At 63.8% G+C, this 57,671-nt stretch carries 38 protein-coding genes (2 of these 38 running past the window's edge); 9 read left to right on the forward strand and 29 right to left on the reverse strand.

The genetic code is table 11. The features are described from left to right. The 3 genes from cyoB to PI93_RS24960 all read right to left on the reverse strand — a co-directional run. Positions 1-1,597, reverse strand: partial view of a cytochrome o ubiquinol oxidase subunit I gene (gene cyoB, locus PI93_RS20600; RefSeq protein ID WP_052240625.1) — the 5' portion only. It extends 410 nt beyond the left edge of the window; the window shows 1,597 of its 2,007 coding nt (coding positions 1-1,597); it begins with the start codon at positions 1,595-1,597; the stop codon falls past the left edge of the window. Positions 1,598-1,600: 3 nt separating this feature from the next. Next, complete coding sequence (gene cyoA, locus PI93_RS20605) at positions 1,601-2,572, reverse strand: ubiquinol oxidase subunit II (protein WP_328803335.1); 972 nt, start codon at positions 2,570-2,572, stop codon at positions 1,601-1,603. A 491-nt stretch (positions 2,573-3,063) separates the two neighbouring features. After that, complete coding sequence (locus PI93_RS24960) at positions 3,064-6,417, reverse strand: autotransporter outer membrane beta-barrel domain-containing protein (protein WP_080758959.1); 3,354 nt, start codon at positions 6,415-6,417, stop codon at positions 3,064-3,066. Between the two features lie 823 nt (positions 6,418-7,240). Here PI93_RS24960 and PI93_RS20620 point away from each other — a divergent pair. Together PI93_RS20620 and PI93_RS20625 are read left to right on the forward strand one after the other, a co-directional pair. Next, the gene (locus tag PI93_RS20620; RefSeq protein WP_039365269.1) at positions 7,241-7,843 is read left to right on the forward strand and encodes a response regulator transcription factor; all 603 of its coding nucleotides are present in this window, start codon (positions 7,241-7,243) and stop codon (positions 7,841-7,843) included. Positions 7,844-7,879: 36 nt separating this feature from the next. Next, positions 7,880-9,463 carry a sensor histidine kinase gene (locus tag PI93_RS20625; RefSeq protein ID WP_080758958.1) on the forward strand — a complete coding sequence of 528 codons (1,584 nt, stop codon included), beginning with the start codon at positions 7,880-7,882 and terminating at the stop codon, positions 9,461-9,463. 117 nt (positions 9,464-9,580) lie between these two features. Here the strand turns inward: PI93_RS20625 and PI93_RS20630 are convergent, their stop codons facing one another. The 3 genes from PI93_RS20630 to macA are packed head-to-tail and all read right to left on the reverse strand — an operon-like array spanning position 9,581 to position 14,323. Beyond that, complete coding sequence (locus PI93_RS20630) at positions 9,581-10,993, reverse strand: efflux transporter outer membrane subunit (protein WP_039365324.1); 1,413 nt, start codon at positions 10,991-10,993, stop codon at positions 9,581-9,583. 44 nt (positions 10,994-11,037) lie between these two features. Beyond that, positions 11,038-13,113 (reverse strand): MacB family efflux pump subunit, encoded by a 2,076-nt coding sequence (locus tag PI93_RS20635; protein ID WP_052240312.1) that lies wholly within the window; start codon positions 13,111-13,113, stop codon positions 11,038-11,040. Between the two features lie 19 nt (positions 13,114-13,132). Beyond that, positions 13,133-14,323, reverse strand: coding sequence for a macrolide transporter subunit MacA (gene macA, locus PI93_RS20640; protein WP_039365264.1), 1,191 nt, complete (start codon positions 14,321-14,323; stop codon positions 13,133-13,135). A gap of 548 nt (positions 14,324-14,871) precedes the next feature. Here macA and PI93_RS20645 point away from each other — a divergent pair. Further along, entirely contained in the window at positions 14,872-15,507 is a 636-nt protein-coding gene (locus PI93_RS20645; protein WP_039365262.1) for a trimeric intracellular cation channel family protein, read from the forward strand. Positions 15,508-15,538: 31 nt separating this feature from the next. Here PI93_RS20645 and PI93_RS20650 read toward each other — a convergent pair whose 3' ends face one another. The 6 genes from PI93_RS20650 to PI93_RS20675 form a co-directional block, all read right to left on the reverse strand. After that, complete coding sequence (locus tag PI93_RS20650; RefSeq protein ID WP_144400245.1) at positions 15,539-16,180, reverse strand: RNA polymerase sigma factor; 642 nt, start codon at positions 16,178-16,180, stop codon at positions 15,539-15,541. Positions 16,181-16,353: 173 nt separating this feature from the next. Beyond that, positions 16,354-28,599, reverse strand: coding sequence for a filamentous haemagglutinin family protein (locus tag PI93_RS20655; RefSeq protein ID WP_052240311.1), 12,246 nt, complete (start codon positions 28,597-28,599; stop codon positions 16,354-16,356). Positions 28,600-28,765: 166 nt separating this feature from the next. Next, complete coding sequence (locus tag PI93_RS20660; RefSeq protein ID WP_039365258.1) at positions 28,766-29,791, reverse strand: FecR family protein; 1,026 nt, start codon at positions 29,789-29,791, stop codon at positions 28,766-28,768. Between the two features lie 212 nt (positions 29,792-30,003). Then, complete coding sequence (locus PI93_RS20665) at positions 30,004-30,507, reverse strand: RNA polymerase sigma factor (RefSeq protein WP_039365257.1); 504 nt, start codon at positions 30,505-30,507, stop codon at positions 30,004-30,006. Continuing rightward, positions 30,497-31,138: a secretin and TonB N-terminal domain-containing protein gene (locus PI93_RS20670; protein WP_052240310.1), complete on the reverse strand. Its 642-nt coding sequence runs from the start codon at positions 31,136-31,138 to the stop codon at positions 30,497-30,499. Before PI93_RS20670 ends, PI93_RS20665 begins: the two co-directional genes overlap by 11 nt. 308 nt (positions 31,139-31,446) lie before the next feature. Continuing rightward, positions 31,447-32,763 carry a citrate synthase gene (locus PI93_RS20675; protein ID WP_236105771.1) on the reverse strand — a complete coding sequence of 439 codons (1,317 nt, stop codon included), beginning with the start codon at positions 32,761-32,763 and terminating at the stop codon, positions 31,447-31,449. 195 nt (positions 32,764-32,958) lie between these two features. Here PI93_RS20675 and PI93_RS20680 point away from each other — a divergent pair, with 195 nt between their 5' ends. The 3 genes from PI93_RS20680 to PI93_RS20690 all read left to right on the forward strand — a co-directional run bounded on the left by PI93_RS20680 (position 32,959) and on the right by PI93_RS20690 (position 36,209). Continuing rightward, positions 32,959-34,323, forward strand: a complete 1,365-nt coding sequence (locus tag PI93_RS20680) for an MFS transporter (RefSeq protein ID WP_039365255.1) — start codon at positions 32,959-32,961, stop codon at positions 34,321-34,323. Positions 34,324-34,392: 69 nt separating this feature from the next. Continuing rightward, the gene (locus PI93_RS20685; RefSeq protein ID WP_039365315.1) at positions 34,393-35,382 is read left to right on the forward strand and encodes a substrate-binding domain-containing protein; all 990 of its coding nucleotides are present in this window, start codon (positions 34,393-34,395) and stop codon (positions 35,380-35,382) included. Between the two features lie 62 nt (positions 35,383-35,444). Continuing rightward, positions 35,445-36,209: a class II aldolase/adducin family protein gene (locus PI93_RS20690; RefSeq protein WP_167525556.1), complete on the forward strand. Its 765-nt coding sequence runs from the start codon at positions 35,445-35,447 to the stop codon at positions 36,207-36,209. Positions 36,210-36,326: 117 nt separating this feature from the next. On the opposite strand, the gene PI93_RS20695 is transcribed toward PI93_RS20690, so the two are convergent. The 3 genes from PI93_RS20695 to PI93_RS20705 form a co-directional block, all read right to left on the reverse strand. Then, the gene (locus tag PI93_RS20695; RefSeq protein WP_039365252.1) at positions 36,327-37,775 is read right to left on the reverse strand and encodes a short-chain fatty acid transporter; all 1,449 of its coding nucleotides are present in this window, start codon (positions 37,773-37,775) and stop codon (positions 36,327-36,329) included. 119 nt (positions 37,776-37,894) lie between these two features. Then, on the reverse strand, positions 37,895-38,839 hold the full coding sequence (lhpI, locus tag PI93_RS20700; protein WP_039365250.1) for a bifunctional Delta(1)-pyrroline-2-carboxylate/Delta(1)-piperideine-2-carboxylate reductase: 945 nt from the start codon (positions 38,837-38,839) through the stop codon (positions 37,895-37,897). A gap of 34 nt (positions 38,840-38,873) precedes the next feature. Continuing rightward, entirely contained in the window at positions 38,874-42,335 is a 3,462-nt protein-coding gene (locus tag PI93_RS20705) for a molybdopterin-dependent oxidoreductase (RefSeq protein WP_039365248.1), read from the reverse strand. 98 nt (positions 42,336-42,433) lie between these two features. Here PI93_RS20705 and PI93_RS20710 point away from each other — a divergent pair, with 98 nt between their 5' ends. Together PI93_RS20710 and PI93_RS20715 are read left to right on the forward strand one after the other, a co-directional pair. Next, positions 42,434-43,360 carry a LysR family transcriptional regulator gene (locus PI93_RS20710; protein ID WP_039365246.1) on the forward strand — a complete coding sequence of 309 codons (927 nt, stop codon included), beginning with the start codon at positions 42,434-42,436 and terminating at the stop codon, positions 43,358-43,360. A gap of 182 nt (positions 43,361-43,542) precedes the next feature. Beyond that, positions 43,543-44,268 carry a transporter substrate-binding domain-containing protein gene (locus tag PI93_RS20715; RefSeq protein ID WP_039365244.1) on the forward strand — a complete coding sequence of 242 codons (726 nt, stop codon included), beginning with the start codon at positions 43,543-43,545 and terminating at the stop codon, positions 44,266-44,268. A 20-nt stretch (positions 44,269-44,288) separates the two neighbouring features. Here the strand turns inward: PI93_RS20715 and PI93_RS20720 are convergent, their stop codons facing one another. The 7 genes from PI93_RS20720 to argC form a co-directional block, all read right to left on the reverse strand. Beyond that, positions 44,289-45,191 carry a sulfurtransferase gene (locus PI93_RS20720; RefSeq protein ID WP_052240309.1) on the reverse strand — a complete coding sequence of 301 codons (903 nt, stop codon included), beginning with the start codon at positions 45,189-45,191 and terminating at the stop codon, positions 44,289-44,291. A 27-nt stretch (positions 45,192-45,218) separates the two neighbouring features. Continuing rightward, complete coding sequence (locus PI93_RS20725; protein ID WP_039365242.1) at positions 45,219-46,046, reverse strand: ABC transporter permease; 828 nt, start codon at positions 46,044-46,046, stop codon at positions 45,219-45,221. Then, a complete protein-coding gene (locus tag PI93_RS20730) occupies positions 46,039-46,830 on the reverse strand; it encodes an ABC transporter permease (RefSeq protein ID WP_039365240.1) in 792 nt (263 codons plus the stop codon). The genes PI93_RS20725 and PI93_RS20730 overlap by 8 nt, the downstream gene beginning before the upstream one ends. Further along, positions 46,827-47,636: an ABC transporter ATP-binding protein gene (locus PI93_RS20735; protein ID WP_039365238.1), complete on the reverse strand. Its 810-nt coding sequence runs from the start codon at positions 47,634-47,636 to the stop codon at positions 46,827-46,829. The genes PI93_RS20730 and PI93_RS20735 overlap by 4 nt, the downstream gene beginning before the upstream one ends. 2 nt (positions 47,637-47,638) lie before the next feature. Continuing rightward, positions 47,639-48,679, reverse strand: coding sequence for an ABC transporter substrate-binding protein (locus PI93_RS20740; RefSeq protein ID WP_039365236.1), 1,041 nt, complete (start codon positions 48,677-48,679; stop codon positions 47,639-47,641). Positions 48,680-48,722: 43 nt separating this feature from the next. Then, a complete protein-coding gene (locus PI93_RS20745; protein ID WP_201278406.1) occupies positions 48,723-50,057 on the reverse strand; it encodes an LLM class flavin-dependent oxidoreductase in 1,335 nt (444 codons plus the stop codon). A 246-nt stretch (positions 50,058-50,303) separates the two neighbouring features. After that, complete coding sequence (argC, locus tag PI93_RS20750) at positions 50,304-51,227, reverse strand: N-acetyl-gamma-glutamyl-phosphate reductase (protein WP_039365231.1); 924 nt, start codon at positions 51,225-51,227, stop codon at positions 50,304-50,306. A gap of 126 nt (positions 51,228-51,353) precedes the next feature. Between argC and PI93_RS20755 the strand changes: the two genes are divergently transcribed. Beyond that, positions 51,354-52,247 carry a LysR family transcriptional regulator gene (locus tag PI93_RS20755; RefSeq protein ID WP_039365229.1) on the forward strand — a complete coding sequence of 298 codons (894 nt, stop codon included), beginning with the start codon at positions 51,354-51,356 and terminating at the stop codon, positions 52,245-52,247. Between the two features lie 83 nt (positions 52,248-52,330). On the opposite strand, the gene PI93_RS20760 is transcribed toward PI93_RS20755, so the two are convergent. The 7 genes in view from PI93_RS20760 to PI93_RS20790 are tightly spaced (at most 60 nt apart) and all read right to left on the reverse strand, a layout consistent with a single transcriptional unit that may run on beyond the window. After that, positions 52,331-52,990: a GntR family transcriptional regulator gene (locus PI93_RS20760; protein ID WP_039365227.1), complete on the reverse strand. Its 660-nt coding sequence runs from the start codon at positions 52,988-52,990 to the stop codon at positions 52,331-52,333. Between the two features lie 24 nt (positions 52,991-53,014). Then, a complete protein-coding gene (locus tag PI93_RS20765; RefSeq protein ID WP_052240308.1) occupies positions 53,015-53,824 on the reverse strand; it encodes an alpha/beta hydrolase in 810 nt (269 codons plus the stop codon). Between the two features lie 17 nt (positions 53,825-53,841). Next, on the reverse strand, positions 53,842-54,729 hold the full coding sequence (dapA, locus tag PI93_RS20770; protein WP_039365225.1) for a 4-hydroxy-tetrahydrodipicolinate synthase: 888 nt from the start codon (positions 54,727-54,729) through the stop codon (positions 53,842-53,844). Between the two features lie 33 nt (positions 54,730-54,762). After that, entirely contained in the window at positions 54,763-55,509 is a 747-nt protein-coding gene (locus PI93_RS20775; protein ID WP_039365223.1) for an ABC transporter permease, read from the reverse strand. A gap of 9 nt (positions 55,510-55,518) precedes the next feature. Continuing rightward, positions 55,519-56,073 (reverse strand): VOC family protein, encoded by a 555-nt coding sequence (locus PI93_RS20780; protein ID WP_039365221.1) that lies wholly within the window; start codon positions 56,071-56,073, stop codon positions 55,519-55,521. Positions 56,074-56,133: 60 nt separating this feature from the next. Beyond that, a complete protein-coding gene (locus tag PI93_RS20785) occupies positions 56,134-57,222 on the reverse strand; it encodes a porin (protein WP_039365219.1) in 1,089 nt (362 codons plus the stop codon). A gap of 49 nt (positions 57,223-57,271) precedes the next feature. Next, positions 57,272-57,671, reverse strand: partial view of an ABC transporter ATP-binding protein gene (locus PI93_RS20790; protein ID WP_236105769.1) — the end only. Its footprint extends 476 nt past the window's final position; 400 of the gene's 876 nt are visible here — the last part of the coding sequence; the start codon falls outside the window, past its right edge; its stop codon occupies positions 57,272-57,274.

Genomic DNA, 57,671 nt, shown 5'->3' on the forward strand with positions numbered 1-57,671 from the left:
GATCGCCGGTCAGGTCGCGGTTGGCGTTGCGCTCGCGAATACTCACCCCGAGTTGCACGATGAACGCCAGAATGCCCAGCCCGATGACGGCAGCCCCCACGGCGGCGACGATCAGGTAGGGCTGCCAGTCGGCTTGCACGTAGTGGTTCATGCGACGCGTCATGCCTTTGAAGCCCAGCACGTACAGCGGCATGAAGGCCAGATAGAAGCCCACCAGCCAGCAAGCAAACGAGATTTTTCCCCAGCGTTCGTTGAGGGTAAAACCGAACACTTTCGGGAACCAGAAGGTGATGCCTGCGAGGCACCCGAACACCACGCCGCCAATGATGACGTTGTGGAAGTGCGCTACGAGGAACAGCGAGTTGTGCAGCACGAAGTCGGCGCCCGGCACGGCGAGCAGCACGCCGGTCATGCCGCCGATGGCGAACGTCACCATGAAACCGATGGTCCAGAGCGTGGACGAATGGTACCGAATGCGCCCCTGATACATGGTGAACAGCCAGTTGAACAGCTTCACACCAGTCGGGATCGAGATGATGGTGGTCATGATCCCGAAGAACGCATTGACGTTGGCGCCGGAGCCCATGGTGAAGAAGTGGTGCAGCCACACGAAGAACGACAGAATGCCGATCGACGAGGTGGCGTAGACCATGGACTTGTAGCCGAACAGCGGCTTGCGCGAGAACGTGGCGATGATCTCGGAGAACGCGCCGAACGCCGGCAGAATCAGGATGTACACCTCGGGGTGACCCCAGATCCAGATGAGGTTCACGTACATCATGGCGTTGCCGCCCAGCTCGTTCGTGAAGAAGTGCATGCCCAGGTAGCGATCGGCGGTGAGCAGCGCGAGCGTGGCGGTCAGCACGGGGAACACGGCAACGATGAGGATGTTGGTGATGAGCGCGGTCCACGTGAACACGGGCATCTTCATCAGGTTCATTCCCGGCGCACGCATGCGCAGGATGGTGACGATGAAGTTGATACCGGTGAGTGTGGTGCCCAGCCCCGAGATCTGTAGCGACCAGATGTAGTAGTCCACCCCGACGGTCGGGCTGTACCCCAGTTCGGAGAGCGGCGGATAGGCCACCCAGCCGGTGGCGGCAAAATCGCCCACGAACATGGACATCATGACCAGCACGGCGCCCATGGCGGAGAGCCAGAACGACAGGGAGTTCACAAACGGGAATGCCACGTCGCGCGCACCGATTTGCAGCGGCACGATGACGTTCATCAGGCCCAGCACGAGCGGTGTGGCCACGAAGAAGATCATGATGACGCCGTGCGCCGTGAAGATCTGATCGTAGTGATGCGGCGGGAGGTAGCCGGCCTCTCCCCCAGCGGCAACGGCCTGCTGCGCACGCATCATGATGGCGTCGGCAAAACCGCGCAGCAGCATGACGAGCGCGAGCACGATGTACATGACACCAATGCGCTTGTGGTCGACGGAGGTGATCCACTCTTTCCAGAGGTAACCCCACTTCCGGTAGTAGGTGATGGCGCCCAACAGGGCAGCGCCCCCCATGAGCACCACGGCAAGCGTGCCCATGATGATGGGCTCGTGCAGCGGAATGGCGTCGAGATCTAGTTTTCCGAACATGACTTACTCCGTGAGCGCGCGCTGGGCACCCGGTTGCGTACCGGCGTCGCGCTCGGGACGCTGCGCGAGCAACGCGCGGCGATCCGATGAATCGAGTTGACCGTCCACGCGGCAGTTGGCGGCGGCGATGATGTCGTCGATGGCATTGCCCGTGACACGCATGTCTTGCGAAGCGCCGTCCATCGGCCCCATGTATTTGCCGACAATGGCGTCGAACAATCCCGGCATGACGTTGGCGTAGATCGCCACGGGTGCCCCCGTACCCGGCTGTTCGAGCTTGACATAGGTGGGCGCGTCGAGCGTGTCGGGCACGCCCTGCGCTTGCCTGACCCACTCGTCGAAATCGTCGCGTGAGGTGACGTGCGTTTTGAAATGCATGTCCGAAAATCCCGCCCCACTGTAGGCAGACGACATCCCGGCATAGGTCCCGGTCTCACTGGCAATCAGGTGCAGTTTTGTCTGCATGCCCGACATGGCGTAGACCATGCTTCCAAGCTGCGGGATGAAGAAGGCGTTCATCAACGACTCGGCCGTGAGCTTGAACTCAACGGGCGTATCGACCGGCAATACGAGTTTGTTGACGGTGGCAACGTGGTAGTCGGGGTAGATGAAGAGCCACTTCCAGTTGAGCGCCACGACTTCGACCCGCACAGGCGGCTTGTCGGTTGCCACGGGCTCGATGGGACGGTAGGGATCCAGCTTGTGCGTGGTCTCCCAGATCATCACGGCAAGCGACACGACGATGACGACCGGGATACTCCACACGACAACTTCGATCTTGGTCGAATGTGCCCACTTGGGAGAATAAGTGGCTGCGGTGTTGGTCTCGCGATAGCGCCAGAAGAACACCAGCGTGAGGACGATCACCGGAATCACAACGAGCAACATGACGCCCAGCGCAATCAGGATCAGATGCTTCTCCTGTTCGCCAACGCTGCCTTTCGGGTCCAGCAACTCCAGCGTGCAACCGCTCATGGGCACCATCGCCATCGCCGCTGCGATGCGCGCACACCCCTCACGCCAACGCGTGCCAGATGTTATGTCCGCCCTTCCTCTCCGGGTGGGCGAGACGTTATGCATGGACATCTTAAGCCTCTATGTATGGATACACAATTTGCGTGACGAATGCTACGCATGCGCATATTCCATACATCGCGACATAATGACGCAGGTCGGAACCTCTCGGTTTTTGTCTTTCTTTCTTGGCTTCTTTTGACTTTTTTTCAGTCGATTACACCGACTTTTTCTCCACCCTTCGGGTACTGATTGCCTCGGCTGCGCCGAACCGGAGACTGCCTTCCGATACTCAGACATTGACCCAACTCGTCTCGGAAGGCAGTCCCCGGTCCGGCCGGTTACGCCCCAGTTTCACACCTCCCTTCGCTATCCCCGTCTCCTTCCCCCTCCACCTCCACCTCCACCTCCACCTCCACCTCCACCTCCACCTCCACCTCCACCTCCACTCATCAGAATCGCCACGTCGCAGATACCGATCCCGCCACGTCGGCATCGCCCGCCTTGTAGACATTGCTCGATACCGCCGCGCCTATCACCACGCGCTGCGCCACCCGATACGACAGCCCCGCCTGTATCCCAAGACTGTCTCTTCCCACCACTTCACTCCGTGTCGTGAAGGTCGCCCCCGGATAACCCGCGAAGTACGCGCTCTGATTCACCGCGCCACCCGTCAACTCATGGTTCCACGTGGCCTGCAAATTCGCCGTCAACGCATTGCCGGATATCATCGGCAACTCGAAACGCACTTCTCCCCCAAGCCGACTCCGCACCGAATTGAAGGTCTTGCCGTCGACGTGCAAACGCACACCCTCAGCATTTCCTTCCGTCAGGCTCGGACGATACAAGGCCGTGTAGTCAAGCGCCACCACCGGACCCGCACTGGTCGTGCCGCTCAACTGCCAACGCCATCCACCACCCACCGTGGCCGACGCCGTCGCCCCCGTCCACGTGCCCCGTGGCGTCGCCGTGTACCCGTTCACCGCAATCGTGCGGTCGACCCGGCCATCCTCAACACCCGCACGCACCGACGCAAACGCATGCGGACCGGCACTCAGATCCGGCGCATAACGGGCATGCACGCCAACGTCGAATGCCGTTGTCCTGCCCGAACCCGGTGTCTGACCGTCAAGACGGGTCGACTGGCCACTGACAGCCCCATGCGCACCAAGGGTCCAGTCGCGACCCTCGCCCGCGACCTTCTCCACGCCGAACACCACGCCGTAGGTGTTGCCGCTCGCCCCCGCCATGTCGCCATCGCGACCGCGCCAGTACCCACTGCCGAATGGCATGGCGAACGCCCGCCAGTCACCCTTGAGTGCACCGTCGCCCGCGCCCTTCACTCCATCCGCCCCCACTGCCGCCGCCACCATGTCGGTAATCTGACGCTCACGCAACAATCCCCCCGTGAACATGGCGCCATAGGCCGCAGGCGTGAGTTGCGGCAACGTCTTGGCAATGCCGCTGCCGTCGGCCGCCGAGAAGTCCAGCGCCGTGACAAGCGGCTGCAAGTCCGTACCGGCACTGCCGGCGATCTTGTCTAACGCCGCCCCCACCCGCTGGCTGTTGCCGTCGGTGCCGTACTGGGAGTAAGCATTCGCCGCACGCGTCACCGCCACGCGATAGGTGTTGCCACCCAGCGACGTGGCGCTCGTCAGCAGCGTCGGCGAAGACAGCAGGGTGGTCACGTTGGCAAACGCACCATTGATGCTCGACGCATTGAGCCATTGATCCGACGTGACGCTGAAAGCATTTGCGTACCAACCCCGCTGTGGAGCGATGGCGAGCGTGCCGTCCAGCGTCGCAGTGCCCGAGACGATCAGTTTGCTGAAGGTGCCGTCGCCCGAGAGTTCAGCAAGCAGGCGTCCCGTGTTCGTCTGCGTGTAGTCGCCGGCGATGCTGATAAAACTCCCTGCCAACAAGGGCGCAACGGTGCCTTCGTTCAAGAAGCGTCCGGCAGCGTTAAGCTGGTAGCGGCTGTTGCCGCTGAGCGTCGCGCCGTTGGCGACAGACACGTCGTAGACGGTGTGATCGCCGTTAATTTGCGTGGTCCCGCCAAGCATCGACACCGACAGGTTGTTGCCAATGATGTTGCCGTCGAAGCGCAGGTTGAAGGTCGAATCGGGCTGCTCGGTCGCACGGCCGTTCGCGTCAGGTGCCAGACCGAATTTGAGTTGCGTCAGACGAAGGGCGCCGTTGTCGTCGAGCCGCGAGTAAGACGACAGAATGTCGCCGTAGAGCGCCGCCCCCCGCATGATGTTGATCTGCCCGACGTAACCGCTCTCGGACATATATAGCGAGGCGAATTTGCCCGAGAGTCGGCCTGTGACGTCGACCTGCGACACCAGCGGCCCATTGATTTCGTCGGGCAACGCCAGCGCTTTGTTCAGCTCCTCGCGAAAGTACGAGCCTCGATATTCCATGCTTTCACCATCGCCGAGCGGGTTATAGCCGAAATCGAAGCTCGCCGCGATGCCGTGTTCGCCCATTGCCTGAACGTCGCCACGCTGTACAAACGTGTGGTTTTTGCCATAGGCAAACATCACGCCACGGCCATAGGCGCCGTCGGCATACACGCGCGTTCCGGGCAGCACGGTGATGGTATTCCCAACGCCGTCAACCCGAACACCCGCGCCCCCGGGGCCGATGCTCAGCAGATCGGCCAATTGCGAAACATTGTTGTAGCTGCCGTAGACATGCAACCCCAGCCCTTGCGTGGCGGTGTTGTAGACGTTCGGCAGGTAAGCCGTACCGTCCGCATTGCGCGCGAAGTACGGCTGGTCATTCACGAGGCTCAGCCCATCGTTGTATATCGAACGACCAAAGAAATTACGGCGGTCGATGTTGTAGCCGAGGTCTTGAAGCGCTGCCAGTTCGGCCTCCATGAACCCGGTGTAATTGCGATAGGCCTGATGACTCATCAGGCTGTTTTTCAACTCGATATGGGACATGAACGGCAGGTCCACATACCTGACGTTGTCGATCGTGGCCGTCGTGGCCACGGGAATCCCTTTCATCGCCCCCGCCAGCACTTCGCTTACGTGATCGCCGGTAAAGTACCCCCCCTCGTCGCTGACGTCGAATGGATCGTTTGCGGGGGGTTTGGTGCAAAACGGACAATAGATGACTTGTCCCGGCCGGGCCGGATTACCATTCGCGTCGCGCAAATGAGAGGTCCAGACATCGAGCTGGTCGGGGAAGGACGCAGCGTATGGCGACGGCCCCGCGTAGTTCATTTTGATATTGGTACCGATACCCAGGTTATGCCCCACCTCATGAAAGATCACCGCTGGCAAATCGGCTTGCCGATTGAGCGGGACTTGCGACGGAATGTACGGCGCCGTCGAGAAATTCATGTCGGTGATGGTGATTTCTCCGTGCGCCTTGAAGTAGTCCGGGTCCAGCACCCGGTTTTGAAGCAGCGTTGAGACCACCATCGTGTCAACACCACGTTCGTCAGCACCAAACGGGCTATAGGCATGGGTGCCGCCCGTGTTCGACAAGCCGATGTTAAGGATCGCCGGGGTCTGCCCCTGCCCAAACCTCAGAATCTCGCCCCAGTAGCGCAAGGCGGCCACCGTCTGAGCCCTCTGGGTTGCCGAAATGACGCCGCTCGACGGCACCGGCTGCCCCGTAATTTCCGACGTCCGATAGTCGCCGAAGGATGGCGACACGAAGCGCGCAACGATGAACGGCACTCCGTTTGCGTCGGCGATGGTCTCAATATCGTCGGATGCGCCGGCCCCCGGCGACACCATCATGCAAAGCGCCGCAAACGCGACGCCAGTCATACGAATCGTCCTCATTCAGTACTCCGTATCCATTTTTTGGCTTTTGTAATGCTTTGTAATGCCAAGCGCATGGTACGGAGAGCTCCGGGGAGCGTCACTGCGATTTATACGGGGTTCGGGGGAGACCGCCCGCAAACCCTTGTTAAATCAAGTCTTTTTGAATTTACAGGCTGTCATTCCCGGGGAAAACGGCCCGACTTGTACTAATCACAGTTTCGCCGGGGAGGGTCGATGACGATACTTCACTCACCGACTGACGCAACACAGCGGCAGCCGAAACCCGAAACCACGACACATCGACGCAAGGAGAAACTTCATGCCCGCCATCATCACCTACGGCTTTCCCGCACTCCTCGGCCTGGTCGGCGTCATCGCCCCGATTTTCGGCTGAACCGCGCCTCAACCCGACCCGCCTCCGGAGAACGACACCATGAGCCACCTCTACGACTTCATCGACAGCCTGCTGACCAACGACACCTGCGTCGAAACCGGCATGCAATGCGCCATGACCATCGGCCACTTCTTCGGCTACTGAACCACCCGTAGCCCCCGCACCATCAGAGATCTCGTTCACCAAGGAGAAACACCATGCCCGTCACCCTCTTTCACGCCGCCCTGGAGCTGTTCGATAAAGTCAGCCACCTTCTGCCGCTCCCCTTCTGAATCGCCATGACGACAATGAAGAAAGGACCGCACCAGCGGTCCTTTTTCTTTCGTGATGTGGCAACGCCCGGAAGGAAGGCCTCTATGTCGCCCGTGTGGCATTGGTGGGAATTTCGTCATCCGGTGATTATTTAGTAGGATTCCACCATTCCATTAAAAAAACGGGGCCAGAGGGATGTCATCTCCCACCAAAGTATTCTGCATCGAGGACGACCATGATTCGGCAGACCTGATTCGCGAGGATCTGACGGATCGGGGCTACGTCGTCAAGGTGGCGCACGACTTTACGACGGCGCTGGCAACGCTCGCGTCGTTCATGCCGGATGTCATTCTGTGCGACGTCAATGTGCCGGGCATGACCGGCTTCGAGTTTCTGGAAAGCGCGCGCAGCATCATTCAGGGCGAACGCAAGATCCCTTTCATCTTCCTGACGGGCAACGCCGACAAGGCGTCGATCATGCGCGGGCACAGCACCGGCGCCGACGAGTACATGCTCAAGCCGGTCGACTTCGACGTGCTCGACACCGTCATCCGTAAATACACCGACCACGAGGAAGCGCCCGATGGCACGCCGCTGCCGTTTGGCCTCACGAAGCGGGAAGTGGAAGTGCTGCAATGGTCGGCACGGGGCAAGACGTCCGCCGAGATCTCGATCATTCTCGAGCTGGGCAAGCGAACGGTGGACTTCCATATCGATAACGCCCGCGAGAAGCTCAATGTCGCCACGCGCACGGAAGCCGTGGTACGCGCTGCGCTACTCAATATCATCCAGCTTTGATCGCCTCAGACTCCCTTTCCGCGACGGATCGCCCGCATGGCTAAAGCGTCTTCATCTCCCCACAAGCAACTTCCGATCCGGCGCAGGATGTATCTGCTGCTCGCCCTCTGCCTCATCGCCATGCTCGCGGTGGGGGGGATCGTCCACCGCGAAGTCGATGCGGCTCAGCGCCGTGCCATCGACGCCGAGCGCACGCAGATCGAGCACCTCAGCGTGCTGGAGGAACTCAACGATTACATTTCGGACTTCCGCACGGTGGAATCCGAAGCCCTCGCACCGATGTCGCCCAAGGCACTTGCCGACATCCGCTCGGCCGCGACCGAGTTCGACGACAAGATCAAAGCTGCCACCGATCGCTATCAAAAGGTGCTCGTCCACGACGAGTTCCGACTGGCCTTCGCGAAATTCCAGACCCAATGGGCGCAGTACCGCCGCGCCTCGAATCAGGTGTTCCAGCTCGCCCAGAGCGGCAAACTGAACGACGCCGCCCGGCTCTATCGCGGCGAGTCGAACAATAAGTACACGCAAGCGAACAGCACTTTCGGCTCGCTGGTGTTTCGCAGCACCGAGGCGCTCATCAAGGAAGTCGAGGCCAAGAACAAGGCTGCCCGCAACCGCCTGCTGCAAATCGACGGACTGATCGCCGCGATGATTGTCGTGACGCTGCTCTGCCTGATCTACGTCGACACGGCCATCCTCAAACCGCTGACCCGCCTGATCCGGATGTCGGGCAATGCCGTATCGGGTAAGGAAAAACTGCGCCTGCCGTGGCTCTCGCGCGGCGACGAAATCGGCACGCTCTCGCGCTCGCTCGCCAAGTTTCAGGAAAGCACGTCGTCGCTGGTGCGCAATCAGAAGCTCGCCACCGCCAAGAACACGATCCTGCAACGCGCACTCGCCAATGAGGAACGCCTCAACAACTTCCAGAAGACCTTCCGGTCGATGGCCACACACGAGTTCCGCACGCTGCTCAATGTGATCGACGGACACGCTCAGCGGCTGCTGAGCCCACGTAACGAGGAGACCGATTCGAGCCCGCGCTATACGAAGATTCGCGAGGCCGTCGCCAAGCTCAACCACCTGATTCAGAACTGGCTGGATGCCGCGCAAAGCGCTTCGCTCGACGATCCCAAATTCGGCAAGCGTGCCGAATTGTCGCTCGTTGCCCTGCTCGACGACGTGCGCGGCGTTGGCTCGGACATGTTCCCGAACGCAACGATTACCGTGCAGACCGCGCAAGGGCTCGACAGCCGCATGATCGGTGACAGCAACGTGCTGTTCCATGCCTTCATCAACCTGATCAGCAACGCCACCAAGTACACGATGGTCGCGCCGGCCATCGATATCGGCGTATCCGATGCCGGGCAAGCCCTGCGCGTAGTCTTGCGCGATAACGGCACCGGCATTCCGGAAGACGAGCTAAAGGAGATTTTCCAGATGTCGTTCCGCTCGCGCAGCAATGCAGTGCTGGAAGACGGCTCCGGCGTCGGCCTTGCCGTCGTTCACGCCGCCATCGAATTCCACAAGGGCACCATCGAGGTGACGAGTCAGGTCGGCGTCGGCACCACGTTCACGATCACGCTGCCGAAATCACCCGATGCCGGCGAGGCTGCCGCCTGAAGTCTTCGGCGCGCATACGGCGTCAAAAAAAACAGGCCGGCAATGCCGGCCTGTTTTGTCTTCGTCCCCGGGGCGTCCGACTCACCTTCGTCGCAAGCCCATCCGCTCGCTGCCACGTCAGGCGGGCGGCGCCACGTCCGCAGGGTTGCCCGAACCGCCCAGCGCCTTGTAAAGCGCCATACGATTGTTCAGCCGGTTCAATCGCACGCGCGCGTCTGCGGTCTGGGCGTCGCGCAGGCTCTTTTGCTGCAAGAGCCACGGCTGAATATCGATGGCGCCGGCCAGATAGCGTGAGCGAAAAAGACCTTCCGCGCGCTGCGCCTGCGCCAGCGACAAGGCGCGCTGCTCGCCCTCTTTCGTGAGTTGGTCTCTCGACGAAAGCGCATTCTCGACTTCGCCCAGGGCTGTGAAGAGGCTCTTCCGGAAATTGAGGGCCGCTTCGTCGAATTGCGTTTGCGACACCTTGATCTGCAATTGCATGGTGTTCCATTGGATGAACGGCAACGTCAGCCCAAGTCCCAATGTCCCCAACGGATTGGCCAGCACGCGCTCGAGCGATGTGCTTGTCGTCCCGAGCGTTCCCGTGAGCGTGAACGTCGGATAGAAGCTCGTGCGCGCCACGTCGACATTGGCCAGCATTTCCCGCAGGCGCAGCTCGGCAGCTTGCAAGTCGGGGCGACGGCTCAACAACTCGGCGGGCAACCCCGCCGGCACGACAGGCAATGCCTGCGTAGGCAGCGCCGACGGCTCGTCGGCCGCCTGCTGCGGTGGACGGTCGAACAGGATCGCCAGCGCGTTGCGGTTCTCGGTGCGCTGTTGCATCAGCAATGTGAGCGCCGCGCGCTGATCCGAGAGCGATTGTTCCGCCTGCGCCACGTCCAGCGCCGAGACAGCGCCTGCGGCGAAGCGCGAGCGAACCAACGCGAGAACCTGCTCCGCATAAGCGATATCGCTTTGCGCGTAAGCAATGACCTGATTCAAATACCCGATCTGCCAGTAGTACTGCGCCGTCTGGCTGATCAATACAAGACGCGTCGCTTCGCGGTCGGCCTCGGTCGCCTCGAACTCCCAGCGGGCCGCGTCGCGCTGCGCGGCGAGCTTGCCCCACAGGTCCAATTCGTAGCTCACCGTCGCCGTCAGCCCACTGCCCCGCGTCATCGCATGGTTGTCCAGCCGGCGCGACACACTTCCCTGGCCTTGCACCGCCACGCCCGGCGTGAGGTTGGTGTCCACCAGCCCGGCCTGCAACTGCGCTCGGTACGCCCGGATGCCCGCCGCAGCAAGGTCGCTGTTGACGGCGAGCACGTCGGCGATCAGACGGTCGAGGACCGGGTCGCCGAATGCACGCCAGAAGTCGGGAGCGATCGCGCCCGCCACGGCGCCTGACGCCGCAGCGGGCGCGGACACCCCCGGCGCCCCCGTCCACTGCGCAGGAACGGGCACTGCCGGCAGCGGCGCGTGGCGTGCGCCTGCACACCCTGCCAGCAACATGGCCGCGCTCGCCAATGCGAGCACGGTACGGGTCAACATCGGAATACCGTTCGTCGGAATCATTCGGATCATCAGGCAGTACCTCAATCGCGTGCCAGCGCTTCGACCGGGTCCAGCCGCGCAGCATTGCGCGCAGGCATGAAACCGAACACCACGCCGATGAGCGTCGAACACAGGAAAGCCGTTACCACGGAGCCCATCGAGAACACCATTTTCCATTTCTCGACGAACAGCGAGAAGACGAAGCTCGCCCCGAAGGACAACGCGATACCAATCGCGCCGCCCATCAGACACACCATCACCGCCTCGACCAGGAACTGCTGCATGATGTCGCTCTGCCGCGCCCCCACTGCCATGCGGATACCGATTTCCCGCGTGCGTTCGGTGACCGACACGATCATGATGTTCATCACGCCGATCCCGCCCACGACGAGCGAAATCACCGCAATCAGCGAGAGCAGCAGCGTAAGCGACTGGCTTGTCTTCTCGACTGTCTTCACGATGCTGTCCATGTTGTACGTGAAGAAGTCCTTGCGCCCGTGACGCTGCGTCATCAGCGTCTCCAGACTCTTCTCGGCTGCCTTGCTCGGCTGACCGTCGCGCACGCGCACCGTGATGCTGTCGACATTGCGCTGCCCGAACAGCCGGCCAGCCGCCGTGGTGTACGGCACCCAGATGTTCAGGCTCTTCATGTCGCCGAAGGCGCTTTTCTTCTCCGCCGTCACACCAATCACCACACACGGCAGATTGCCCACGAAGATCACTTCACCCAGCGGATTCGGATTCGCGCCGAACAGCTTGCGGCGCGTGTTCTGATCGATCACCGCGACCTGCGCCTGACGCCGCACTTCATCCGGCCCGAAGGCGATGCCCTGCGCAATCTTCATGCCGCGCACCTGAAAGAAGTGCTCGCCCACGCCGGTCACCATCGCACTGGCGTCGATGTTGCGATACCGCAGCAGCAGGCTTCGCGCCGTCTCCGGCGTGGCGCTGTCGACATAGACCTGTTCGGACAGCGCGTTCACGTCTTCCGGCACCAGCGTCTGAATCGTCGTGGCGCGATTGTCGCCCCAGTCCTTGCCGGGATAAATGTTGATCGTGTTGGTGCCGATGCTGCCGATCTCCGCCAGCATGTAACGCTTCGCCCCCTCGCCAATGGCAACGATGGAGACAACGGACGTAATGCCGATGATGATCCCGAGCATCGTCAGGAACGTGCGCAGGCGGTGCGACACCAGCGCGATCCACGCCATGCGGAAGGCTTCGGCAAACCGGCCGATCCCCCCGGCCCAGCGGCGCGGCGGCAATGCGCCGCCATGGCTGGCGTGCGCAGCAGCGGGATCGGTCGAACGCGCGATGGATACCGCCTTGGCGCCCGGCGTAACGACCTCCCCTTCGGCGGCCCGCTCGTCATCGATCTGCGCATCTTCCACCGGGGTATTGCGCCGGTCATCGACGACCTCACCGTCGCGAATCTCGATGATGCGGCGGGCGTGTGCGGCAACGCTCTCGTCATGAGTCACGATAATGACCGTGTGACCGAGCGCGTTGAGTTCCTTGAGAATGCGGATGACTTCCTTGCCGCTGCGCGTGTCGAGGGCACCGGTCGGCTCGTCGGCCAGAATCACTTCGCCACCGTTCATCAGCGCGCGGGCGATACTCACCCGCTGCTGCTGACCGCCCGACAACTGGCTCGGTCGATGACCGGTACGGTCGGCGAGGCCGAGTCGTTCGAGCAACTGCACCGAACGCGCTCGGCGCGCCGCTTGGGGCATGCCGGTATAGACCGACGGCATTTCGACGTTCGATGCCGCGTCCAGATGCGGCAACAGGTGGTAGCGCTGAAAGATGAACCCGAAGTGCTCGCGACGCAACTGGGCCAGCGCGTCGGCATCGAGGTCGCGCGTCTCGCGGCCCGCCACGCGGTAGCTGCCTTCGCTCGGGTGATCGAGGCACCCGAGAATGTTCATCAGCGTGGACTTGCCCGAGCCCGACGCGCCCATGATGGCGACGATCTCACCCGCCTCGATAGTGAGATTGATGTCGTGCAGCACGACAACATCACGATCCCCCGCCGGGAAGCGCCGGGTAATGCCGGTCAGCTCAAGCATGGGATGCGGACTTGCGGCGATAGGGGATTGGGCGACGGCGCTCGACATCTCTGGCGTCCTCACGTCGTTACTGACCGGCGTTCGCCGAGGTGTCGCCCGCCGAGGTGGATTCCCCCGCCTCACCGATCACGACACGCTCGCCGGCCTTGAGCCCTTCGCGCACTTCGACCTGCACGTTGTTGTTCAGGCCGGTGACGACCTGACGCGTCGCTGCTTTACCGTCGTCGCCCAACACACGAATCTCGTAGCGGTCGGCCCCGACCTTCTTGCCGAGCGCCGCCACGGGAATGGCCAGCGCCTGCTTGGCCGTGCCGAGCAAGACATTGACCTGCGCCGTCATCGAAATGCGCAGCCGATGATCTGCGTTCGGCACTTCGAACAGTGCGTTGTAGAACACGGCCGTGTTGTTTCGCGTCGCGCCGCCGCCGAGCGTGCTCTGCGTGTCGAGGAAGTTCTGCGGGGCAGGTTCGATCGCGCGCAGCTTGCCGTAATAGCGCTTGTCGGGATCGCCAAGAATCGTGAAGTACGCCGTCTGGCCGGGCGACACCCGGATCACGTCCGCCTCGGAGACCTGCGCCTTCACGGTGATCGTGTCCAGATCGGCGAGCTTCAGAATCACCGGCGCCTGCTGCTGCGCGATCACGGTCTGGCCTTCCTGCGTGACGATGGCGACGACTTCGCCGTCGATGGGGGCATCGATGCGCGTGTAGCCGACATTGGCTCTGGCCGACTCGATGGCCACACCGGCCTTGCGCAACTGAGCGTCGAGGCCCGCGAGCGCGGCGCGCTGGGTGTCGAGCGCGGCCTGTGCCGCTTCGTAGTCCTGACGCGAGGTCGAATTGTCGGGCAGCATCTGCTGCTGGCGCGCAAACGCCAGTTCCGCCTGCTTGAGTTGCGCCGCGGTCGAGCGCTTCTGCGCCTGAAGGTTCTGTTCGTCGGCCTCTGCCTGACGCAGGCTGTTCTGCGCCAGCACCGGGTCGATCTGTGCGAGCCATTGCCCCTTTTTGACCTTGTCGCCGAGCTTGACCTTGAGCGACTTCAACTGCCCGGAGACCTGCGCCCCGACGTCGACCTGCTGGAACGCCTGAAGCGTGCCGGTCGCAAGAACGGTGTTTTCGATATCGCTGCGCTCGACCTTGGCGCTGATGTACTGCGGCGGCTTGGGGGTCGCGAGACTGCGCAGACCGAGCACCACGAGAACGACGAGCACAACAAGGCTGGCGACCAGATAACGTCGGCGGCGAATGAACTGGATCATGGAGCGAAGTGGGCGATCAAAGAGGCACGTCGGAGAATACGCTGCGTAAATCGGCTGCCGCCGACCGGCCGGTTGGTCTGCTAGTGGAAGTCACCGGCAACGTCACCGCCGCGAGGCACCGTTCTGCGCACAAAAAGTTGAGAGTTTAAGGCGTTTGACCGCTTTAGCGACCATCCGTGCCACTGAGCGCAGCAAAGAAAGACCGCCAACGACCACGACAAAGAGACTGTGAACCTGAAAAAGCGCCCGCATCAGAGGTTCCCGACGAACGGGAAAACGCCCACCACTGCCGTGACGAAGTGGGAGAACAGACCGGGAACATAAGACATAGCGGACTCCTTGACGATGGGAAAAGACGATGAAATTCGACGTCCGAAGTTGGGCAGTCGTTGGCATGCGCCGTCTCATGGGGAACAGTGTCGCATTGCGCCGCCCCTCTGAGAACTTGTACAAATCACAGCCGCCGGGAAGTCTGCGCCGCCCAAGCGCGCAAATACCGGTGGAAATCTCACGAAGTGATATATTTCCCCGGCACTTGAAGGGACATTATGAAAACAGAGATCTTCTACGCCCTCTATCTGATCGCTATCGTGACCGAGGCAATGTCCGGCGCGATCATGGGAATGCAGCGCGGCATGGACCGCTTCGGGCTCGCCTTTATCGGCATGGTAACGGCGCTGGGCGGCGGCACCATCCGTGACGTGCTGTTCGGCCGTCATCCCCTGGTCTGGATCGCTCACCCGGAATACCTGCTGCTCACGCTGGGGGCGGCTACGCTCACGTCGATCGTCGCGCGTCACGTCCACCGACTGCGCATGACCTTCATTACCGTCGACGCCATCGGGCTCGCCGCCTTCACCATTCTGGGTTGCGACATCGGCATGACGGTCAGCACCAGCCCGGTGATTGTGGTGCTGGCGGGCGTACTCACGGGAATTGGCGGCGGCATGCTGCGTGACCTGCTCTGCGGTCAGGTGCCGCTCGTGCTGCGCCGGGAGATGTATGCGAGCGTGGCGTGCATCGCCGGCGCGATGTACGTCGTCATGCTGCGTCTGGGGGTCGAGAACGGCATTGCGACGGGTATCTGCTTCGCCGCAGGCTTCGTCATCCGCATGCTGGCCGTGTGGTTCGGCTGGCGCTTCCGCACGTTCGAGAACGAAACGCCGGCCGAGCCGATGCATTAGGTATCCCGGCGCGAACGCCGCTGCTCGCGACCTACGGTTTGCCCACCGCCAGCATGACCGTCGGCTTGAGCGGACGACGCGATTCACCGATCCCACCGCACGCTTGCCGCCCCGTCTGCGTGGCACAGAAATCGAGCGTCTGACGCAGCAGCGTGTCGACCTTGCGCAGCGACAGGCCATGACGTGCGGCCACTTCCTCGCGCGTCAGATCGTCGACACGCAACTCCATGAGCACGCGCCGATGGTGGCCGGACATCTTTTCCAGCGCCTGCACCAGCGCCGCCAGCTCCGAGCGCGCGCCCGCGACAGCCTCGGGGCCCGGCCCCCGATCCGGCAACACGTCGAATACCTCGTTCTCGTCGGCGAGCGACGCCCACATGCTGCGTCCCCGCATCTGATCGACCGCCAAGTGGTAAGCCATCCGAAATACATAGGTCTCGGCGCTGTGCACGGCGTCGGGTAGCGTTGCACTGCCCAGCCGCACCCACGCCTCATGCAGGCTGTCGCTGGCCGTGTCGGAACAACCGACGCGGCGCGACAAACGCCGCAGCAGGCGGTCGTAGTTCGACTCCAGACACTCCCGCAGCATCTGGGTCGCAGCGCTCGCCCGGTCGCCCTCGCTGCCCTCCTGTACTTTGGCCATGGCGACGGCGACGTTGCTTCTTGTGCTCATTTCCACGTCGACGCCCCCCAAGCCCTGCTTTCCTCGTGTGACTTCTGCGCGAACATTGTGTGCCCCCGATCCCCATGAACGCTTCGATCTGCCGGCTGACGGCAAGCCTCAATGACAAGACGGATATCGACGGGCAAATCCGCAGATTATTTTTTGTAACGGCGCCGACGCTGTCACAGATGTGCCTTTTCCTCGCGCGTGAGTTGTGTCTTCTGGGCTTCGGTCAGTTCCCCGTTCCCCACCAGCTGGAATGCGCTCGACGGGTCGTAACTCACCTTGGCGGGCGTCGCGAGCGCCGCCCCGCGCTGGTCGGGCGACACACCGTTCGCATCGCCCGCGCTCAACATGCGCACGGAGAAGATGGACGGGGCGTTCTGACGCTGCGCGACACGCTCGCGGGCCATTGCCTCCTGTGCGGCCGACGCTGCCTGCGCCGCGGTGGCGCTCGCATTCGTCAATGCACCAACGTTGACTGCCGCGATCACCGGCAACCCGGTTGACTTGCCTTGCACCTGAACGTTGGCGGCATTGACCACCGCCAGTGCGGCGAAGTTGACGTTACCCGAGACGCGAATCCCGGCCTCGCCCGCATCGATCGTGCCCAGCGGCGCGACCAGATCGATGTCGCCGCCCGGGACTTCCGGCAACGGCGCCAGCGTGGCGATACCCGCACCGCTGGACGGCACCGATGGCGAGAGGGTCACGTCGCCCATGCTGTCGTACACCCGCTTGGGCGGCGTATAGAGCACCGTCGTCTTCGAACCGCGCCCCGCGTTGATGTCGCCGTCGGACGACCACGCCTGAATCGCACCGCCGAAGGTCGTCATCACCCGCGACAGACCGAGCAGAATGCTGTCCCGGCTGTAGAGCTGAATATCGCCCTCACCCTGCGTGACGACACCGGCCGTGGCGCCCGGCGTGACCCCTTCCACCCCGACCAGCGTGCGGCCGCCCGGGTTGAGCATCTGAATGGTGCCGCCGAAGTTGGTACGCACACCGGCGTCGCTGGTAACCGGAATGTTCACGCCATTGACGTTGTTCATCCCGACCACGCTGCTGAACATCGTGATCGCGCCCTTGTAGTCGTTGGGGTGGCCTGCGGCATCGTTCGCGGGGAACAGCGTCACAATGGCGTCGCGTCCGCGCAGATAGCTGCCGTAGCGCGGGCTGCCCGAGTCGTTGTATTCACGGCCGCCGAGCAGCAACTCCCGGAAGTATATGTCGCGTACGAACACGCCTTGCTGGGCGGCGGGCAACGCGAGGAAGTACGCGAGCGCATCGGCCGGGGTGCCGTCGTAGCCGAAACGTCCCTTGAGCCATGTCGCCAATTCATCGCCGTAGGCGTGCACCACTTTACCGCTGCCCGCCAGCGCGGTGCCACCGGGCAACTGGTTCGCCGGATCGAAGTACGCCTTGGCAAAACCGGCGTAATCCGGGCCGTTGGCGCCTACCCCAGCCAACACCGAGATCCCTGCACCGCCGCTCGTGTTCGACGGATGAATCACATCGCCCACGCTCGTCAGCATGCCGTAATAGCCTTGATACAGATTTCGCCCGGCCTGCATCTGCAACAGCCCCGGTCCGAGAATGTTCACCGACTGGTAAAGGATGTCGCGTCCGGCCTGCTTCAGTGTGATGTCGTTGCCGGTCACATTCGCGAACGTGTCCGGCACCGTGCCCATGCCGACGATGTCTCGCCCCGCCATGACCTCGAACGGCTTGGCGGCAACGTACCAGGTAGTGTGCGACGGGATGAACTGCGCCACCGGGTCATTGACCATCTTGAGCGTCTTGCCCAGTCCCAGATCGTCGATATCCACGCCTGCATAGATGCGTGCGGGCACGCTGTCGCCTGCGTGGAGCGCCGACGTCACCGTGTCTTCGCCGTAGGCGAGCGGCGTGCGGGCATTCTGACGGATGGCCGCATCGATCGACGCGCTGTTGAGCGCTCCACCGTTGAACGTCTGAAAGAAGACGTGCTGCGGCGTGGCCAACGCCGCCATGTCGGCGCCGGACATCGAGACGGTTCCGCCCTGACCGTAGATCGTACCTGCCGCATACATCTCGAGCTGCCCCACGGGGGAGGCGATCAGTTCCAGATCGGTTCTCGGGTCATCGGGCGTCATGCCCGTCTTGAAGCGGATATCGCCATTGGCAGCCGTCACGCTGAGGCTACCCGGGAAGAACGTGCCGGCGTTGTTGAGCGCGTTGCCCGAGGTGCCGCCGTCCATCGGCATCACATCCCCGCCGGCTGAGAACAACGACACTTTGCTGGACGGCCGGAACAGTGTGAACTGCGTATACCCGCCCTTGCCAACGGTACCCGTGCTGTTCGTGTAGTACCCGCCATTGACGTCCGAGCTCGGGATCATGCCCGCATCGCCAACGCCGCCGAGCACCAGATCGCCACGTGCGCTCATGCTGACCGTCCCGTCCCCTGGAACGAGGGTCGGCCCGCGCGTTTGCGTCACGCCCTTGATCGTCGTCAGCGGTTGCACACGCGGATCGAACGACTTCCAGTAGCTGCCGTTGCCGAACGGGGCCATCGTGCCGATTGAGCCCGCATCGATGCTTGCATCGCCGCGCAGGTTCGTGACATTGCCGAAGTAGTCGGACGGACGGTCGGACTGCTGCGCCAGAGACGAGCGTCCATTGAGCATCCCACCGACCTTCAGGCTCACATCGCCGCCGCCGGTCTGGACCACCGTGCCGTCGGATAACACGCGTCCGGTCGAGGCGACGGCGAGGTCGAGACCGGTCGATTGGGAAACATTGCCCGACATCGTCACACCGGCGTTGCGCCCGGCGTCCACGGTCAGATTCCCGCCCCCGAGCGTGCCGATGCCCTGGAACCCGACGATCGACTGCGTGAGGCTGTTCGGGTTGATCTGCGCCATCGAGCCGAAGTTGATGCCCCAAGCCGCCGCGTCCGGCGTCAGCCCGGCACCGCCCTGACGCCACAACCAGTTCGACGTGAGATTGCTGTTGTTGTAGCGCACCGAGTTATCCGCGATCTGGATATTGCCGGTGACGTCCTGCTGCGCAATGAGCAGCATGTCGCCACCGTGCTCCGGATACCAGACCTGCACGGCGCCGCCCGACGCCGCGCCCGGCAGGTTGTACGGATTGCTGCCGTCGGCTGCGAGGATCGGCGCCGACGCCGTGCCCGCCGTGTAGACGCCATAAGGCGTAGCTTCGCTGAAACTACCGCCGGACAGGATATCCAGGCTCCCGGTACCGGTGCGCAGCACGCTGAACGCCGTGGCGCGTTGCGCGTTGTTATACGCGGCGTCGCTCAACGTCACGTTGCCGCTGCCTGCCAATGCACGCGTCGACTGCATGGCGCGCTGATCGGCGGCCGCGAGATCGGCGCCACCGACGAGGCGCACCGACGCCGAGAGCGAACCGGGGGCGAGCATGGCTGCCATCGGCGAGGTGGGCGCGGCACCGGGGACGGCGGGGGACGCCACCCGCCCGATGGCGGGCAGGTTCGAGACTTCGAACATCAGGTAGTCATTCCCCCCCGACGACGGGCCGGGGTCGAGCATGGTGCCTGCCCGGATCGTATCGCCGGGTCCGTATGAGCGCCCATTCGTATCCACGAAAGGAACGCCGTAGTCCGACACCATCTGCAGATAAAACGCGTCGTTCGGCACGGTCCAGTCGGACATCAATGCGACAGCGATCTGGAAGGCGTAGCTGGAATTGCCCAGACCGGAGTAACTGGGCGGCCACAGCTCGGAGTTCGAATCGTTCGCGTAATCGATCGTACTGTAGACCGCCGGCGTACCGCTCGTTGACCGGAACCCGTCCGAGATGCTGCCGCCGATGGTCAGATTGCCGCCCGCCCGGATCGCAAGCGCCATCGGCTCGCCTGCGCCGTAGGTCGCCGAATTCGGGTCGCGGTTGGCAAATGCGCCATAACGGTACTTCGCGAGATCGATATCGCCGAGCGTCGAAAGATCGCCGGTCGAGGCGATCTGCACGCCCGGGCGCAGGTGGTAGGCGTTGCCGTAGGCCGACAGGCCCGCGGTGCGCGCCGCCAGGGCACCATTGCCCGCTGCGGCGTTCATGAACGTCGTGCTCGCGGTATCGTAGCCGTCGAGCGTTGCCTGCGAGATCTCGCTGCCCGGCGCGAGGTTGTACGTCCAGAAACCGTTGAGCGCAATACTGTTCGCACCACGAATTGTCAGTGGCCCGAGCGCGTCGATGGCGATGTCGCCCGAGGTTTCGCCCGTGCGCATCGCGTTCAGCACAACGTCGCCGTAGGACTTGCCGTCCGGCATGCTCAGATCGAGTGTTGCCCCCGGCGAGAGCGTCATTCGGCCGCCCGAAGTCGTCAGCTCGATATGACCGCGATTCTTCGACTCGACGGGTGCGCCGTAGCTGTCGACCTGAAGCTTCGTGCCGTGCGCGTCGAGCACTGCCGTGCTGGCGAGCGTGAGTCCGGTGCTGGCGGAAAGCCGGATCGTGCCCGGCGCGGCGCCGGACGCATCGATGGTGCCGCTCACCGTCAGGCTGCCGTTATCGACCGACAGATTGACCTTGTGCGCCTTCACGCCGTCGCCGACCACCAGATCGCCCTGCTTCTGCACGAAACTGCGCGCATCGAAGAAGCCACCGCCATTGAGCAGCGTGTTGAGTCCGGCGAAATCCGCGAAAGTCCCGGCCGACGCGCCGAAGTCCCCGCTGACGAACCCCGCGTTCGCGTTGCCGCGCAATTGACCGCCCAGCACGACGGCGCCGGTACTGGCGTCGACGGTGATCGTGCCTGCATGATTGTTCTGAGCAGAGACGTCGATGATCGAACCCGACGACTGCGAAACGCCGCCTTGTGCGCTCGTGAACACTGCGATGCCGCCAAAGCCGTAAAGGGTCGCCGCCTGAATACGCGACGTCTGGCCGCTCAGGTCGATGCGGCTGCCGTCGGCGAGCACGATGTCATGTGTCGCGTCGACGGCAAGCTTGCCACTCGGCAACAGGACCGTCGTGCCGAGACGGACGGTGTCGCCGGTCAGATCGATCTCCGCCCCCGCCACGCTCGACGTGGCCGCGCTTGGCGTTGTGCCCGCCGGGGCTACGATGTCGAGCGTGCCGCCTGCCGTGTAGCCGATGACCGACTTCTGCACGCCGGTCAGCAGTGGCGTGGCGAGCGTCAGGTTGCCGCCCGTGCCGCTCTGACCGAACACGTCCCCGCTTTGCGTGCTCGGCGCCTGATACACGAAGAGCTTGCTGTTGCCTGCCGAGACGATGCGGTCGCTGGCGGTGAGATCGACGTTGCCGAAACCGTACATCGTGCGCGTAGCGCTTGTCGTGTCGACCGGCGCGAATGTGCCGAGATCGATTTCTTTCGCGATCAGACTCAACGCGCCACTGCCCGGCGCGCCGACCAGCGCCGGTACCGGCGCATCGGCCACACCGTTCCATGTCAGTTGATCGGCCGCGATCGTCGCATGGTCGCCCACCGCGCCGTAACCGTAGATCGCCGGGGCCTTGAGCACGACACTCACGCCGGAGCCGCGGGTATCGAGGCGACTGCTCCCGAAGACATTGATCGCGCCTGCTGCACCCAGCGTGAGTTTCTCGAGTGCGGGCGCCCCGCTCGCCGGGTCGCCGTGCATCAGCGTCGAGAGCATGGCCTGATTGAACAGCATGCCTGCCGGATTGCCTGCGGCGGCCACTTGCGCCGCATCGCCGACATTGAGCGCGCCGACGGCCAGCGTGATGTTGCGCGCACCGAAGCGCGACGTCGGGTCGAGCGTCGAGGCACCGTTGGTCGAGAAGACCAGCGAGCCCTCGGCGAAGAGACCCGAGCCTGCGCCGATGGTGATACTGCCCCGACTCGTTTGCGCGCCGCCGAATTCGATCTCGCCATTCGAAAGGCCAAGCACCGTGTAGTTGCCGGCGACGTAAGGCATGCCGGTCGACGCCGTGTCGAACGGGGCCGGTCCCTTGCCGACGGTCGTGAGCGTTACGCCGTTGCCGAGCGTGATGTTGTTGCCGACCAGGTAGAGCTCTCCGGCCGATAGCGTCACGCCGTCGCGCACGAACAGATCGTTGCCGCCGACGCCGCTGTTGCCGAACATGTACTGCCCAACCTTCGCCGACGCATAACCGTTGATGCTCAGGCGCGGTGCGTTGATAGCGCTCAGATCGTTCGCACCGACCGAAACGCCGCTGAATCCGGCCGTGGGTGTGCCTGCGGTGATTTCGCCGACGTTCTCCACAGCCACCTGCCCGGCGATGCCACCCGGCGCCGCCTGGAAGTTGGCCTGCCCCTGGAACGAGAACACCGGGCCCGTTACGGGTGTGCCAGGCGACGTGAACGAGATGTCGAGCACGCGTCCGTCGCGCGGCAGCATCGGCACGAGGTTGCCGAATTGCGCTGCCTGCGCCGAAAGAAAGTCGCCGTAGCTCTGCTCGTTGTATTGCGAATACTTGCGCACGGCGGCACCCGGCGTGACCAGCAGCGTAGACGGCAGTTGGCTGCGCGCGCCGGTGTTGGCGGTACTCAGATAGCCCGCCGCCAGATAGGTGCCGTTGCCCGCGGCCGTCGGCGTGCCCGGCAGGATCTGTCCGGTGCCGCCGATCTCGACGCGATACGCTCCGGGCAGCAGCGCGTAGTTCGACGGCAGCAGCGTGTAGGTGCCGGCCGGCAGGCCCGGCACGCCGTCGCCGATGGTGATGCGTTGGCCCACGGCCGGATCGCCCGCACCGTTATCCGGTGAGACCGGTGCATAGTTCGACGCGTAGCCCGGCACAATGGCGTAGACCTTGTCGCCCGCCCTGCTCAGCTTCATGGTCGGGTTCGCGTTGACCAACGGCGTGTTGAGTACGTTGACCGAACCGCCTCGGCCGGACACGAATCCCGCGCCGGTGAGTGTGCCGCCGCCGGACAGGTCGAGCACCGCGCCGCTGCCGACCGTCACGACGTCGCCCTTCAGGCCGATGCCGGAACTGATCGCCCAGCCGCCAGCGGTGAAGCCGCCTGCCTGCAGCGGTGTGACGCTCGCGCCATTGAAGCTGTACGTCACGCCGTCTAACGTGCCGCCGTAAGGCATCGTCAGGCCGTTCGACGACACCGAGGTGATGCTGCCGGGCAGCAACTCGACGGACTTGACCTCGAGCGCCCCGTCGCCCGGCACTGCGGCGTCCGTCCGGCCGAAAATCAGTCGGCCCAGCGGCGCACGCAGGATGCCGCCCTGACGGATATTCGGTGCGGAAATGGTCAGCGTGCCGAATGCGGACATCGGCATGTCCGGCACGCTCGACGTGGTGCGTCCGAACGTGAGCGTTCCGTCGTAGTCGCGATTTCGCTGGCCCGCCACGATGTTCGCTACCGCACCGGTCGTCGGATAAATCTGCGCGCCGTCGAGTTCGATGTCCCAGGCGGAGAGCAACGTCGTGCCCTGCTGGATCGCCGGCGTGGGCAGGAAGCGGATATCGCCCTGACTGACCAGACGTGTCGTGAGAAAGCCTGTCACCGGTACCGACAGACTCGGCGAGAACGACAGCGGGCCTTGCAGATCGATGAGATTCGCATCGACTTCGAACGTCGCCGTCGTAGGCACCGCGGCCGAACTCGGCGCGCCGATGCTGCCGCTGCGATAGCCGTCCTTGTAGATGGACGGCGTGCCCGTCAGGTTCACATAGGGCGCGGCGAGGCGAACCATGTTGCTCGACGGCACGACAGTGCCGGTCTGCGGCGCCGACGACGTGAAGGCATTCGCCGTGAGCTTGAGGCTCTTGTCGAGCGAGAGCGAGACGTCGCCCGGGAAGATCATCATGTCGGTGGTCATCAGCGACACACCGCTAAAGCCCCCGTCCCTGATCTGGTCGACGCTCACGGCAGCGTTGCCGAACACGAGCGCCGAGACAGCATCCGGTCCCGACAGTGCCGCGGGTACGGCGCGCGTTTGCGTCACCACGAACTGCCCCGGCACGGTGACGTTGCCTGGCAACTGTCCCCACGGATCCTGGAATTGCGGCGTGACGAGCGAGAGCGACAGATCCCCGCCCAAAGCGCCGGCGCCCCCCGCTTTGGCATGAGCGTTGCCGTCGAGCATCAATCCACTCATCGAACTGAGCGAGACGGTGCCGCCGCTGGAGGCGAGCGTCGTCGTGCCTATGGCGTTCGCCGGTTGTCCCGACACGCTCGACGTGGCGACGCTCACCGCCGCGCCGTCGGCATTGAGCTCGGCCCCCGGGCGCACGATCACGAACGACGGCCCCCCGTTGATCGTGATGCTGCCGCCATCCGACACCATGCCGTACCGGCGCCCCGTGGCATCCGTGGCCGTGTAGCCGAAGCCGGAGACGTCGAGCAGCGCCGTCGGCCCCAGCCAGATCGACATGCCGAGGTTGTTGCCGCTCGCGTCGAAGTTGCGCGCGCTCGCCAGTACGTTGTCCGCTTCCGACATCAACGCGATCTTCCCGCCGCGAGCAATGAGCGAGCCGTCGACAGTGATGCGGCCAAAGGCATCGAGCGTGAGGCTCTGCCCGGGGTCGACGGCGAGCGTCGCACCTTTGCCGATGTTGACCTCGCTACCCGCCATGTTGCCCTGATAGTCCTTGCCGACGGAGCGCAGCGCGAGACTCGCCCCGGCGCGCTGCGTGAGCGTGGCGGTCCGGGCATTCTCGGCAACCAGCGGCGGCAGCGTCAGGGTCATGACCTTCGACGGATCACTGCCCGTCGGTGCCGTCGGGCTGTCCGCCGTAAAGCGATAGACCGGCATGACCGGTTCGAGCGTTACGCCGTTATCGACACGCACACCCTGGCCGCCATTGATGTCGTAGCTGGAGAAGCCCGTGCTGAAGAACGGCGTATTGCTGCCCGAAGCCCCCGCATTGAACATCGGGACCAGCGTGACGGCGACGGTGCGCGCCAGAGTTGTGCCCGCCGGAATGACGACGCCCACCGGATAGGTCACATCGACGTTGCTCACCGTACCTGCCGTGTACACGATCCGGTACGGACGGATCGCAAAGCCGACGGGGAACACGCTCGACGGAATGATTGTGCCGACCGGGAGGGAGCCGTCGCTGTTGTTCGTGCCGAAGATGTTGTTGATCAGCTTGCCTTTCGGCACCGTGTCGCCAGCGTAATAGCGATCGTAGTCCGAATTCGGCCCTGCCCGGTACGCAAACACCGTCACGCCGTCCGGCACGACCCAGTCCGCCGCCGTCGGTACGGTCGGCGCGACGTCGAACTGGATCGGCACCGGGAACGGGACGTCCATGATCAGCCGGGTATGGGCGTCGATCGAGGAGAACGGCAGCGGCGTGCCGGCAGGCACGGTATACGGTTCGGCCAGTTTCACGGCAATATCCGCCGACGTGCCGGCAGCCAGTTCGCCGCCCGCGAGCGCCGCGTTCGCACCGATCATGATGGCGTCGGGCGTCGAGATGGTCAGCTTGCCGCCGCCGTTCACGCCGTAGGCGTTGATCGTACCGTTCAGGATGAGCGTGCCAACGTTCACATTGACGTTACCCGCCGAATCGCCGGCGATCAGCGTCACATTACCGCCCGTGCCGCCCCGGGTCTTGCCGTTGGCGAGGATTGCAGCGCCTGAGGACACATCGATCACGCTGCCATCGCCGAGCGTCAGGTCACTCGTCGAGTCGAGCGTGACGCTGCCGCCGTTGATGAATGCCACCTTGGAGAGCGAGCCGGGGTCGGTGCTGCCATTGACCCACAGGCCGCGCACGTCGATGCGCGCGCCGGGCAACAACGTCAGCCCGACCGTGCCGTTGGCCGAGAAGAGTGCAGTGGCGTACCTATCACCCGCGCGCAGGTATGTGTTGGAGAGGGTTACCGTCCCTGACGGCACCGTCAGAGTGCCCGACACATCGACATACGGTGCGACCAGCGACAAGCGGCCGCCGTTGTCCAGACGCAGATCGCTGCGCACCTTCACGTCGCCCGAGGTCACGAGATCCACTTCGCCATAGCCCGTGGCGTTCATGCGCGAAGCGTCGAGCCAGAGGGTGCTGGCGCGCGAGGGGTCCAGCGTGCCGGCCGCCGACAACGCCGAGGTGATATCGGGAATGTCGCCGATCACGACATCCGTCGTGAAGACCCCCGTGCGGCCCGCCCCCGTGTACTGGCCGAGCGTAAGCGAACCGGCACGCGGTACAGCGAACTGACTCAACGCGTAGCCATCGGTCAGGCTCGACGGGCGCACTTGCGTCTGCACCGGGCCGGTGTAGACGTTGGCGATCACATCGCCTTCGAGTACGGCCGTTGGCGCGGAAATCGACAGACGGCCCGCGTCGCGGCCCACGGTGTAGCCATTTTGCAGTACGCGTTGGGGCGCGATCAGCGGGTTGGCATAGGACTCTGTCGTGTTCGCGCCCCAACGCGGGTGCGCCACGTCGAAGCCGGTGTACACGCCCGTGTAGATGACGTTCGCAGGCGCCGTATTGGCGTTGTAGATCTGGCCGTCCGCACCGCGCAGCCATGTTTGATTCAGGAAGCCTGTCTGCACATCGAGCGAGCCGCCCGATACGTTGATGGCGGCGCCCGCTTGCGTGACGACTTCGCTGCCGCCGAGCGTGACGGCGCCGCCCTGCGCTGCCCATTCACCGACGCGATGCGCCTGATTCGACAGATAGCCGCCGAGTTCCAGCAGGCCGCCGGGGGTGTACCAGCGTTCGTTGGCGTAACCGCCCACGGAAGCGGGCACATAGACCAAACGGCGACGGTCGATCCAGACATTGGCATTGTTCAACGCCGCGTTATCCCGGTTGCCGGGCGCGTCGCGTTGCTCGTTGCCCTGCACGTTGACCTTCACGTTGTTGCTGTCCATCGACAGCGATACGCCGACCGCCCCCGACACGTCGAGCTGTGCGCGATTCGCAACGAAGCTGCGTCCGGTCGCACTCACCGCGATTTGCCCGCCGGTCGCCAGCGTGAGCGAATCGCTCTGGAATTCCACGCTGCCGCCGCTCACGACCTCGACGCGCGACTGATCGCGGCGATCCGAGAGTTTCGACAGGTTATCGAACAATCCCTGCGACATGCCTGCCCGCAGGAGGTCTTGCGCCGCAGAATCCTGAATGAGCGCCGTGCGCTGACTGTCCAGCGCCGTCGCCCCGGTGTCGCTGATGAGCACCGACGTCAGCGCCCCGCTGCCCAACGTCACCTTGCCCTGCGTGTCGCTGGCCGAGTTCAGCAAGTGAATCGTGCCGCGCGTGTTCACCGTCGTGGTCGACACCGCCGTGCCTAGTTGCTGAACGTCGCGGCCCGCCATCGTAACGTCGCCTTCCGTCGCCATCAGCAGGCCTATGTTGACCACCTGCCCTGCTGTGCTCTGCGCGACGAACTGCGGCGAGATTTCATTGCCGCGCGTGGTCGACGGCGTGTTGGCATCCGTGCCTACGCCCTTGCGGATCACGAAGCTGTCGCCGGCGGCCAGCGCCACCTGCCCCTGCGGGGTGACGATGGTGCCCGCATTGCTCACCTGATGGCCCAGCAGCAGCACATAGCCACCGCCTTGCGTCACCGATGTCGGCGCGCGTGTCGTGATGTTCGCGCCCGCTTGCACTTCGACCCTGCCCAGCGCATCGGTAAAGCTCGGCGTCGTGCCGTTCGCCCCGTAAATCCCGCCGGTCTGGAACTGCGCGTCGCTCAGGCGCGCCGCCGCCGCCACCAGATTGCGCGTATCGACCTGACTCGTGCCACCGAAGATCACACCGTTGCGGTTCAGAATCAGTACGGTGCCGTCGCCGTGAATCTGCCCCTGAATCTGACTGGGACGTGCATTCGGATCGTTCACGCGATTGAGCACTGCCCAGTCGCGTTGCTGTGCGAAATTCACCGACGTATTACGGCCGACGTTGAACGTCTCCCAGTTCAGGATTGCCTTGTCGGCCATTTGCTGAATGTTGACGTTGGTCTTGCCGTTCTGTGACGTTTGCGTCGGCGCCTGCGCGTTGATCCAGCCTTTGGTCAGGCTGTTGGTGTCGACCTTCAGGCCGCCCTCGGTCAGTCCGTCGGGGATCGTGGCGTCGCTGTTGGCCGCAGCCGTGCGGGCGTTGGCCTGCGCGGCCTGCATCGCCGCAATGTTCTGGGCCGCCGAGCCCAGATTCGCAATCGAGCGTTGCAGTTGCGCGTTCGCTTGCTGTTGCTGCGCCGATGGGTCCATGAGCGACGTGACCGGCATGCCGTTGGGCAAACGTCCCGTCTGCGACGCTGTTGCCTGCGCGGCGCCGCGTGCGGCGAACCACGCGTTGCTGAAGGCTTGCTGTGCATGGGCGGCCGACGACGCGAGGAGTGTGAGCGCTGCCGCTTGTACGAGTGGTTTTCGATGAAGACTGCGAATGACGCGTCCGAGTCGCTGACGTTGGCGCTTACGCGGCGAGTCGGCAAAGGTGTCGGAATCGGGCGAAGCGAGCGAGACGAAAGGGTTCGGTTGCATGTCGGTTTTGCAGTGGCAATCGGTTAGCGGCCCTCCCCATCCGATCGATGCAGGTAGCCTTCCCTTTGATGACGACGCTCACTTGCGAAACCCGCAACGCCCGGCACGAAATAAATCGCGATGTGCGCCTTTTCACCCAAAATTCACCCACAACCCATGGCGTGAGTCAGCCCACCACCACGATGCCACCGGGTAGTTGCGTCACCCGCGCGCCAAGCACTTCCTGAATCTGCGCGAAGATTTCGCCCAGCCGGTCAATGCGGAATCGTCCGCTCAGACGGCTTTGCGCCAGTTGACTGTCGATCACCACCACACGCCCCGAGCGATAGCGATTGATCTCGCCAACGACGTCGGCGAGCGGCGTGTCGCGGAACACGAGCACGCCCGAGCGCCACGCGGTGGCGACGGTCGCATCGACCGACGTCGCGCGCCCGAGGTGTTGCCCCCGATAGATCACTTGCTGGTTCGCCGCCAACTGCACGTAATTGCTGCCCAGTTCGACGCGAACGTTACCGGACACACATGTCACGCATACGCACGTATCGAGATTGCGCACCTCAAAATTGGCCTGCGTGCCGATGGTACGTCCATCGCCCGCCGAGACGACGAACCGCCCGGCACTACGCGAGTTGTCGACGGCGATCTCGCCATCGAGCAAGTCAATGCCGGAACGTGCGCTCAGTGCGGACTGCCCACTGGCCTGCGCGCCCGTCCTCATCAGCGCGATGCTGGTTCGCGTGTTCAGATTGACCGTGACGTCATTGGGCAGCGCGATCTGCCGCTGCTCGCCGACCGACGTGCGGTAGTCGGCATGGGCCAACGACGTCATCGCCCCCCAGAGGCCGACCGGGGCGACCACGGCGGCCCCGATGCCGGCCACCGATGCGAGTGCGCCACCGAGGAGCACGCGACGCCCGACACGCACAGGACGACGCGCCTCGGCACGCTCGCGGGCGCGCACCATCTCGCCGGCCGGGCCGAGGTCGCGCCACAGGCGACGCGCGTCGGCGAATGCCGCGGCATGGGAGGGACTCGCATCGCACCATTGCTGGAGCGCCTGCGCATCCGCCACGGTGGCTTCGCCGGACGTGAGACGTCGCACCCATGCATGGGCGTCACGTTGCACGGCCTGCGCGTCGGACGCGGCCTGCCGGGTGACGAATCGGTTCGGGCTGTCGGGTGCTGCCTTCATGTCGGGGTATCTGTCGATCCTCTGCTTGCGGTGGCGGCTATTTTGCCCACAATACGGCCCGCCAATCCGCGCGTATCCACGCAATGTCGTTAAATTTCCGGGCGTCTTGATTACATGACGTTTCCCATTGCCGGATTCCGCATTTTTTTCAAATTTTTGTCTAGCGCGTCGCACGACCGTCATAAAGTCGTGCCACGCCCGCTGCCAGCTTTCTACCGTTCGATGTGCTCGGCGCAGAACGCCTGCGCTCGCTTCAACTCCAGTTCGACCAAACGCAAGGAAATCCCGAAACGCTCGGCGACTTCCCGTTGTGCAAGGCCATCTAGACGCACGGCCAGCAGAATGTCGCGACGGCGCTGCGGCATCTGCGCCAGAACCTGCGCGAGTGCATTCAGGTCCGAGTTCGCTTCCGCGATCTGGGCCGGGCCGGGATCGGGGCTCACCAGATCGAGCATCGTCTCGATCTCGCCAACGCTCAGACGGCGATCTTCGGCACGCTGCTTGTCGATCGCCGCGTGATAGGCCATGCGGTATAGATACGCGCCCGGATTGCGCACCGACTCGATGTTCTCCGTGTTCTCCAGACGCACCCAAGTGTCCTGCAAGGCGTCGCCCGCCAGATCGGACGAGCCGAGCTTACGCGAGAGCAACGTCTTGAGCTGCCCGTATCGCTCCACGAGCAGTTCACGCAGTGTGGCGCGCGCACTATCGGCCATTCGACCCTCCCGTCACGGGCCGGGCGTCGTTGGCCGGGTCGCACCCCCAACGGCGGCCGGAGGCCTTCGGCAGAATCACGAACGTGAACGGCTGGGCAAGCGATGGCGGCGCGGCTTCCTCGACACGCACGCCTTGCAGCGACGCGACAACCAGCTTGTCGACGCTCGCGTCGCCGCTAGAACCGAGTAGCGAGACGGGGCCGATCCGTCCCGTAGCGTCGATCCACAGACGCAGTGCAATGCGTCGGGCACCCAGCGCCAACACCGGCTGCGCGCAGAACGCGTCATGCACACGTGCCTGCACCAGCCCGAAGTAACGATGCGCGGCAGCGGCCGCTACAGGCGCAGTGTCGACAACGTCAGAGGCACTGGTGCGCAAGGGCACAAGCGCCACCGTCTTCGCGCCGGTATATCGCGGTGTGAGGCCACTGCCTTCAAGCAACGTCGCCAGCGCCGCGCGGTCGGTCATATCACCTTGCACAGGCGCGGAAAGTCGTCCAGCGGTGAGAGTGCTGTCATAGAGCAGCGACACGTCCGTGAATGCGCCGTAGGACTCGAGCGCGGACTGCAGCGGCTGCGCAGGGATATCGAAATGCAGCGGCGTCTGCGCCACGGCATCGACGGCGGTCACGCTCCCCGGCGCGACCTCCGTCGCCGAGACACGGGCAGAGCAAGCGCAGGAGCAGATCATCGCGATGCACAGTAACAATATCGGCCGCGGCGTGCTTATCGCTATGGTTCTGAGCATGTCCGCGCTACTTGGCGCACGGCTGCCCCGGGATCACGTGGGAACCCCTGGGGGCGTGCGAGAGTGAATGCTTCGCGCAGGCTAGCAGTCCGACATGAATTTTTTGTTACAAGCGTCGTATCTGTCAGCCCCCCCCCGCGTCTGACACCTGAGCGGTGCCGACCCTCTCGCAGGGCTATCTCCCCGGCTTGCTATCGCGCGACGGAGGGCTCGAACGTATCGGCCGCCACAGGGCCACCAAATCCGTACTTGGCACGCGGACGCAACATGAAGGCCTGCGTGCGTTGCTCCATGACATGGGCCACCCATCCCGCCGAGCGGCCGATGATCCAGAGTGCGGTCGAGGTTCCGTCGGGGAGTCCCAGCGCGCGTGCGAGTGCCACCAGCCCCGTTGCCAGGCCTGCATGCGCATTCGCTTCGGTGCGCATGCGCCCGAGAAAATCAAGCGTCAGACGGGTGTTCGTTCGCAACGTCTCGTCAATCGTCGGGTCGTCGGTCTCGTTCATCAGTTCGCCCGCGATCTGCATCATCAGATCCGCACGCGCGTCGCCGCCGGGATACAGCGGGTGATTGAAGCCGAGCAGGCTCGCGCCGTATTCACGAACACGGCCCACGCGCGAGTCGAGGGCGTCGAACGGCTCGCACAGCAGCAACGTCTCGATCTTCTCGGTGCTGGTGCCCGTAGTGAAGCCGATGTGCGAGCCAATCGCTGCGGCCACGCAACCGAACAAGTCCGCATTGGTCGACGCCGCGACACGCGCCGAAAACGTCGCCGGAGCCAGTTCGTTGTCGGCCAGCACGACCAACGCGGCGTTCATCGCCCGCAGCCTCGCCGTCGTCACGGCACTGCCTGCCGCCCGCAGAATGTGCGCAGCGATGCTTTCGTCATTGCCACGCGCAATAAAGCGTCGCTGCGGGCCGAGAAAGCCGACGCACCCGGCCATGCAATGCAGCATGGCGCGCGCCGCCTGCACGGCAGTGCCATCGGCCAGCTCGCGGGCGCCACGTCCATGCATGGCCAGCGCGAACGGCACCATGCCCAGCAAATTGCCGATATCGGCACTCGCCACTTCGCCATCGTAGACGGACAGAAAACGCAACACGTCGGACGGTGTCTCCTGCATCGGCCACTCGGGAATGCTGTCCTGCCAGATGCCCGTCATGAGCAGATGCACCACCGACTCGAACGATGCCCCGCCGCTCGCCAGATCGATCGCCAGCCGATTCCGATAGCGCGGACCGTGCGGCGTGATCTGGGTGATGGCCGAATGCAGCACCGGGTCGCCGAAGCGCATGGTCGACTCCGCCACGGCGCCAGTCGGCGCGCGCCCGCGCTTGCGGGTCGCGAGACGCTCGACATCGCGACGCAGATAGAGACTCTTCCGGCCGTCTTCATGCGGACGTGCCCGAATCAATCCGCGGCTGACATAGGCGTAAAGCGTGGCGGGTTTGATGTCGAGCATGGCCAGCACATCTTCGCGCGTCATCAAATCGGTTTGCTGCGTCATGGGTACCCTCGGCAATCGTCATCGCCCCGCTGCGACGACTTTTCGGCACATCATGCCACATTCATATTGACTTTAAAAATCAATATTGATAAACAAAAAATCGCCCAGTAAAGTCAACTCCGGATCACAAGACAAAGACACTGCGAGCCCGGTTTTCCGGAACGCCCGACAGGTCGCCCCATTCGGAGACAAGGCATGACCCAAGAGACCCCGTCGCGGCCATCGGAACGTATCGACGTTCGCGACGCGCTGCAATCCGCCCCGCTCGGGGCGTTTCACTACTGGCTGGGCACGCTGCTCGCGCTCATCCTGCTGTTCGACGGCTTCGACCTCTACAACGCGGCCTATATCGTTCACGACGTGAGCGCGCTGTGGCATCTGTCACCGAGCCAGATCGGCGTGTTGCTGTCCTGCGGACTCGCCGGATTCGCCGCGGGCTCGGCCGTCTCGGGACTGTTCAGCGATCGCATCGGACGCCGCCGCGTGCTGCTCACAGGCATCTGGCTCTCCGGGTTGATGAGTCTCGCCATCGCCCTGTTCGCGCATGATCTGCGCACCTTCATCGCGCTGCGCTTCGTCATGGGCATCTCGCTGGGCCTGTTGATGCCGGTGGCCGTCACCTACATCAACGAGATCGCCCCCAAGCGCAGCGCCAACGTCTTCACCATTGTGTTCTTCTCCTGCGGCTGGATCGGGGGCGCAACGGCATCCGGCTTCATTGCCGCGTGGCTGATTCCGCAGTACGGATGGCAAAGCATGTACTACGTCGGCGCGCTCTCAGTCGTGCTGGCATTGGCGCTGCAATTCGCGCTGCCCGAGTCGGTGTCGTTTCTCGCCAGTCGCGGCCGTCAGGACGAAGTGCGGGCACAACTCACACGCCTTTGGCCCGCCCGGGCCGGCGAGTTCGCGCACGCGACGTTCACCTCACCCGATGCCGGTGTGAAAGCCGGCTCGGTCGCCGCGCTCTTTTCCAGCGAATTCCGCCGTCAGACGATCTGCCTGTGGGCAATGGGCGCGCTGTCGCTGTTCTCGTCTTACGGCCTGTCGGGCTGGCTGCCGACGATCATGCTCAAACGCGGCGAAAACCTGTCGACGAGTTTTGCCTACGGCTCGCTGCTCGTCTTCGCGTCGGCGTTCGGCAGTCTGCTCACCGGCGTTGTGGCGGATCGCATCGGCAATCGCCGTCTGGCCATGTCGCTCGCCTGGTTGTGCGGTGCGGCGGCCATCGGCGTGCTGGGGACCATCACCGGCGGCTCCGTGACGTTTGTGGGCATCGTGGTTGCCGGCATGTTCGTCATCGGCACGCAGACCGTGCTGAACAACCTCGTCGCCGTGAGCTACCCGACGGAGATTCGCAGCACCGGCGTCGGCCTGTACCTCGGCATTGCCCGCGTCGGGGCAATGTGCGGTCCGGCGATTGCCGGCCTGCTGCAACAGGCGACCGGTGGCGCCGGCGTGATGTTCTTCGTGCTCGGCGCCGCACTGGTCACGGCGGCCGTACTCGTGTTCCTCGTCGCTCGCCCCGAAACCCTGCCCAAGGCCCCGGCCTTCGGCCACTGATCCTCTGCGAATGGGCGAGCGCCGTTCCGGCGCTCGCGCCACGCTGGAGACTGCGCATTGGAGCGCGTCATGTCAAAGCTCACTCTCTCGCTCGCCGTCAACGACTACGATCATGTGCGCGACCTGCTCGACGGCCGGGTGGCCGCACAAGGGATCGATCTCGTGCCATCGGTGCTGCCGGTCGAAGAGATTTTCTATCGCACCACCCACTTTCAGGAGTGGGATCTCTCGGAGATGTCGCTGGCCAAGTACGCGTCGCTACGCTCGCAGGGCGACGATCGTCTGATCGGCTTGCCGGTCTTTCCGTCGCGCGTGTTCCGGTTGTCGTCTCTCTACGTGCGGGGCGACGCCAGTGTGGCGTCGAGCGCCGATCTTCGCGGCAAGCGAATCGGCGTGCCGGAGTGGGCGCAAACGGCATCCGTCTATTCGCGCGGATGGCTCACGCACGATCAGGGCATTGCGCTCACGGATGTCGAATGGGTGCAGGGTGGCGTCAATCAGGCCGGGCGACGCGAGAAGGTCGCCGTGCGCGTACCGGACGGCGTGCGCTATCGCCCCTCGCCCGAGAAGTCGCTCACGGCCATGCTGCTCGACGGCGACATCGATGCGATTCTCAGCGCGCGTCCGCCGGCACCGCCGCCGGGTCGCGAGCGGGACATCGTCCGGCTGCTGCCAGACTTCGAGACGGCCGAGCGCGCCTATTTCGAGCGAACCGGCATCTTCCCGATCATGCATCTGATCGTGATGCGGCGCGATGTCTTTACGGCAAATCGATGGATCGCGGGCAACCTGCTCAAGGCCTTTACGCAGGCAAAAGACGCCAGCATCGCACGTCTCGAAGACATCACCTGCTCACACTTTCCACTGCCGTGGATGAGTCAGCGCGCCGCGCAGGCGCGCGCGATGTTCGGTGGCGACCCATGGCCCTATGGCATTGCGCCGAACCGCGTGACGCTCGACGCCTTTCTGCGGTTCGCCTTCGAGCAAGGTGTCTGTCACCGCCCGATGCAGGCCGACGAACTGTTTCCTCCCGAGGTGGCTGCCGCCGTGCGGGTCTGAGATCCGCTCGCTGCCAACATTCCGCCCCATCCTTCTTCAGTGGTATTTCACTTGTCCCGATCATGACGCAAGCTGCTACTCCCTACACGCCGGCGCCCACCGAACACGATGCCCGGTCGATGGCGCAACTCCTCGAAGACCTCGCTGCGGCGAACCACATCCTCGCGCATCACGAGGTGCTCGACGGCTTCGGTCATGTGAGCGTTCGCGACCCGCGCAATCCGGCTCATTTTCTGATCGCGCAATCGATGGCGCCCGAACTGGTGACGCCCGGCGACATTCTCACGCTCGATCTCGATTGCCAACCGGTCGATGGCGACACGCGCAAGCGCTATCTCGAAACGTGGATTCACAGCGAGATCTACCGCGCGCGTCCGGACGTGGCAGCGATCGTGCACAGTCACTCGCCGTCGGTGATCCCGTTCGCGGCGTCGTCCGTGCGGCTGCGTCCGGTCTATCACATGGCAGGTTTTCTCGGCAGCGGCGCCCCGGTGTTCGACATCCGGCATTGCTTCGGCTGCACGGACATGCTGGTCCGCAATGGCGATCAAGGCAAAGCGCTCGCCGAGTCGCTGGGCGACGCCGACGTGGCACTCATGCGCGGACACGGCTTCGTGGCGACCGCCCCGTCGCTACCCGCCGCCGTGTACCGGGCCATCTACACCGAGTTGAACGCGGGCATGCAATCGAAGGCCATCGCGCTCGGTGGCGAGGTGACCTACCTCGACCCCGAAGAGGGCAACCGCGCCAACGCGACCAATCTGGGTGTGATCGAACGCCCGTGGACATTGTGGAAACGTCAGGTCGCAGCACTGCGCGGCGATTGAGCGAGGATCGGCGCGACGGTATCCGGTATCTCCACGGCACCGTCCCTCCGACATGGCACTCCCCTTGACGTCGCCGTCCGACTGTCCGACGTCGGGGGAATGACACACTCGACACCCTTAGGGCATGACCGGCGGATGGTAAGTCAACGTTTGCGCCAACAGCCACAACATGACGATCACCACGGGAAAGTGCACCAGTAGTTGCGTGAACGTGTAACCCACCACGTCGCGAGCGCGCAGACCGAGCACGCCGAGCAGCGGCAGCATCCAGAACGGATTGATCAGATTCGGCAGTGCTTCGGCGGCGTTGTACACCGTCACCGCCCATCCCAGATGCACCTGCAGATCGTTGGCGGCTTGCATGACGTAAGGCGCTTCGATGATCCACTTGCCTCCGCCCGACGGCACGAAGAAGCCCAGCACGGCCGAGTACACGCCCATCACGCCGGGGAAGGACGACTGCGACGAGATCGCCACGAAGAAGCTCGACAGATGATGCGAAAGCGTCTGCCCATCGATACCGGGCGCTTTGGTCAGCAGATAGGCGATGCCGCCGTACAGCGGGAACTGGATCAACACGCCCGCCACCGAAGGCACCGACTTCGCAATGGCATCGAGAAAGCGGCGCGGACGCCAGTTGAGCAGCATGCCGAGCATCAGGAACACGAAGTTGTAGGTGTTCAGGTTCGAGATCGCCAGCAATGGGTCTTTCGTGGTGAACTCGTGCCCGATCCAGAGCACGCCGAGCGCCACGATCAGCACCGTGACGATCGGGCTGTACTCGAGCCAATCGCCCGGGCGCTGCGGCCTGGCATAGGTCTTCGTGGTGTCGTCGAGCGAGACGCCAAGGTCGGCAGCCACCGTCGCACGGGCGTCACGCGGTGCCGAAAAATACGCCAGCAACACGGACACCACGGTCAGCACGGCGGCAATCGCCATCGACTGCGGGAGGAAGATGGTGTCGGAGAACGGAATCACCCCGGTGATCTCGACCAGCGCCTTCGGCAGACTCGCCGGATTAGCCTGTAACTGCGCAGCCGACGAACTCAGGCCCAGCGCCCACGTTGCTCCCATGCCCAGATATGCTGCCGCCCCGCCGGCACGGTAATCCATGCGGATGTCCTCGCGTCGCGCAATTGCCCGTACCAGCAACCCACAGAACACCAGACTGATGGCCCAGTTGAACAGCGAGAGCACGATGCTTACGAACGCCACGTAGGCCACGGCGCTGCGACCGCTGCGCGGCAAGGCCGCCATCTTGCGGATCAGCAACGCCGCCGGGGGCGAGACCGCCACCACATAGCCCGAGATGGCCACGATGGCCATTTGCATCGTGAATGGAATCAGACTCCAGAAGCCGTCGCCGAATGCCACGCCCACTTTGACGGCCGGCACACCGATAGCCAGCGCGCCGCCCGCGCATACAATGACCGCCAGCGCGGCGAAGAGATATGCGTCGGGAAACCAGCGTTCGGACCAACGGGTGACCGACGCCGCCAGACGCTCCAGAAGACCGCCGTCTTGCGGCGCCTCCGTCATGCTCGATAGTGAAGTTCCCGGTTTCATGCTCTGCGTTCCCTTATGTGTGTATTGATCGGCGACGCTGCGTCACATACTGCCCGCCCCGTGTTCCCGTGTTGTCCCCCGCCACCACCTTCCCCGTGTCACGCCTTACGTTGACGCTGTCAGGCGGGCTGCGTTGCCTGCCAGACGAGTCTGGCCGCCGCCAGATCTTCCAATGCCGTGCCCACGGCTTTGAACACCGTCCGCTCGCTGGCGCTTTCGCGACGCAAACGTCCCGCGCGACACAGATCGGCCAGCGTGCCGCGCACGTCCTGCGCCGAGAACACACCGCGTGACATCGGACCGAGCAGTTCGCCCGATTTCGCCAGAGCTTCTTCGGTATCGACGAACAACGATGCGCCTGCGAAGCACGTGTCACTTGCCTCGCGCATCTGCGGCGTGAAACTGCCGATCAGATCCAGATGCACGCCCGGTGCAAGCCATTCGCCCTGCACCACCGGCTCGGTGGCGAGGGTCGCACAGGTGACGATGTCGGCCGCTTCGACAGCCGCTTCGGCGCTGTCACGAGCGACGGCGTCGAAACCCTGCTCCTGGAGGTGCTCGACCAGACGCCCGGCGGCCCGCGCGTCGCGATCCCAGACGCTCACGCGCGTGATCGAACGCACGGCACGGTACGCCAGCGGCACCAGCGACCCGACACGCCCTGCGCCAAGCAGCGCGAGGTGTGAAGCCTCTTCACGCGCCAGATACGAGGCGGCCAGCGCCGAGGCGGCCGCCGTGCGGCGCGACGTGATCTCGTTGCCGTCCATCTGCGCGAGCGGCACACCGCTCGTCGCGTCGTAGAGCAGATAGGTCGAATGCAGCCCCGGCACGCCACGCTGCGCGTTGGCCGGCGCAATGTTCACCGTCTTGATCCCCATCAGGCCGCCCGGCTGCCAGGCCGGCATGATCAGCACGGTCATCGCGGCCTGCGTGTCCGGTTCCGGAATGACGTGCGTGTGGCGCAACGGCACTTCGCAACCCGCTACGAACATGGTGCGCAACGCGTCCAGCAACGGGCCGAACGCCAGTGCATCGCGGGTGGCGGCAGCGTCGATGATTTTCATGAACTAGGTTCCTCTCTGAAGTGGGATGGAAATCTCAGGCGTCGATCACGACGGCTTCGCGCGGTACGGCCTGACACGCCAGACACATGCCCGGCTCGTCGAGCGCCACATCGGTCATGTGATCGACCTCGCCGGACAGCACGCGAACCGCGCAGCTCTCGCATTGCCCGACGCGGCAGCCGCTGGGCAACGTTAGCCCCAACGACTCAGCAAACGACAGCAGGCTGCCGTGCGAGGCGGTCCAGACGGCTTCGCGTCCCGACCGGGCGAACGTCACCGGCCATGCCGCATTGGCATCGACACGCGGCGCGCGGGGCGAGCGAAACGCCTCCTTGAATATGTCGAACGCAGGCACGCCACGGGTGACAAGTCCGTCCGTCACGGCCGCCATCATCGGCTCCGGACCGCACAGGTAGAAGCGTGCGCGGCGTGCGATCAGGTCGTCGGACACCACAGCGGCAGACAGCCGTTGCGCAGATGCGTAATCGCGGCCAAGCACGTCGGTCTCGCGTGGAGCGTCGTAATAATTGACGATGTGCACGTCGGGCAGCCGCTGCGCGAGCGCCGCCAGTCTTGCCTGAAACGCGTGCGTGGCGCCGTTGCGGTTGGCATAGTGCAACCACACCTCGGGGGTCTGCGCCGTCCCCCGATCCGCTTGCTCCGCCAGCGACTCGAGATAGCAGAGAAAGGGCGTGATGCCGATACCGCCCGCGAAGCAGACCACTGGCTGACGCGTTTGCAGCGGCAGAACGAAGCGTCCCGACGGCGCGCCCAGTTCGATGACGTCGCCCACACGAGCACCGGTGTTAAGCCAACTGGAAACCACTCCCTCGAACGCCTCGCCCTCGCGAGTGCGCCCCTGTTGATGCCGCACAGCAATGCGATAGCCGCGACGCTCGCGCGCATTGGCCGGCGCCGTGAGCGAATAGGCGCGTGTCACGGGCTGCGCGTGGCCCGGAATCGGCACGCGCACGCTCACGTGCTGTCCCGCCAGATAGTCGGGCAAGCCCACATCGTCGAGCGGCTCGAGTGCGATGGCGCGCACCCCGTCGGCCACGGCGTGGAGTTCGGCAATGCGAAAGCGCGCCAGTCCGTGCCACGGGCGACGGGCCGGATCGCTCGCCGCGTCGCGCGAGATGTCACAACGCAATGAGCGTAACGGCGACGATCCGCTGATCGGATCGATCTCCTGCGTCGTCGCCAGTGCGTTGTAGTTGCTCGACGGCTCACCCGCCATGGCGTAGCCGCGACGGCCCACGCTGTCGCATGCCTGCCACCAGCCATACTCCGCGAGCAATACATCGGCGCCGAGGCCCGCGTCGAACGCGGCACGAAAGCGTGCGACACCTGCCGGCGTCATCACCCTCACCCAGTCGCCTTCTGCGATGCCCTTCTGTGCTGCCAGCGACGGATGCAGATGCACCAACGGATCGGGTGCACGCATGCGCAAGCTCGCCAGGCCGCGATGCTGACTGTGGCAGTAGTAGCCATTCTTGGTCGAGCCGAGGACCAGCGGGAAACGCCTGGCCTCGTCTTCGGTCGCGGCGCGCGCCGCCACATGCACGGGCACCGGCGAATACCCGTGACGTGCGAGCCGTTCGGAGTACAGTTCGACGCGCCGGGTGTCGGTGGCAAACCCGCGCACGCCGCCCGCCTCGACACGCGCGTACTTGCGCTCGTACTGCGGCTGCGCACGCGAAATGCCTTCGGGATGCGCACGCAGCGTCTGCACGTCGAGCCCCGTCGGGGCCAACTGGTGATTCCAACCCGCTTCGAGACTGCCGCCGAAGAAGGCGTCGCCCATCCCCAGACGCACGGCGAGATCGAACACGATGTCGTTGTCGCTGCGCGATTCGCCGCGCGGCGACACCATACGCTGACGCAGTTGAATCAGCGCATCGGCCCGGTCGTCGATCTCGAAACCGGCACGTAATCCTTCACGCTCCCAGGGCGTATTCACTGGCAGCACGATATCGGCATAACGTGCCGACGGCGTCTCGAACAAATCGCAGTGGACATGGAATTCAAGCGCTTCGAGTGCGTTGCGCGCCATCTCGTAGTCGGCCTGCGACGCAAGCACATTGGTGCCGAAGCAGAACAGCGCTCGCACGCGGTAGGGATCACCCTCGAGAATCGCACGGTAAGTATCGCGCGCCGTCACCCAGCCTCGCGCTGGCGGCCCCAGGGGACGCGCATCGATACCCAGCGCCCGCGCTTGCTGCTCGGGACTCAGCAGATCGTGCTGGCTCACGGCGTTCACAGGTTGACGTGTCATGACGCGATTGCCGCCGCGCCGGTCGAAGCTGCCCGTCAGCGCATAGAGCACAGCGATGGCGCGTTCGATTTGCGTGGCGTTCGCATGCTGCGCCACACCGGACCACGCGTGATAAGCCACACGTTGGGCGCCCGTAAAGAGGTCCGCCGCGGCATCGAGTTGTGCCGGCGAAACGCCGCACAACTCACTCACCGTCACCGGATCGTATTCGGCCAGTCCTTCGCACAGACGATCGAACGCCGGGCGGCAGACGATGCGCGAACCGTCATCGGCCTTCACGGCAAATTCGCCGCGCAACGCGGCGTGATTGGCGGCGTCGCGGCTTAGCGCCTGCGTCGTGTCGTAGGTCTGAGGTGCACTGTTGACCTCGTCCCAGATCACAAAGGCATCGGGCACCGCACAGGTCGCCGACGTCGTCAGGTCTCTCGCCCGCAGGAAAAGGCCATTGTCGTTACGTACCAGCAATGGGGCATTGGTCCACCGGCGCACGAAGGTCTCGTCATAACGGCCGGTGTCGATCAGCCGGCGGGCGAGACCGAGTGCCAATGCCGCATCGGTGCCGGGTCGCACCGGTAGCCACGCGTCGGCGTCGGCGGCGAGCGGCGTCTTGCGCGGGTCGACCACGAGCAGCTTCGCGCCCCGGCCACGTCCGCGTCCGATGGCGTTGGCCTGACTCAGCCATGTGCTCGTCGGATTGTGGCCCCAGAGCATGATCACGTCCGCCTGTGCGTAGTCGGCCGTCGGCATGCCGCAACCGAACGTGAAGGCGTGCGCGAAGTCCTTGTGCCAGTTACAGATTTCCGTGGCATAGACAGTGTTCGGGCTGCCGAACACCCGGATGAAACGCTCGATCCAGTCGATGCTGTCGGACAGTGGCGTACCGCTCGGCGTCGTCACACCGAAGGCCACGGCATGTGCCCCGCTTTCGCGACGGATGTCGCCCAGTCGCGTGGCAATCTCGGTCAGGGCTTCGTCCCACGAGATACGTTCCCAGCCGGGATCGTCCGCCCCTTTGGGCGCTGTCCGGCGCAACGGCGTGGTCAGCCGGTCGGGGTGATGCACCAGTTCCGGTGCAGCCTTCCCCTTGCGGCACATGGCAGCGCCGTTCGGATGCGACGGATCGGGTTCGACCGCAATCAGTGCATCGTTTTCCACGCGATTGAGCGTGCCGCAGCGGGATCTGCACAACGTACAGAACCCGGGCTTGACCTCCTGAACCATGTCCCGTGCATCTCTATAGGTATCGAGATTCCGATGCTATACAGCCGCTCGTTTTATTACTAATATAAAAAATATACTTTGCAATATTGATTTTTTAAATGAAGCCAACCCTGCGTCAGATCGAGTATTTCGTGGCCGTGGCCGAGACCGGGCAGGTCATGCGGGCCGCCGAACGGTGCAGTGCGTCGCAGTCATCGCTGACGATCGCGTTGCAGAATCTGGAGGTGATTGTGGGCGCGCCGTTGTTCGTCCGGCACGCGAAAGGACTGCGGCCGACCGAGGCCGGCGAACGGTTTCTGCGGCATGCGTATCGCATTTTGAACGCCACCGACGATGCCCTTCACGAAGCGCGCACCTTGCCGGACGATGCGGGCGGGCGTCTGCGGCTTGCCGTCACCGAGACGATTTCCGCCTATCTGTTGCCTTCGGTGGCGAGCACCTTGTCGAAGCGCTTTCCGAACGTCGAACTCACCCTGATCGAGGGCGACCGTGAGGCCGTGGAAACGGCGGTGCTCGCGGGCGACGTCGATCTGGCGCTGTTGCTGGTGTCCAATGTAGTGGCCGACGGACTCGTCTCGCATACGCTGCTGCGCTCAACGCGCCGTCTCTGGACCAATCCCGGACACCCGTTGCTCGACAAGGCGAGCGTCACACTCGACGACGTGCGCGGCCAGCGCTTCCTGCTACTCGATATGGACGAACACGTGCAGACCGTCGAGCGCTATTGGCATGCGGCGCACGTCGAACCGGTCGTGCATTTCCGCACGCGCTCCATCGAGTCGATTCGCAGTCTGGTCGCGCAGGGATATGGCGTGTCGATTCTTTCGGATCTCGTCTATCGCCCCTGGTCGATCGATGGTGGACGAATCTTGCGGCGGGATCTGAGCACGGGCGTGCCCTCGATGGATGTGGGGCTCGTGTGGGCGGAGCGACGTCCGCCTGAAGGATTGACCGAGCGCATCGTCAGCGCGTTGCGCTCGCTCATCCGCGAAATTAACGATCGCGGTCATATGGGTGTCGAGTGATCGACCGACGTGCGCGCCGCGTGATGACGCGCGCTCGGACTCCCTCCCCCCGGACATCACGATCGAATCGGCAAGCTGACGTTGCTCTCGGCCAAGACGTTCGCTTAGCGCCATTGGATGGGGGGTGCTCAATGCCATCGCCATCGGTAAGATGGCACATATTGCGACCCACCCTGAGCGCCATGACACTCGATCCCTCTCTCGCTGCCACCTTCGCACCGACCGGCGTGCTGCGTGCCTGCATCAATCTGGGTAACCCCATCCTCGCAGGGCTGGACGCACAGTCCAGACCTTGCGGCATCTCGGTCGCTCTGGCGGCAGCGCTGGCACAGCGGCTGAACGTGCCCCTCGAACTCATCACGGTCGATGCCGCCGGGAAGTCCGTCGACGTAGTGTCGGCGGGCGGCGCCGATGTCGGCTTCTTCGCCGTCGATCCGAAACGGGCAGCGACCATTACCTTCACCGCGCCCTACGTGCTGATCGAAGGCTACTACCTCGTGCCCGAGGCGTCCGCCGTGAAGACCAACGCGGACGTCGATCAGGTCGGCACGCGTGTGGTGGTCGGCAAAGGCAGCGCATACGACCTCTTCCTCACACGCGAATTGCAACATGCGCAGATTGTGCGGGCACCGACATCGCCCACCGTCGTGAAGACGTTCCTCGAAGGGGGTTACGAAGTCGCGGCTGGCGTGAAGCAGCAGATCGAAGCCGATATCGCAGGCACGCCCGGCTACCGCCTGCTGGGCGAGCGCTTCATGGTGATTCGTCAGGCGATGGGGTTGGCAATCGGGCGTGGGGCGCAGGCCGACGCGTTTCTCGCCGCCTTCGTCGAAGACATGAAAGCGTCGGGATTCGTGGCCGACGCCCTACGTCGCCATCAGATTTCCGGCGCAGCGGTTGCGCCCTGAGTCGTCGACGGTCGACGGCGTCACTCAACCTGCATCGGCAACTCGGGCGCGCTCCCCCACTCGCCGAGCGAGGCGTCGTAAAGGCGAACGTTCGCATGGCCCAATTTCATCAGGGCGAACACGACGAGACTGGCAGAGACACCGCCGCCGCAGTAGGCGATGACGGGGGTTTGTTCGTCGATACCGGCCGCGGCGAAGCGTTCGCGCAGTCCGTCGTCGTCGAGGAAGCGGCCGCTATCGGCGTCGAGCAGGCTCGCCGCCGGAATGTTGATGCTGCCGGGAATGTGGCCGGGCCGCCCCTTGCGCGGTAACTCTTCGCCACTGTACTGAGAGGGTCGAAGCGCGTTGACCAATCGGGTGAGACGCGTCGGTTCGATGCCCCGCACGACTTGTTCGACGTCGGCGCGGGCGGCGACGAAAGGCCGCACCGGCGCGACAGTAAAGTCGCCCCTCGGCACGCTCGCCTCATCGCCCTGCGCCAATGCGCGCCCCTCTGCACGCCAACGCGCCAGACCACCATCGAGGACATGCGCGTTGGTAAAACCGTAGACGCGCAACATCCACCAGATCCGCGTTGCCCACCAGATCGAACCGGTGCTGTAGATCACCACGAGGCTGTCGTCGCCGATGCCCAACGCTTCGACAGCGTCCCGAAATGCCGCGGGCGGCGGCAGCATCAAATGGAACTGATGATCCGGGTCCGAAAGCTGAGCATCGATATCGATGAATCGCGCACCGGGAATGTGGCCCGCCTCGAAGGCGGCGCGCTCTGGCTGCACGCGTTGCTTGATGACCGGGTCGACCACCATCGTCGCGCTGCAGTCGAACACACGTAACGTCGGATCGTCGAGGTGATCGGACAGCCACGCGGTGGAGACGAGAAAGCCGGGCTCAATGCCGGCAGACGATAGGGTCAGGGACATGCAAAAGCTCCAATTGAGCGACGTGATTCAGGCGTCGGCCCACGCGGCGAAGCGACGCTGCGTCCATGCGATACCGGCATCGGCCAGATAGCCGACGGCCATCGTGACCAGCACGTAAGCGTAGACCTGCGCCGATTGAAAATAGCGCTGCGCCTGCACGATCGCCTCACCGAGTCCGCCGCCGGTGACCATTTCCGCAGTGAACACCGTGATCAGGCCAATGGGCAAGGCGATGCGCACGCCGGAGAGCAGGGCCGGCACCGTCGCCGGCAAGATGATGTAGCGGAACAGCGCATCGGGACGTGTCCCGAGCGACTGCGCCGCCCAACGCAATTTGGGCGAGACAAGCGAGGCCCCCGACTCTGCGGCAACCATGAACGGAAACACGCAAGTCGCAAAGACAAGCGCAATCTTCGACAGACTATCCATCCCCAGCCATACCGTGAACACCGGAATCAGCGCGATCTTGGGTAACGGAAAGCCAAACGCCACGTAGGGCGACAACAGCCAGCGGCACACACGCGACTCGGCCATCGCGAACCCTAGCGGAATACCGATCACGCCTGCGAGCGCCACACCTGCTACCGCACGCAGCAGACTGGTGCCGAGCGCCGCCGGAAGCTCTCCGGTCGCGATCAGATGGCCCAGCGTCGCAAACACAACCGAGGGCGCGGGCAGGAAGACTGCGCGCACCCACTCATGCACGGTCGCGACTTGCCACGCCAGCAGAATGACAGCCAACGCCAGCCACGGCTGTGCAACGCGGAACCAACGCGCCGCCATCGCACGGCCAGCACGGCCCTCGCGGGCAGACGCCGGAACGGGACTGTCTTGCAGTTCAAGCGTATCAGCCATGTCGTTGTGCCGTTTCATGCCAGCGCAGCAGTGCGCGAGTGGACGCGTTCAGCAACGTATCCAGTCCATAGGCGACGAGCGTGGTCGCGAACAGCGCAGCGAAGAGATAGTCATAGCTGCCCTGATCGCCGTATTGCCCGATGAGCTTTCCGATCCCCTGATTCGAGACGATCATCTCGCACGAGATGGCGACCAGCAGCGTGAACCCCAGCGAAACGCGTGTACCGGTGAGAATCTGCGGCAACGCGGCGGGCAAGACCACTCGCCACAGCAGCCCGGCTCGCGACGTGCCGAGCGATCGCGCGCTCCACAGCAACACACGTGGCACTTCGCGCGCACCACGCAGGGAATAGACGATCAACGGCAACGCAGCGGTCACCGCAATCACGATCACGTTCGTCGCGCCGCCAACACCGAACCACAGCACAAGCAGCGGAATGAGGGTTGTCTTGGGCAAAGCGTAAGTGCAACGAACCACCGGCGCCACAATGCGCTCGAAACCCGGCACCGTCGCCATCAGCAACCCGACCGGCACACCGATCAGCAATCCGGCAGCCAACCCCCACGCGCTGGAGATCAACGTCGCCGCGAGATTGGACTGAAGCTCTCCTGTGTGCACGAGATGGACTACCGCTCGCCAGATGTCCTGGAGAGAGGGCACAAAGCCTTCGGCCAACCAATGCCAGTGAACGGCCGCCTGCCAGACAAGGAACAACACGGCCACCGCAAACGTACCGGTGAGCGCAGGCGCGTAGCGCTGACCCAGCCTGAGCGAGGCGCTCATACCGGGTCCTCGGTCAGCACACCCCGGACTTGCTCGCGCACGGATAGCCAGACGTCATTGCGCAGTTGGGAGAAGCGCGGCGAGAGCATGGTCGCTTCGCGGCCCAGTGTGCGATCGAGATCCACGTCCACTCGCTTGACGATCCGGCCCGGACGACGCGACATCACGTAGATCGTGTCGGACAGATACACCGCCTCGTCGATATCGTGCGTCACGAGGAGCGCTGTCTTGCCTGAGCGATCGAACAGGCGCAGCAGTTCGTCCTGCATGAATTCGCGCGTCTGTGCATCGAGTGCACCAAACGGCTCGTCGAGCAACAGAATCTTCGGATCGCAGGCAAACGTGCGCGCCAACGCCACCCGCTGGCGCATGCCGCCGGACAGCTCGCGCGGGTAGCGTCGCTCGAATCCCTTCAAGTGAATCAGATCGATGTAGCGTTCGACCGTTTGCGCAATGTCGTTGGCGCTCGCACCCTTGCGGCGTAATCCGTAAGCAATGTTCTCGGCCACAGTCAGCCACGGGAACAGCGCATATTCCTGAAACACGACACCGCGGTCGACCCCCGGCCCCCGAATGGGCGAACCGAAGGTTGAACACGTGCCTTGCGAAGCCTCGACAAAGCCGCCGAGGATATAGAGCAACGTGCTCTTGCCGCAGCCGGACGGCCCCACGATCGAGACCAGCTTGCCGGCCGGCACATCCAGCGCAATGTTCTCCAGCGCGACGACGCGCTCACCCGCCTTGTCGAAAAACTTCGACAATCCTGCGACATGAATGGCGGCTGGCGCTTCGTTTGCGGCGCTCATGTTCAGCCTCGGCGCGGGAGATACGACGCATCGACATACGCCGTGATGTTCACCGGCTTGGGCAGCAGGCCCAGTTTGGCCATCGCGTCGATGGGCGGCTGAAGGCTCGCGGCCGTGATGGTTGCACTCGGATCGCGGTAAAAGTCCTTCGGCGTCAGGAAGTATTCGTCGAGCGACGCCGCCGGTGTCTTGGCGAGATCGGCCGTCAGCGCAATGACTTGCTTGCGATTGGCCGGATCGTAAATCCAGCGCTGCGCGTCAACGTAGTCGGCGAGCCACGCGCGCACGGCGCCCGACTTTTCCGACAGGAAACGCGTGCGCGCGCTCTGGAACAGCACGGGGTATGGCGGCACGACACCCACGGCATCGAACACCGTCCGAATACCGCCCTTCTTGGCTTCGTCCACCTGAAACGGCATGGCGAGGACACCGACGTCGACCCGCTTCTGGCGCAGCGCCGGTCCGATATTGCCGAACGGCATTTCGACCACGCGCACGTCCTTGCGCGGATCGAGGCCGTGCTTCTGCAACGCAATGCGCAGGATGATGTCGACGCTGCCATTGAAGGCGTTCACCGCCACGCTCTTGCCCTTGAGGTCCGCAATCGAGCGCACGGGGCTATCGACAAGCACGACAAACGGGTTCGACGCATAGCCCTGAACGGCGTCGCGATGAATTTCGGCGATCGCCGTGACGCCACCGGGAACGGCCTCTTGCGCCACCGCCGTTGCCAAACTAGTGAATGCAAGTGTGCCGATGTCGGCCTGCTCGGCGGCGAGCAAGGTCGCCACGCCGGGCGTGCCGCGCGCGGTGGTGGTCTCGATCACGTATTCCTTACCGTGACGCTTGAGCACGTTCGCCTTGAACCAGTCGCTGGTGATAACGGTTTCCAGCTCGCCCGGGCCGACGACACCGGCCGTGGCGTAGCGAATGACCGGGGGCGCGGCGCGCGCGATCATGGGGAAGGACAGTGCCGTAGCCACGACCGCCCCCTGCTTGATGAACTGACGGCGAGACTGCCGCGACGAATGGTCTTGTGCCATGAGTGAAATCTTCTGCGAGAAGTGACGTGAGGTGAGCGTGGTGTCAGTGCGCGGGACGCGCGAGTCCGAGGTGATCGCGAAGCGTGTCGCCGCGGTATTCCGAGCGGAAGACTCCACGCGACTGGAGATCCGGCACCACCAGCCGCACGAAGTCTTCGACGCCGCCCGGCAGATACGGCATCTGCACCATGAAGCCATCGCAGGCACGTGCGTCGAACCATTGCTGCATGGTGCCGGCCACGGCCGACCCCGTGCCGTTGAAATCGCGCAGCGGACCGATGCCGTAGCGCTTGCCGATCTCGCGCAACGACAGGCCCTGCTTGCGCGTGAGTTCCGCCACTTCCTTGTAATGCCCCTGTACGCCGCCGACTTCGAGATCGGGAAGGACATCGTCCTGCGGGAACGGCGAGAGATCGATATCGAGCTGGTATGACAGTGTCGAGAGACCGGCCTGCGGATCGCACAGATCGTCGAGCAGCGCTTGCTTGTCGCGTGCGATCGAATCGGTCTCGCCGACCACGGGGACCATGCCGAGAAGGACCTTCACGTCGTCGGGATTGCGGCCATGGTGCGCCGCACGAGCCTTGATGTCCTGATAGAACGTTTGCGCCGAGTCCTGCGAAGAATGCGTGACGAAGATCACATCTGCCCACTTTGCCGCGAAGTCGCGTCCACGACTCGATGCCCCCGCCTGAATAAATACCGGGCGTCCTTGCGGCGGACGGCTCACGTTCAGTGGCCCTTCCACGTTGAACCACTTGCCGCGGTGAGAAATCGGGCTGACCTGCGCGGGATCGGCGAACTGCGGCGTAGCACGATCGAGCGTTAGCGCACCGTCGCGCCAACTGTTCCAGAGCTTGCAGGCCACTTCGACGAATTCGTCGGCGCGGTCGTAGCGCGCTTCACGGGAGAGTTGCTCGTCGAGCCCAAAGTTGCGAGCCTCGGCGTCCTGAAACGACGTGACGATATTCCATGCGACACGCCCCGCGCTCAGATGATCGAGCGACGCCAGTGCGCGTGCGACGTGGAACGGTGTGAAGTAGGACGTCGAGATCGTGGCGGCGAGCCCCAGATGCTCTGTGCTTGCCGCCAACGCGGAGAGCACCACCATCGGATCGAGACGCAGCGCGCCAAGCGCACCATGGCGCAATTGCGAATCGAGACTGTCGCCCAGACGTCGCGGTAGCGCCTGAATGTCGGGCAGGAAGATCATGTCGAACCGGCCCGCTTCGAGCAGGCGGCCGATTTCCCGGTAAAAGCCTACCGAGAGAATGTCGTGCTGTGCAGAGGGATAGCGCCACCCGCCATGGTGACCGGAAACCGGCCCGGCCATGACATAGGCGGCCAGATGCATTTGACGCGGAGAAACATTCGACATGCCACACAACCCGAAAAGACCTGTTCATGGATCGGCGCGCGGAAGAGTCATGGGCTGCGCCTATCTCAGTCTTCCCGAACCACTGCGAATACGTTGCGCGGCGGTACGTGATCGTGCCGCCGGCTCGCATGCAGTATATGGGCGCCCGGCAGGATGACAAATTCGAATCGGTGCTAAGCAAATTCTCCACGAGCGAGGTGTGCCCTTCTGCCGGGCATCCCTCGCTCGAACAATGTCGCGCCGTGACTACGCGAGCATCAACGCAAGGTTCTGAACCGCCGCCCCCGATGCCCCTTTGCCGAGATTGTCGAGAACAGCGCATAACAGCACTTGCCCGTGCTCCGCATTGCCGAACACGCTCAACTGCATGACATTGGTGCCGTTCATCGCTTCAGGATCGATCTGCTTCACGGCACCGGGCGCCTGCATCGGCATGACTTGCACATAGTCCTGTCCGGCGTAGTGATCGACGAGGCATTGATGCAACGTGGCGGCGTCTGCACCGGATCTCAGAAGACGTGTCTCGATCGGGATGGTCAGCACGATGCCCTGACGATACGAACTGTAGGAAGGAACGAACATCGGGCGAAACGCCAGCCCCGAGCGCTGTTGAATCTCGGGCGGATGTTTGTGCGCAAGTTCCAGTCCGTACAGCCGATACGCCGATGGTTTCGTCGCATTCGGCCCTTCGTGTTCGTCGACGCCCGCACGCCCCCGGCCGGAATATCCGGAAACGGCATGAATGCTGATCGGATAATCGGCGGGGATCGCCCCGGCGTCGAGCAGGGGACGCAGCAATCCGATGGCCCCCGTCGGATAGCAGCCCGGATTGGAGACCCGGCTTGCGCCCGCAATGCGCTCCGCCTGATCCTTCGTCATTTCGGGAAAACCGTACACCCAATCCGCATGCGTGCGATGCGCGGAACTCGCGTCGATCACCCTCACGCGAGGATTGACGATGGATGCCGCCGCCTCGCGCGCGGCGCCGTCCGGCAGACAGAGAATCGCGATATCGCAACTGTTGATGGCCTCGGCACGGCGCTGCGGGTCCTTGCGCTGAGCGTCGGGCAATGTCAGCAGCGTGATGTCCTGGCGATCCCGGAGCATGCCGTGGATCTGCAATCCCGTGGTCCCCTGGTCACCGTCGATAAAGATAAGCGGAGAAGACATTTGCGCAACCCTCCTGTCATTGGGTCATGAGCCGTGCTCGATGCGCTATGTTCCCGCGACGCGTAGAATTAGAAAAGTTGAATTTCGTGAATCTTAAATTCGGATTTTCTGAATGATGATGCCGATATGAGAGAAATCAGTCTCGACCGATTGAAAACGCTTGTCGCCGTTGCCGACAGCGGCTCGTTTGCCGACGCCGCACAGGCGCTGCATCTGTCACCGCCGACGGTGAGTCTGCATGTTGCCGATCTCGAAGCACGGGTCGGCGCACTGCTCCTGTCGCGCAAGCGCGGGCAGATACAGCCAACGTCCGTGGGCGAGGTGTTAATCGAGCGAGCACGGCGCCTGCTCGCCGAGGCGGAACAAACGCTTGAGGATATCGAGCGCCATGCTCAGGGACTTGCCGGACGGGTCCGTCTTGGCGCCTCGACGGGGGCCATCGCCCATCTCCTGCCCCAGGCACTCGAAGCGCTTCGCCTGCACCATCCCGACATCGACGTTCAGGTGGCCATTCTGACGTCGCAAGAGACGCTAAGCCGCATTCGTCGGGGCGCACTGGATTTAGGACTGGTGGCGTTGCCTCAGCCGCCGGTGGCCGGGCTCGTGATCAAACAATGGCGACGCGATCCCGTCATGGCGTTCCTGCCTGCGCACTGGAATGGCCCCAAGCGGGTCACGCCCGAGTGGCTCGCCACGCAGCCGCTGATCCTGAATGACAGTACAACGCGTCTGTCGCGACTGACGGCCGAGTGGTTTGCCGCCGCTGGACATCACCCGACGCCCCGCATCGAAATCAATTACAACGACGCCATCAAAAGTCTGGTCGCGGCGGGCTACGGCGCGGCGCTGTTACCCAACGAAGCGCAAAGCGCAACGCTGGACGAGCGCATCGCTATGCGGGAGCTGCGCCCGGCGCTGTGGCGGCAACTCGGAATCGCCCACCGGACCGGGCACGTCGAACGCGCGACGCAACACGTTCTCGACGCGCTGTGGGGACTACAGGAAGGTCGCAAGCGGTAACGTCTGGCCAATGGCGCCCATCGCACCGCCGATCTGCGTTGTCTGCCAGACCAGCATGGCAGATCACACGTGTGGCAACACCCTCAGGCGTTGGCTTCGAAATACTCGATCACGTTCAGACTTGCATTGCTCAAGTGTTCTCGGGCAGCATTCTGGGCGTCATCCGGCTTACCGGCAACAATGGCCTCGACAATGCGTTCATGTTCGTTGTCCGAGCTCACCACGCGCTTCTTCTGATAGAACAACTTTGCCCTGAACGGCGACAGCCTCACCCGGAAACTGCGAGCCAACTCGGCCAGCGACACGTTGCGCGCGCCGTCAAACAACAGTTCGTGAAACTTGTCGTTAATCTGCGCGTATAGCGCGGCGTCGCCGGCATCGGCCGCTTCGTGCGCCTGCTTCGCGACCATCTCGAGACGCAACCGCTCCGAGCGGGTCATGCGTTCAGCAGCGAAACGCGCGCATAGCCCCTCGATTTCGGCGGCGGTCTCGAACATGTCGCGAAGCCGGGCGACATCCACGCTCAGCACCGTCGCGCCGCGTCGCGGCACGATCTCGACCAACCCTGCAATGGCCAACTCCCGCAGCGCATCGCGCACAGGCGTTGCCGAGATTCCGAACCGATCCGCGATGACCTGAATTTCCAGTTTGTCGCCGCTTGGCACACGCCCGCTGATGATGTCCTCGGTCAGCCCTCGCACGACCCTCTGCGACAGTGTGGTTTCTTCCCGGGTGTCATTCATTTTCGTCTCCCGTGGAATAGGGGGTTAGCGTGATGTACATGTCGTGTAGAAACGATAAGCGTCGTCGAATACCGGTGTTCCGGGCTTCGAAAATGAGTCCAAGACCGAATAATGATGCAGTGCCGCCCAGCTTGCCAAGCACACCGGCAAACCCAGCGCCACGCGCCGGTCATGCATGGTACGCGATTGCCCCTGTAACGCCGGCAATTCACCCGCCCCCACCCCCAGCATCACAGGCCCGGGCGACGACGTTGCCCACAGCGCCGGACTCGCCGCTTCGGCCGATGCCGGCGTCAATCCCAGCGCTTCGTTCAGCGACGTCCCCGTCAGCGGCCTTAGATCGTACAAGCCCGACAAGGCGATGACGGCGTCTGCCTGCGCGCCCGCACTCATCGCCAGATGACCGCCTGCCGACCAACCCGACACCACCACCTTACCCACCGCTCCTACATAGGGCACGAGCGCCGTGCGCAGACCCGACAACGCCTTGCCGACGCCCGCCATCATCGCCGCCAGGCTCGCCCCCGGCGCCAGCGGATAGCCCAGATTCACAACATGCACGCCCCGCGCTCGCCAGGCAGGGGCGACAAATGCGAAGACTTCCCGCGAATACCATTGCCAATAGCCCCCGTGGATAAACACCAGCACATCGCCATTCGGCGCCTCGCCCGGCATCAGATCGAACGCCTCGCGTTCGCCCTCGCCGTACCGAATGCCTCGCACTACCCCGGGATCTTCGTAAGCCAGTGCGCTGCGCGCACGCCAGTCGTCGAAATAGTCGTCACAATCGGCCACCGAGCCCCGATTGTCGTAGGGATGTGCGGGTTCCGTCATCGAGTCCTCTCCTGCGCTCACGCGCTCGCCTGAATGGTTTCCAACACTTCGCGCAACTTCGCTCGCCGGGCTTGAGGCAGCCCTTCGATGGGCCCGCGCGCGGGGCCCGCGTCGCGCCCGACCAGCGCCATCGCCTCTTTGATCACCACGGGAAACGAGCCCAACGCCCACGCAGCACGTAGCGGAGCGAGCACATTGTGCACAGCACGCGCCGCTTCCCACTGCCCCGCCCGCGCAAGTTCGTAGAGTTTTAACACTCGCTCCGGAAACACGTTCGCCGCCGGCGAAATCGCGCCTGACCCGCCGTGCAGCAACATCGAAAGAAATAACGTATCACGTCCGCAGAAGCCAAGCGTCGACTTGCCGCCCACACGCATGTACTCGGCAAACTGCGTGAGGTCGCCGCTCGAATCCTTGATGCCGACGATGTTCTCCACCTCCATGCACCGTTTGAACAACCCGACCGAGACATCGACCGCCGTTCTCGGCGGGTTGTTGTAGATCATCACCGGTAGCCGTGTCGCCTGCGCAACGGCGCGAAAGTGGCCGAAAAGCTCGTCGTCGTTCGGTTGCACGAAGTACGGCGTGATCACCAATGCGAGGTCGGCGCCGATCGACTCGGCCGCCTGCGTCAGCGCAATCGACTGACGTGTCGACGGTGCGCCAGTCCCCGCGTAGACCGGAACTCGCCCATTGACTGTCTGAACGGCAATCTCGATGAGACGCACATGCTCCTCGAAACTCAGGAAGTAGAACTCGCCCTGGCTCCCTGCCACCGAAATGCCATGGACGCCGGCCGCAAGATAGCCTTCGATCAACTCGCGTGTGCGGGCTTCGTCGAAATGGCCATTCGCATCGAACGGCGTGACCATGGCGGGGATCACCCCGTGAAAATGTTGCGTCATGAAATCGTCCCTATCCATTGAAGTCGAAGTCGCTCACAGCGCGCGCCACCAGATCTTGCGTCCGGCAAGATCGATCAGGGCATAAAGCGCCCCCGATATCACGGTGATGGTCACAATCACGGAGAACATGAGGTCGGTCTTGGCCGACGCGTTTGCCAGCAGAATCAAGCTCCCCAGCCCGTTTTCCGAGCCAACGAACTCGCCGACGATGGCACCGATCACCGCCAGCGGCATCGCCATCTTGCAACCGTCGACAAAGCTCGGCAGTGCGCTCGGCACACGCAGCTTCCAAAACGTGCGCAAGGCAGATGCGTTCATCGCCCTGAAGTGCTCGACCAGATGCAACGGCGTGCCCGCCAGCCCACCCAACGTCGAGATCACAATGGGGAAGAAGGCAAACAGGAACGCCATGAGGATCTTCGACGTTGCCCCGTATCCGCACCACACGATGAGCAACGGCGCGAGCGCCACTTTCGGAATGCCCTGGATCGCCACGATCATCGGCATCACGGTGCGCCGCAAGCCGTCGAAGAAAAACACCAGCAGGCTGATGAGCACGCCCCCGAGCACTGCCGCGATAAAGCCCGCGAGCACCTGCCACGTCGTGATGAAGGCGTGATGCGCGAGCGCCGTCCGGTTCTCCCAGAACGCACTCGCAACAGCGCTGCCCGACGGCAGGAGATAGGGTTTGATATGGAACAGCGCCACCCCCATTTCCCACACGATCGCCAGCAACACGAACCCGATAGCGGCGTCGAAACGACGCAATGACTTGCGCATGGCCCCTCCTTAGTTGTTGCGATTGTCTTCGTCATCGCCGCTGCGCGGTCCCCACGCAGGAGGCGGCACCAGGAAGCGCTCGAAATGCCATTGATCGAAGGCATCGAGGTTGTTCTCCCACGTGCGCGGCACATGGGGCGTTGCCGCGTTCATCTGAATCATGTCGCAATAGAATTCGACATAGTTGCCATCGGGATCCTTGAACACCAGAAAAACGTTCTCGCCCGGACCGTGCTTGCCGATGCCACGCACGATCTCGACCCCCTTGGTCTTCAGAAACGCGGCGGCGCGTTCGATTTCGTCAAGATCGGCCAGTTGATAGGCGAAGTGCTCCAGGCCGGGCCGCCGCGTGTCGGGCCCGTCGTCGAACTTCGGGGAGTCGGCCGGCAGTTGCGCGAGCGCCAGATCGTGATGCTCTTCGCCACAGCGAAGAAAGACCATCTGGTCGCCAATGCGGTCCGACACCTCCAGGCCGACGATATCGACGTAAAAGCGGGCGGACGCCTGCAGATCGCGCACCATCATGACCAGATGGCCGAGGCGGCGGGGACGAGGGCGTGTCATTGCGATATCTCCATAGCGTATGTGTCTCGCAAACCGGGGATCCACGCTGGACTCCCGGCCTCAAAATGCATGCTGCATACCGGTGACGACGGCTACCTGACGATTCGTGGACGACGGGCCGCCGATGCCCTGAAGCACGGCTACCGCGCCATTGCCCGACGCCATCTGGTACAGCACGTTCACGTAAAGCGACGTGCGTTTTGAGAGCGAGTAGACATCCGCGACGCTGAACTGCGTCCACCGCCCGCCGTTGAAGCGCGAGTACGCCACGCCAGCGTTGACGGCATTCGTGAGGGTCCACTGGAAGTTTGCTCCCAAATCGTAGTTCGTCATCGTCTGGGCATTGCCGCCCGCGGCGATGCGTGTGGCGGTGAACAGCGCATGCAACAACCAGCGCTCGATCCGGTACGACATGCCCACGCCGTAATTGCGCACGTTGTCCGTTGGAAACGTCGCACCGCCGGCCAGACTGATGCCCCGATAGCTTGGCAACCCGAGGCCACCGCCCAGATTCAACGCACGGTTGTTCTCACTCTCATAAGTCGCGCCAATCTTGAACGGCCCGTTCGCGTAATCCAGCGCAAACGCGTAATTGCGCCCCTGCGCAAACGCCCCCGGCTGATTCGAAAACCCGTACATCGCTCCCGCCGTCAGGCCGCCAATGCTGGGCGTGCGGTACTTGACCGAGTTGTCGTACTGAAAGGTGTTGGCCAACTCATCGAAGTTGCCCGGGTGCATGGCATAGAAACTGCCCAGATTGAAGCCCGTGGAAAACGGCGCGAGGATGTCGAAGTTGAAGGTGGTCTGATGCCCGAACGTCAACGTGCCTGCACTCTGCGACGCCAGCCCCACAAACGCCTGACGGTTGAACATCACGCCCGAGCGGATCATGTTGCCGTTCAATACGGAGAACCCGCCCTGCAGGTTGAAGATGGCGCGGTTGCCACCGCCAAGATCCTCGCCGCCGCGAATGCCCCAGAAGTTGGGCACCAGATTGCCTTCCTGTGCCGCGAACAGTGCATTGCCCCTCACATTGTTCACGTACATCACCCCGGCATCGATGTTGCCGTATAGCGTGACGTTACTTTGGGCAAAAGCGGTCCCCCCGCACAGCGCCAGAAGCGCCGTGGCCGATCGAATGCGGTTCATGAATGGGTCTCTCTGTGTTGATGTGTCTCTGTCCGGTTGCCGCGCGACGTCAGGCAACACCCATGATTTCGCCCAGCTCGGTGACCAACCGCCCGTACTCGGGGAGCAGGCGAGTCACCTTGGGATCTCTAGGGCGCGGCAGGTCGACGCGAATGTCATGCACGACGCGTCCCGGACGGGGCGACATCACCAGCACCCGGTCTGCCATGAACACGGCTTCGTCGATGCTGTGCGTCACCAGCAGCACGCTTTGCCGGTTCGCCTGACACAGCCGCAGCAGCTCTACGTTCAGGCGGTCGCGCGTCAGGGCGTCGAGTGCACCGAATGGCTCGTCGAGCAGCAGCAGATCCGGCTGCGTGATCAAGGCTTGTCCCAACGCCACCCGCTGCCGCATGCCGCCGGATAGTTCGTGCGGATAGCGGGTCGCGAAGTCGTCGAGACCGAGCACT

The organism is Pandoraea fibrosis, assembly GCF_000807775.2.
In the GTDB taxonomy this organism is placed as follows: Bacteria; Pseudomonadota; Gammaproteobacteria; order Burkholderiales; family Burkholderiaceae; genus Pandoraea; species Pandoraea fibrosis.

Excerpts from the sequence above, each read along its gene's own strand:
- cyoA (WP_328803335.1), bottom strand. The coding sequence starts at position 2,572 with ATGAGCGGTTGCACGCTGGAGTTGCTGGACCCGAAAGGCAGCGTTGGC.
- PI93_RS24960 (WP_080758959.1), bottom strand. The coding sequence starts at position 6,417 with ATGAGGACGATTCGTATGACTGGCGTCGCGTTTGCGGCGCTTTGCATG.
- PI93_RS20620 (WP_039365269.1), top strand. The coding sequence starts at position 7,241 with ATGTCATCTCCCACCAAAGTATTCTGCATCGAGGACGACCATGATTCG.
- PI93_RS20625 (WP_080758958.1), top strand. The coding sequence starts at position 7,880 with ATGGCTAAAGCGTCTTCATCTCCCCACAAGCAACTTCCGATCCGGCGC.
- PI93_RS20630 (WP_039365324.1), bottom strand. The coding sequence starts at position 10,993 with ATGTTGACCCGTACCGTGCTCGCATTGGCGAGCGCGGCCATGTTGCTG.
- PI93_RS20635 (WP_052240312.1), bottom strand. The coding sequence starts at position 13,113 with ATGTCGAGCGCCGTCGCCCAATCCCCTATCGCCGCAAGTCCGCATCCC.
- macA (WP_039365264.1), bottom strand. The coding sequence starts at position 14,323 with ATGATCCAGTTCATTCGCCGCCGACGTTATCTGGTCGCCAGCCTTGTT.
- PI93_RS20645 (WP_039365262.1), top strand. The coding sequence starts at position 14,872 with ATGAAAACAGAGATCTTCTACGCCCTCTATCTGATCGCTATCGTGACC.
- PI93_RS20650 (WP_144400245.1), bottom strand. The coding sequence starts at position 16,180 with ATGAGCACAAGAAGCAACGTCGCCGTCGCCATGGCCAAAGTACAGGAG.
- PI93_RS20655 (WP_052240311.1), bottom strand. The coding sequence starts at position 28,599 with ATGCAACCGAACCCTTTCGTCTCGCTCGCTTCGCCCGATTCCGACACC.
- PI93_RS20660 (WP_039365258.1), bottom strand. The coding sequence starts at position 29,791 with ATGAAGGCAGCACCCGACAGCCCGAACCGATTCGTCACCCGGCAGGCC.
- PI93_RS20665 (WP_039365257.1), bottom strand. The coding sequence starts at position 30,507 with ATGGCCGATAGTGCGCGCGCCACACTGCGTGAACTGCTCGTGGAGCGA.
- PI93_RS20675 (WP_236105771.1), bottom strand. The coding sequence starts at position 32,763 with ATGACGCAGCAAACCGATTTGATGACGCGCGAAGATGTGCTGGCCATG.
- PI93_RS20680 (WP_039365255.1), top strand. The coding sequence starts at position 32,959 with ATGACCCAAGAGACCCCGTCGCGGCCATCGGAACGTATCGACGTTCGC.
- PI93_RS20685 (WP_039365315.1), top strand. The coding sequence starts at position 34,393 with ATGTCAAAGCTCACTCTCTCGCTCGCCGTCAACGACTACGATCATGTG.
- PI93_RS20690 (WP_167525556.1), top strand. The coding sequence starts at position 35,445 with ATGACGCAAGCTGCTACTCCCTACACGCCGGCGCCCACCGAACACGAT.
- PI93_RS20695 (WP_039365252.1), bottom strand. The coding sequence starts at position 37,775 with ATGAAACCGGGAACTTCACTATCGAGCATGACGGAGGCGCCGCAAGAC.
- lhpI (WP_039365250.1), bottom strand. The coding sequence starts at position 38,839 with ATGAAAATCATCGACGCTGCCGCCACCCGCGATGCACTGGCGTTCGGC.
- PI93_RS20705 (WP_039365248.1), bottom strand. The coding sequence starts at position 42,335 with ATGGTTCAGGAGGTCAAGCCCGGGTTCTGTACGTTGTGCAGATCCCGC.
- PI93_RS20710 (WP_039365246.1), top strand. The coding sequence starts at position 42,434 with ATGAAGCCAACCCTGCGTCAGATCGAGTATTTCGTGGCCGTGGCCGAG.
- PI93_RS20715 (WP_039365244.1), top strand. The coding sequence starts at position 43,543 with ATGACACTCGATCCCTCTCTCGCTGCCACCTTCGCACCGACCGGCGTG.
- PI93_RS20720 (WP_052240309.1), bottom strand. The coding sequence starts at position 45,191 with ATGTCCCTGACCCTATCGTCTGCCGGCATTGAGCCCGGCTTTCTCGTC.
- PI93_RS20725 (WP_039365242.1), bottom strand. The coding sequence starts at position 46,046 with ATGGCTGATACGCTTGAACTGCAAGACAGTCCCGTTCCGGCGTCTGCC.
- PI93_RS20730 (WP_039365240.1), bottom strand. The coding sequence starts at position 46,830 with ATGAGCGCCTCGCTCAGGCTGGGTCAGCGCTACGCGCCTGCGCTCACC.
- PI93_RS20735 (WP_039365238.1), bottom strand. The coding sequence starts at position 47,636 with ATGAGCGCCGCAAACGAAGCGCCAGCCGCCATTCATGTCGCAGGATTG.
- PI93_RS20740 (WP_039365236.1), bottom strand. The coding sequence starts at position 48,679 with ATGGCACAAGACCATTCGTCGCGGCAGTCTCGCCGTCAGTTCATCAAG.
- PI93_RS20745 (WP_201278406.1), bottom strand. The coding sequence starts at position 50,057 with ATGTCGAATGTTTCTCCGCGTCAAATGCATCTGGCCGCCTATGTCATG.
- argC (WP_039365231.1), bottom strand. The coding sequence starts at position 51,227 with ATGTCTTCTCCGCTTATCTTTATCGACGGTGACCAGGGGACCACGGGA.
- PI93_RS20755 (WP_039365229.1), top strand. The coding sequence starts at position 51,354 with ATGAGAGAAATCAGTCTCGACCGATTGAAAACGCTTGTCGCCGTTGCC.
- PI93_RS20760 (WP_039365227.1), bottom strand. The coding sequence starts at position 52,990 with ATGAATGACACCCGGGAAGAAACCACACTGTCGCAGAGGGTCGTGCGA.
- PI93_RS20765 (WP_052240308.1), bottom strand. The coding sequence starts at position 53,824 with ATGACGGAACCCGCACATCCCTACGACAATCGGGGCTCGGTGGCCGAT.
- dapA (WP_039365225.1), bottom strand. The coding sequence starts at position 54,729 with ATGACGCAACATTTTCACGGGGTGATCCCCGCCATGGTCACGCCGTTC.
- PI93_RS20775 (WP_039365223.1), bottom strand. The coding sequence starts at position 55,509 with ATGCGCAAGTCATTGCGTCGTTTCGACGCCGCTATCGGGTTCGTGTTG.
- PI93_RS20780 (WP_039365221.1), bottom strand. The coding sequence starts at position 56,073 with ATGACACGCCCTCGTCCCCGCCGCCTCGGCCATCTGGTCATGATGGTG.
- PI93_RS20785 (WP_039365219.1), bottom strand. The coding sequence starts at position 57,222 with ATGAACCGCATTCGATCGGCCACGGCGCTTCTGGCGCTGTGCGGGGGG.